We start from the raw sequence: 55,542 nt of genomic DNA, 5'->3' as shown, positions 1-55,542 counted from the left end.
CTGACGACCAGACCCTCGCGGGTCTTGCGGAAGCCGCGGGTGTTCGTCTCAGTCACATTCTTCTCGCTCATCAGGCGCTCTCCACCGTCTCGATGCCGAGCTCACGCTCACGCATGAGGGTGTAGATCCGGGCGATGTCCTTGCGGACAACCTTGAGACGGGTGTTGTTCTCGAGCTGTCCCGTGGCCGCCTGGAAGCGGAGGTTGAACAGCTCCTCCTTCGCCTCACGGAGCTTGCCGAGGAGATCCTCGCTGTTCAGCTCGCGCAGCTCGGACGCCGTGGTACCGGCCGCCATCACGACTCACCTGCCTCGCGCCGGACGATCCGGCACTTCATCGGAAGCTTGTGGGCGGCGCGGGTCAGCGCCTCCTTCGCAACCTTCTCGTTCGGGAAAGACAGCTCGAACATCACCCGACCGGGCTTGACGTTCGCGACCCACCACTCGGGAGAGCCCTTACCGGAACCCATGCGGGTTTCGGCCGGCTTCTTGGTCAGCGGACGGTCCGGGTAGATGTTGATCCACACCTTGCCGCCACGGCGGATGTGACGGGTGATGGCGATACGAGCGGACTCGATCTGCCGGTTCGTCACGTAGGCCGGGGTGACGGCCTGGATGCCGTACTCACCGAACGCCAGCTCGGTGCCGCCCTTGGCCATGCCGTCGCGCTTCGGATGGTGCTGCTTGCGGTGCTTGACCCTACGGGGGATCAGCATGGGGGTCAGGCCTCCGTTCCGGTGGTCTCCGGGGCCGGGGCCTCAGCGGCGGCGGGAGCGTCGGCCTTGGGAGCCTGGGCCTCACCGGACTGCTGCGGCCTGCGGCCACGGCCGCCGCGCTCGCCACCGCGGCGCTGCGGACGGTCACTGCCACCGGGACCACGCGACGGGCGGTTGCCCGCGCGGGCGGCGGCGCCTTCGGCGCGGACCTCGGCGATGTTCTTCACGTCGCCCTTGTAGATCCACACCTTCACGCCGATGCGGCCGAAGGTGGTCTTGGCCTCGAAGAAGCCGTAGTCCACGTTGGCCCGCAGCGTGTGCAGCGGAACCCGGCCCTCGCGGTAGAACTCCGAGCGGGACATCTCGGCGCCGCCGAGACGGCCACCGCACTGGATCTTGATGCCCTTGGCGCCGGCCTTCATGGTGCCCTGCATGCTCTTGCGCATGGCACGGCGGAAGGAGACGCGGGAGGCCAGCTGCTCGGCGACGGCCTGGGCCACCAGCTGAGCGTCGGTCTCCGGGTTCTTGACCTCGAGGATGTTCAGCTGGACCTGCTTGCCGGTCAGCTTCTCCAGGTCGCCGCGGATACGGTCGGCCTCCGCGCCGCGACGGCCGATGACGATGCCCGGCCGGGCGGTGTGGATGTCGACGCGGACGCGGTCACGGGTACGCTCGATCTCCACCTTGGAGATGCCGGCCCGCTCCATGCCCTGCGTCATCATCCGGCGGATGGCGACGTCTTCCTTGACGTAGTCCTTGTACAGCTTGTCGGCGTACCACCGGGACTTGAAGTCCGTGGTGATGCCGAGCCGGAACCCGTGCGGGTTAACCTTCTGGCCCATTACCGGGTCCCTTCCTTGCTGGCGACGACCACGGTGATGTGGCTGGTCCGCTTACGGATCCGGTAGGCACGGCCCTGGGCACGCGGCCGGAACCGCTTCAGGGTCGGACCCTCGTCCACGTACGCCTCGCTGATGTACAGCGAACCGGCGTCGGTGTGGTCGTAGTTGTGCGCGGCGTTGGCGATGGCGCTGTCCAGCACCTTGCCCACCGGCACGCTCGCGGCCTGCGGAGCGAATCGCAGGACCGCCTGAGCCTCCGTGGCGTTCATGCCACGGATGAGGTCCACCACCCGGCGGGCCTTCATGGGCGTGACGCGGATGTACCGCGCCTGGGCCCTGGCTTCCATGGTTGTCCCTTCGGTGTCAGTCATTGGTCTTCGCTATCTCCGCAGATCAGCGACGACGCGACTTGCGGTCGTCCTTCTCATGGCCGCGGAAGGTGCGGGTCGGCGCGAACTCGCCGAGCTTGTGGCCGACCATCGACTCGGTGACGAACACCGGGACGTGCTTGCGGCCGTCGTGCACCGCGATCGTGTGGCCCAGCATGGCCGGGATGATCATGGAGCGGCGGGACCAGGTCTTGATGACGTTCTTGGTGCCGGCTTCGTTCTGGACATCCACCTTCTTGATGAGGTGGTCGTCGACGAAGGGCCCCTTCTTGAGACTGCGCGGCATCTAAACCCGCTCCTAGCGCTTCTTGTTCGTCTTGCGGCGGCGGACGATGAGCTTGTCGCTGGCCTTCTTCGGCCGGCGAGTACGTCCTTCCTTCTGACCCCACGGGCTGACCGGGTGGCGACCACCGGAGGTCTTGCCCTCACCACCACCGTGCGGGTGGTCAACCGGGTTCATCGCGACACCACGAACGGTCGGGCGGACGCCCTTCCAGCGCATGCGGCCGGCCTTGCCCCAGTTGATGTTCGACTGCTCGGCGTTGCCGACCTCGCCAACGGTGGCGCGGCAGCGGACGTCGACCATGCGAACCTCGCCGGACGGCATACGAAGGGTGGCCATGGAGCCCTCCTTCGCCAGCAGCTGCACCGACGCACCCGCGGAACGGGCCATCTTGGCGCCGCCGCCCGGGCGGAGCTCGATCGCGTGGATCGTGGTACCGACCGGGATGTTGCGCAGCGGGAGGTTGTTGCCCGGCTTGATGTCGGCGCCGGGGCCGTTCTCCACGCGGTCGCCCTGGGCCAGCTTGGCCGGGGCCAGGATGTAGCGCTTCTCGCCGTCCGCGTAGTGCAGCAGCGCGATGCGGGCGGTGCGGTTCGGGTCGTACTCGATGTGCGCGACCTTGGCCGGCACACCGTCCTTGTCGTGACGACGGAAGTCGATCACACGGAAGGCGCGCTTGTGGCCGCCGCCCTGGTGACGGACGGTCACACGACCGGCGTTGTTACGGCCGCCCTTGCTGTGCAGCGGGCGGACCAGCGACTTCTCCGGCGTGGACCGCGTGATCTCGACGAAGTCGGCGACGCTGGCGCCACGACGGCCAGGAGTCGTCGGCTTGTACTTGCGGATACCCATTTCTCAGTCCTCGGAAGATTCCGGACTTCTGGACGTTCCGATCCCCGTTAGGAGACCGGGCCGCCGAAGATGTCGATGCGGTCGCCCTCGGCGAGGGTCACGATGGCGCGCTTGGTGTCCTTGCGCTTGCCGAAACCGGTCTTGGTGCGCTTGCGCTTGCCCTGCCGGTTGATCGTGTTGACCCCGGTGACCTTGACCGAGAAGACCGCCTCGACGGCCTGCTTGATCTGGGTCTTGTTGGCACGCGGGTCGACGACGAAGGTGTACTTGTTCTCGTCGAGCAGCGCGTAGCTCTTCTCGGAAACCACCGGCTTGAGCAGGACGTCACGGGGGTCCGTGAAGGTCTTGCTGGTGACGGTGGTCGCAGTCGCCTCGCTCATCAGGCGGCGCTCCCTTCGGTCTCGGCGGCGCCGTTACCGGTGAAGCGGTCGAAGGCGTCCTTGGTGAAGACCACGTCGTCGGAGACGAGCACGTCGTAGGCGTTCAGCTGACCGGCCTCCAGGATGTGGACCTGGGGCAGGTTGCGGGCGGAAAGCCACGACAGCTCGTCGGCACGCTCGACGACCAGCAGGACGTTCTTGCGCTCGCTGATCTTGCCCAGCAGCGCCTTGGCGTCCTTGGTCGACGGGGCGGAACCCTCGACGACGCCGGACACGACGTGGATGCGGCTGTGACGCGCGCGGTCGGTCAGGGCGCCACGCAGGGCGGCCTTGATCATCTTCTTGGGGGTCCGCTGCGAGTAGTCACGCGGCACGGGACCGTGCACGACGCCACCACCGGCGAACTGCGGCGCGCGGGTCGAGCCCTGACGGGCGCGGCCGGTGCCCTTCTGGCGGTACGGCTTCTTGCCACCGCCGCGGACCTCGCCACGGGTCTTGGTCTTGTGCGTGCCCTGACGGGCAGCGGCCAGCTGGGCGACGACGACCTGGTGGATCAGCGGAACGCTGACCTTCGCGTCGAAGATCTCCGTGGGGAGCTCGACGGTCCCGGCCTTGTCGCCGGCCGGCGAAAGGATGTCAATGGTGCTCATGGGTTACCTCAGGCCCCCTTGGCCGCGGTACGGACCAGGACGAGGCCGCCGTTCGGACCGGGAACCGCGCCCTTGATGAGCAGCAGACCCTTCTCCGCGTCAACGGCGTGGACGGTCAGGTTCTGGGTGGTGACCCGCTCGTTGCCCATGCGACCCGCCATGCGCAGGCCCTTGAACACGCGGCCCGGGGTGGCGCAGCCGCCGATGGAACCGGGCGAGCGGTGCTTGCGCTGGGTGCCGTGTCCGGCGCCGAGGCCCTTGAAGTTGTGACGCTTCATGACACCGGCGAAGCCCTTGCCCTTGCTCTTGCCGGTCACGTCGACCTTGACGCCGGCCTCGAAGGCGGCGGCGGTGATCTCCTGGCCGAGCGTGTACTCGCTGGCGTCGGAGGTCCGCAGCTCCACCAGGTGGCGGCGCGGGGTGACGTCGGCCTTGGCGAAGTGGCCCTTGAGGGGCTTGTTCACCTTGCGCGGGTCGATCTCGCCGAAGGCGATCTGGACGGCTTCGTAGCCGTCGGCGTCGCCCGTGCGGACCTGGGTGACGACACAGGGGCCGGCCTTGACCACGGTCACCGGGACGACACGGTTGTTCTCGTCCCAGACCTGGGTCATGCCGAGCTTCTCGCCCAGGACGCCCTTGATCTGCTTGGCAGTCTTCTGCTGCTTGGCCATCTCGCGCGTCACCTCAGAGCTTGATCTCGATGTCGACGCCGGCCGGCAGGTCGAGACGCATCAGCGAGTCAACCGTCTTCGGCGTGGGGTCGAGGATGTCGATGAGGCGCTTGTGCGTACGCATCTCGAAGTGCTCGCGCGCGTCCTTGTACTTGTGCGGCGACTTGATGACGCAGTACACGTTCTTCTCAGTGGGCAGCGGCACCGGGCCCGCGACCTGCGCACCAGTGCGGGTCACCGTCTCGACGATCTTCTTCGCCGAGGAGTCGATGACCTCGTGGTCGTAGGCCTTGAGCCGGATGCGGATCTTCTGTCCCGCCATGGCTACTCCGTAGTCCTGTCTCTCGTAACGCTCTGGGCTCCGGCGAATGGCGCTTCCCTGCCGCTTCTCGCTGACCCACGCGGTCGGGCGTGTCGCGCCCCCGTCAGGAAAAATCCGCATGCGGAATTCCCTTGTCAGGAGGTTGGGGAAGACATCCACCGGGCGCCTGGTGAGCCCCGCGCGACGCTTCCCGGAAGATTCCCGTACGTCCGCCCCTGATGAGGGGCGACGAGTACTGTGGGACTCGCTTCCGGTCCTCCCGACGGGAGGCGCGCAGCATCGGCACTCAACCGAGCAACCTGGACAGTGTGCCATACCGTTGGCCACTCGGGCTAATCGGGCCCCCGCGAGGTTGACGACCGCACCCGCCCCTTCGCCCTTCGGGGCTGCGGGGATGTTCTTTGAAGGGCCGCGGGGGACGTTCTTTGATGGACCGCGGGGGCTGTTTTCCTTCAGGGGCGCGGGGAACTGCGCGACCAGCCACATACCGGGCGGCAGGGGGCCAATCGCCGTCGTTGCTGCGGTCGGTGGGCGGCCACCGACCGGTGGTCGGTTGCGCGCGCAGTTCCCCGCGCCCCTAAAAGAACACCCCCCGCGCCCCTTGAAAGAACAGCCCCCGCACTCCTCAAAAGAACAGCCCCCGCACCCCCTAGAGAACCGCAGCCGAAAGGCGAGACCCCGCTCACCCTCGAAGGGGTGAACGGGGTCTCGACCAGCGTCAGCGCGAGGTCACTTGATGATCTTGGTGACCTGGCCGGCGCCCACGGTCCGGCCACCCTCACGGATGGCGAACTTCAGGCCTTCCTCCATGGCGACCGGCTGGATCAGCTGGACCGTCATCTCGGTGTTGTCGCCCGGCATGACCATCTCGGTGCCCTCGGGGAGGGTCACGACACCGGTCACGTCAGTCGTACGGAAGTAGAACTGCGGGCGGTAGTTGTTGAAGAACGGGGTGTGGCGACCACCCTCGTCCTTCGACAGGATGTAGGCCTGGGCCTCGAACTCGGTGTGCGGGGTGACCGAGCCCGGCTTGATGATGACCTGGCCGCGCTCGACGTCCTCGCGCTTGATGCCGCGGAGCAGCAGACCGACGTTCTCACCGGCCTGGCCCTCGTCGAGCAGCTTGCGGAACATCTCGATGCCGGTGACCGTGGTGGTGGTCTTCTCCTGCTTGATGCCGATGATGTCGACGGTCTCGTTGACCTTGAGGACACCACGCTCGATACGGCCGGTGACGACCGTGCCGCGACCGGTGATCGTGAAGACGTCCTCGATCGGCATCAGGAACGGCTTGTCGACGTCACGCTCGGGCTGCGGGATGTTCTCGTCGACGGCCTTCATCAGGCCGAGGAGCTTCTCGCCCCACTCCTTGTCGCCCTCGAGCGCCTTCAGAGCCGAGACCTGGACGACCGGGCAGTCGTCGCCGGGGAACTCGTACTCGTTGAGCAGCTCGCGGACCTCGAGCTCGACGAGCTCCAGGATCTCCTCGTCGTCCACCATGTCGGCCTTGTTCAGGGCGACGACGATGTAGGGAACGCCGACCTGGCGGGCCAGGAGCACGTGCTCCTTGGTCTGCGGCATCGGGCCGTCGGTCGCCGCGACCACGAGGATCGCGCCGTCCATCTGAGCGGCACCGGTGATCATGTTCTTGATGTAGTCCGCGTGACCGGGGCAGTCGACGTGGGCGTAGTGACGCGACTCGGTCTGGTACTCGACGTGCGCGATGGAGATGGTGATACCGCGCTGGCGCTCTTCGGGAGCCTTGTCGATCTGGTCGAAGGCCGAGGCCTCGTTCAGGTCCGGGTACGCGTCGTGCAGCACCTTGGTGATCGCCGCGGTAAGAGTGGTCTTACCGTGGTCGATGTGACCGATGGTGCCGATGTTGACGTGCGGCTTAGTCCGCTCGAACTTCGCCTTCGCCACTGGGGTCCTCCTGTGGACTGAGTCTGTGCGCCATACGCCGTATGCCGCCAGGTGATCGTTGCCGGGTTGGCGAGGACCCCGAAGGGCCTTGCTGTGACCAACCCGCGGATTTAGGTGCCGGCGGCCGGGACACCCGCCACAACCTTACGGTTTGCGGCGGTATGCCCCGGACTGCCTGCCGTCAAGCCTAAGGCTTGCCAGGGTCTCCGAGAACGGAGTCCCTTACTCGCCCTTGGCCTTCGCGATGATCTCCTCTGCGACGTTCCGCGGAACCTCGGCGTAGGAGTCGAACTGCATGGAGTAGCTGGCACGGCCGGAGGTCTTGCTCCGCAGGTCGCCGACGTAGCCGAACATCTCCGACAGCGGGACGAGGGCCTTGACGACCCGAGCACCGCTGCGCTCCTCCATGGCCTGGATCTGGCCACGGCGCGAGTTGATGTCACCGATGACATCGCCCATGTAGTCCTCGGGCGTGGTGACCTCGACGGCCATCATCGGCTCCAGCAGAGCCGGGCTGGCCTTGCGAGCACCCTCCTTGAACGCCATCGAACCGGCGATCTTGAAGGCGAGCTCGGAGGAGTCGACGTCGTGGTAGGCACCGTCGAGCAGTACCACCTTGACACCGGTCAGCGGGTAGCCGGCCAGCACGCCGAACTCCATGGCCTCCTGGCAACCCGCGTCCACGGACGGGATGTACTCCCGCGGGATGCGGCCACCGGTGACCTTGTTCTCGAACTCGTACCCGTCGCCCTCGAGCGGCTCGATGGCCATCTGCACCTTCGCGAACTGGCCGGAACCGCCAGTCTGCTTCTTGTGCGTGTAGTCGATGCGCTCGACGGCCTTGCGGATCGTCTCGCGGTAGGCGACCTGCGGCTTGCCGACGTTCGCCTCGACGCGGAACTCGCGCTTCATGCGGTCGACCAGCACGTCGAGGTGGAGCTCGCCCATGCCCGCGATGATCGTCTGACCGGTCTCCTCGTCGGTGTGCACCTGGAAGGAGGGGTCCTCCTCGGCGAGTCGCTGGATCGCGATGCCGAGCTTCTCCTGGTCGCCCTTGGACTTCGGCTCGATGGCCACCTGGATGACCGGGGCCGGGAAGTTCATCGACTCCAGGATGACCGGGTTCTGCGCGTCGCACAGGGTCTCACCGGTGGTGGTGTCCTTCAGGCCCATGACGGCGATGATGTCGCCGGCACCGACGCCCGGGATCTCCTCACGCTTGTTCGCGTGCATCCGGTAGATCTTGCCGATGCGCTCCTTCTTGCCCTTCACGGAGTTCAGCACCTGGGTGCCGGACTCCAGGCGGCCGGAGTACACGCGGACGAAGGTGAGCTTGCCCAGGTGCGGGTCGCTCGCGATCTTGAACGCCAGGCCGGAGAACGGCTCGTCCTCCGAGGCCTTCCGGAAGATCTCGGTCTCCTCGTCGCCGACCTTGTGGCCGGTGACGCCCTCGACGTCGATCGGGGACGGCAGGTACTTGACGACCGCGTCGAGCAGGGGCTGCACGCCCTTGTTCTTGAACGCGGTGCCGCAGAAGACCGGCGTGAGCTTCGAGGCGATGGTCGCGCGGCGGATGCCGGCGATCAGCTGCTCCTCGGTGGGCTCGTGGCCCTCCAGGTACAGCTCCATCAGCTCGTCGTCGCACTCCGCCGCGGTCTCGAGCAGCTTGCCGCGGTACTCCTCGGCAGCCTCGGCGTGCGAGTCCGGGATGTCGACCGTGTCGTACATCTCGCCCTTGGCGGCCTCTTCGGACCACACCAGGGCCTTCATGCGGACCAGGTCGACGACGCCGCGGAAGTCCGCCTCGGCACCGATCGGCAGCTGCATGACCAGCGGCACGGCGCCGAGCCGGTCGACGATCATGTCGACGCAGCGGTGGAACTCCGCGCCCACGCGGTCCAGCTTGTTGACGAAGCAGATGCGCGGGACGTTGTAGCGGTCGGCCTGACGCCAGACGGTCTCGGACTGCGGCTCCACACCGGCGACACCGTCGAACACCGTCACGGCACCGTCGAGGACGCGCAGCGAGCGCTCCACCTCGACGGTGAAGTCGACGTGGCCCGGGGTGTCGATGATGTTGATGGTGTGGTCGACACCGTCGACCGGCCAGTGACAGGTCGTCGCGGCCGACGTGATGGTGATGCCGCGCTCCTGCTCCTGCTCCATCCAGTCCATGGTGGCAGCGCCGTCGTGGACTTCACCGATCTTGTAGGAGACACCGGTGTAGAACAGGATCCGCTCGGTGGTGGTCGTCTTGCCCGCGTCGATGTGGGCCATGATCCCGATGTTGCGGACCTTGGCCAGGTCAAGTGAAGTGGTAGCCATAAGGCTTCAGTCTTCTCTCGGTCTCGATAGGGGTAGCGACTACCAGCGGTAGTGCGCGAAGGCCTTGTTGGACTCGGCCATCTTGTGGGTGTCCTCGCGGCGCTTGACGGAGGCGCCAAGACCGTTGGACGCGTCGAGCAGCTCGTTCATGAGGCGCTCGGTCATGGTCTTCTCGCGACGGGCACGGGAGTAGCCGACCAGCCAGCGCAGCGCCAGCGTCGACGCACGAGCGGGGCGGACCTCGACCGGCACCTGGTAGGTGGCGCCACCGACGCGGCGGGACTTCACCTCAAGAGTCGGCTTGATGTTCTCCAGCGCGCGCTTGAGGGTGATGACCGGGTCGTTGCCGGTCTTCTCCCGCAGGCCTTCGAGGGCGCCGTAGACGATGCGCTCGGCGGTGGAGCGCTTGCCGTTCAGCAGGACCTTGTTGACCAGCGACGTGACAAGCGGGGAGCTGTAGACCGGGTCGACGATGACCGGCCGCTTCGGGGCAGGGCCCTTACGAGGCATGGCTTACTTCTCCTTCTTGGCGCCGTAGCGGCTGCGGGCCTGCTTGCGGTTCTTGACACCCTGGGTGTCGAGCGAACCGCGGATGATCTTGTAGCGGACACCCGGCAGGTCCTTCACACGACCGCCGCGCACGAGCACGATCGAGTGCTCCTGCAGGTTGTGGCCCTCACCCGGGATGTAAGCGGTGACCTCGATCCCGCTGGTCAGACGCACACGCGCGACCTTACGCAGGGCCGAGTTCGGCTTCTTCGGGGTGGTCGTGTAGACGCGCGTGCAGACGCCGCGGCGCTGAGGGGAACCCTTCAGTGCGGGCGTCTTGTTCTTCTCGACCTTGTCCTGCCGGCCCTTGCGGACCAGCTGCTGGATCGTAGGCACTACTTCTCCGGTTTCTGTGTGCCGATCTCGTTAAAGCTAACCTGGGGTGTTTGCTGGCCGTTCACGCTGGTCACCGCCACGTTCCCCGACCCACGCGGTCGGGTGTGTCGGAGACTTCGCGGATACCCGCGAGCGGGTAGGCGCACATCGTCTGGATGCCGCAGTCTCGGTGTCCTGTACGAGAGGAGTGCCGCCCGGCCGGAGGCCGAGGGCGCACGCACAAAGACCCGGGGACACCCCAGGCACAAGGTCAGAGCGTACCTAGCGCATCGGCTCCGGTCAAAACAAATGCACACGCGAAGGACACGCCGGGCCACGGGCACGCGAGCCCACGGTAACGCCCGCGCGAGCGCGGGGGAAGACGGTGTCCACCGCGCGGGACGCGGCGTTCACACGGTGATACGGCACTTTCACACGGCACCCGGGGCCGAGCGTCCCCGGCGCCCCACGGTCCGAGCGTCCCCGGCGCTCCGGCGCCCGCGCCCGGGCACCCCGCTCCCCGGCGCTCCGCCCCCCGCGCCCGCCGTTTCAGGCTCCCGCGACCGACACGATGATCACCAGCGTCCAGAACACCGCGCCCAGCCAGCCGAGGACCAGGCCCGTGGTGGCCATGCCCTCGCCGGCCTCCTTGCGCTGGTGCACCTGGCCCCGCGCCACGTGGCCCAGCACGATCGCCGGGACCGTCGGGACCACGAGGAACAGGCCGCCCAGGCCGCACAGCAGCGAGGCCACCGCCAGCCCGTTGGTCGGCCGACGCGGTACCGGCAGGAAGGTCGCGGGCATCGGGGCCACCGGGTACGGCGGCGCCATCGGGGGCTGCATCGGCACCGGGCCCTGCGGCACGTCGGCCACCAGCGCGCCCAACTCCCCGTAGGTCTGCGCCCGGTACGCGGCGGCCACCCGCTGCTCGTACTCGTCCTGGCCGAGCCTGCCCTCGGTGAACGCCGCCTTGAGCAGGTCCACCGTGCGCTCACGGTCGACGTGCCCCGCGCGCATCATCGACTGGTGCGTACTGTCCCAGGAGGGGAACCCTCCGTTGTTCGCCATTCCGCCGACCGCCTCCCCCGCGTCAGGGATCCGCTACCCCCCTATATTGCTGGACGCGGGACGGTCGCGGGAGGTTGCCGCGCGATCAGGCCGCGCTGCTCCCGTACGGTCCCAGCCGCCATTCCTGCGCCCGCGCGCCGTCGGACACGGTGGCCACCCGGTGCTCACCGGACGCGGACGCCACCCAGAAGCGCTCCCCCACCCGGACCACCGCCGCGGGCGTGCCGGTCGCCCGCCTGCGCCGGCCGGACCCGGTGAACACCACCGCGGGCGGCTCCCCGTCCCGCGCGACCCGGCCCCAGACGACCGCCCAGCCCCGCCCGCGCAACGCCCCCAGCACGCTCGCGGTGAACGCGGTGTCGACGTAGGCGCCGATCACCTCGTCCCCGTCCAGCACTTCGAGCGCCGCCCGTCCCCCGGTCCCCCGCGCCGCCCGGAACCCGAGCGGCCCGGCGACGACCGCGGGCGTCACCGCGATCAGGGGCGCCAGGCGCTCCGAGTCCATGGGGCAGCCCATCATCGCCATCCTCACCGCACGCCGCTCAGGGGGAACACCTCAGCCTCCCCCACGCCCCGACCCACGCGAATCGGCGGTACGGACGGTTTTCCCCGGCCGTTCGTACGACGGATGCGGTACGGATTCGTTTCGCAAAGCCTCCGGCCGCGGGTCCCGCCGGTACGACGGCCCCGTCCGGTACGGCCGGCACCCCGAACACGAGGGGCACCCCCGGACACGACCGAGGCGGCCGTCCCCCGAAGGGGACGGCCGCCTCGTCAGCGTGCTGTGCCAGGAGGGACTCAGGCGTTGTACGGCCCGTAGTCGTAGTCCTCCAGCGGGACGGCCTGGCCGGAGCCGGTGCCGAACGGCGAGTAGTCGATGTCGTCGTAGCCGACGGCCGAGTACATCGCGGCCTTGGCCTCCTCGGTCGGCTCGACCCGGATGTTGCGGTAGCGGGACAGGCCCGTACCGGCCGGGATGAGCTTACCGAGGATGACGTTCTCCTTCAGGCCCAGCAGCGAGTCCGACTTGGCGTGGATCGCCGCGTCGGTGAGCACCCGGGTCGTCTCCTGGAAGGAGGCCGCCGACAGCCACGACTCGGTGGCCAGCGACGCCTTGGTGATACCCATCAGCTGCGGACGGCCGGAGGCGGGGTGACCGCCCTCGGCGACCACGCGGCGGTTCTCCGACTCGAAGCGGCCGCGCTCGACCAGCTCGCCCGGCAGCAGCTCCGCGTCGCCGGACTCGATGATCGTCACCCGGCGCAGCATCTGCCGGATGATGATCTCGATGTGCTTGTCGTGGATCGACACACCCTGCGAGTTGAAGACCTTCTGGACCTCACCGAGCAGGTGGATCTGCACCGCGCGCTGACCGAGGATCCGCAGCACGTCGTGCGGGTTCTCGGTGCCGGCCATCAGCTTCTGGCCGACCTCGACGTGGTCGCCCTCGGCGACCTCCAGACGGGCGCGCTTGGAGACGCCGTAGGCGATCTCGTCGCTGCCGTCGTCCGGAGTGACGACGATCTTGCGGGTCTTCTCGGTCTCCTCGATGCGGACCCGGCCCGCCGCCTCGCTGATCGGCGCCAGACCCTTGGGGGTACGGGCCTCGAACAGCTCGACGACACGCGGCAGACCCTTGGTGATGTCGTCACCCGCCACACCACCGGTGTGGAAGGTACGCATCGTCAGCTGGGTGCCGGGCTCACCGATCGACTGGGCGGCGATGATGCCGACCGCCTCGCCGATGTCCACCAGCTTGCCGGTGGCCAGCGAACGGCCGTAGCACATCGCGCAGGTGCCGACGGCGGACTCGCAGGTGAGGATGGACCGCGTCTTGACGGTCTCGATGCCGTGCGCGACCAGCTGGTCGATGAGCACGTCGCCCAGGTCGGTGCCGGCCGGGGCCAGCACCTTGCCGTCGACCACGATGTCCTCGGCCAGGCTGCGCGCGTACACCGAGGTCTCGACGCCACCGGCCTTGCGCAGCACGCCGTCCTCGCCGCGCTCGGCGATCGACAGCTTCAGGCCGCGCTCGGTGCCGCAGTCCTCCTCGCGGATGATCACGTCCTGCGAGACGTCCACCAGACGACGGGTCAGGTAACCCGAGTCGGCGGTACGCAGCGCGGTGTCGGCCAGACCCTTACGGGCACCGTGGGTGGAGATGAAGTACTCCAGCACGGTCAGGCCCTCGCGGAAGGACGCCTTGATCGGACGCGGGATCGTCTCGTTCTTGGCGTTCGACACCAGGCCTCGCATACCCGCGATCTGACGCATCTGCATCATGTTTCCGCGGGCACCCGAGTCGACCATCATGAAGATCGGGTTGGTCTTCGGGAAGTTGTCGTTCATGGCCGCGGCGACCTCGTTGGTCGCCTTGGTCCAGATCTCGATCAGCTCCTGCGACCGCTCCTGCTTCGTGATCAGGCCGCGCTCGTACTGCTTCTGGACCTTCTCGTCCTTCGCCTCGTAGCCCTCAAGGATGCCCTTCTTGGCCTCGGGCACGACGATGTCGGAGATGGCGACGGTGACACCGGAACGGGTCGCCCAGTAGAAACCGGCCGCCTTGAGGTTGTCCAGGGTCGCCGCGACGGCGACCTTGGGGTAGCGCTCGGCCAGGTCGTTGACGATCTCGGAGAGCTGCTTCTTGCCCACCGAGTAGTCGACGAACGGGTAGTCCTCGGGCAGCAGCTCGTTGAAGAGCGCGCGGCCCAGCGAGGTGCGCAGACGGAACGGGTCGCCCGGCTGCCAGGGCTCCTCGCCCTCCTCGCGCGCCGGCGGCTCCCAGCCGCGGGGCGGCATGGTGCCGACGGGGAAGCGGATGTCCACCTTCGCCTGGAGCGACAGCTCGCGGGCGTCGAAGGCCATGATCGCCTCGGCGACCGAGCCGAACGCCCGGCCCTCGCCCTTGACCTCGCGCTCCGCCTCGTCCGTGGTGAGGAAGAACAGACCCAGGACCATGTCCTGCGTCGGCATCGTCACCGGACGGCCGTCGGCGGGCTTGAGGATGTTGTTCGAGGACAGCATCAGGATGCGGGCCTCGGCCTGCGCCTCCGCGGACAGCGGCAGGTGCACGGCCATCTGGTCACCGTCGAAGTCCGCGTTGAACGCGGTGCACACGAGCGGGTGGATCTGGATGGCCTTGCCCTCGACCAGCTGCGGCTCGAAGGCCTGGATGCCGAGGCGGTGCAGGGTCGGCGCGCGGTTGAGCAGCACCGGGTGCTCGGCGATGACCTCTTCGAGGACGTCGTACACCACGGTGCGGCCGCGCTCGACCATGCGCTTGGCCGACTTGATGTTCTGCGCGTGGTTGAGGTCCACCAGGCGCTTCATCACGAACGGCTTGAACAGCTCCAGCGCCATCGCCTTGGGCAGACCGCACTGGTGCAGCTTCAGCTGCGGGCCGACGACGATCACGGAACGGGCCGAGTAGTCGACGCGCTTGCCCAGCAGGTTCTGGCGGAAGCGGCCCTGCTTGCCCTTGAGCATGTCGGACAGCGACTTCAGCGGACGGTTGCCGGGGCCCGTGACCGGGCGGCCGCGGCGGCCGTTGTCGAAGAGCGCGTCGACGGCCTCCTGAAGCATGCGCTTCTCGTTGTTCACGATGATCTCGGGGGCACCGAGGTCCAGGAGCCGCTTGAGGCGGTTGTTGCGGTTGATGACACGGCGGTACAGGTCGTTCAGGTCGGAGGTCGCGAAGCGGCCACCGTCCAGCTGCACCATCGGACGCAGGTCCGGCGGGATGACCGGGACGCAGTCCAGCACCATGCCGTTGGGGCTGTTGCGGGTCTGCAGGAACGCGGAGACGACCTTGAGGCGCTTGAGCGCGCGGGTCTTCTTCTGGCCCTTGCCGGTCCGGATGATCTCGCGGAGCTTCTCGGCCTCTTCGTCCAGGTCGAAGGACTCCAGGCGCTTCTGCAGCGCCGCGGCACCCATGCCGCCCATGAAGTAGGTGCCGAAGCGGTCGCGCAGCTCGCGGTAGAGCAGCTCGTCGCCCTCCAGGTCCTGGACCTTGAGGGACTTGAAGCGGCTCCACACCTCGTCGAGGCGGTCGATCTCGCGCTGGGCGCGGTCGCGCAGCTGCTTCATCTCGCGCTCGGCGCCCTCGCGCACCTTGCGGCGCACGTCCGCCTTGGCGCCCTCGGACTCCAGCTCCGCGAGGTCCGCCTCCAGCTTCTTCTGGCGGGCCTCGACGTCGGCGTCGCGACGCTGCTCGACCTGCTGGCGCTCCACGGAGACCTGGGCCTCCAGGGACGGCAGGTCGCGCGTGCGGCGCTCCTCGTCCACCCACGTGATCATGTAGGCGGCGAAGTAGATGACCTTCTCCAGGTCCTTCGGGGCGAGGTCGAGCAGGTAGCCCAGCCGCGACGGAACGCCCTTGAAGTACCAGATGTGGGTCACGGGGGCGGCCAGCTCGATGTGGCCCATCCGCTCACGGCGCACCTTGGCGCGGGTCACCTCGACGCCGCAGCGCTCACAGATGATGCCCTTGAAGCGGACGCGCTTGTACTTGCCGCAGTAGCACTCCCAGTCCCGGGTGGGGCCGAAGATCTTCTCGCAGAAGAGTCCGTCCTTTTCGGGCTTGAGCGTGCGGTAGTTGATGGTCTCAGGCTTCTTGACCTCGCCGTGCGACCACTGACGGATGTCGTCCGCGGTGGCCAGGCCGATCCGCAGCTCGTCGAAGAAGTTGACGTCGAGCACTTGTCGTCAATCCCACCTTCGTGGTTACCCGACACACAGACGCTGTCGGGGTCGTGTCTCAATCATGGTCTGAACGGGTCCGGGAGCGCCGCCGGGCCTCCTCCTCGGTGGAGGCCCGGCCGGCAACCCGTCAGACCTCTTCGACGCTGCTCGGCTCGCGCCGGGACAGGTCGATACCCAGCTCTTCCGCGGCGCGGAAGACGTCCTCGTCGGTGTCACGCATTTCGATGGACATACCGTCGCTGGACAGCACCTCCACGTTGAGGCAGAGCGACTGCATCTCCTTGATGAGCACCTTGAAGGACTCGGGGATGCCGGGCTCGGGGATGTTCTCGCCCTTGACGATGGCCTCGTAGACCTTGACGCGGCCGAGGACGTCGTCCGACTTGATGGTCAGCAGCTCCTGGAGGGCGTAGGCGGCGCCGTAGGCCTCCAGGGCCCAGACCTCCATCTCGCCGAAGCGCTGGCCACCGAACTGGGCCTTACCACCCAGCGGCTGCTGGGTGATCATCGAGTACGGACCGGTGGAGCGGGCGTGCAGCTTGTCGTCCACCAGGTGGTGCAGCTTGAGGATGTACATGTAGCCGACCGAGATCGGCTCCGGGAACGGCTCGCCGGAGCGGCCGTCGAAAAGCCGGGCCTTGCCGGAGGGCAGGACCATGCGGTCGCCGTCGCGGTTGGGGACCGTGGCCTCGAAGAGACCGGCGATCTCGTCCTCGCGGGCGCCGTCGAAGACCGGGGTGGCCACGTTGGTGTCGGGCTCGACCTGGCCGGCGCCGATGGCGTCGAGCCTGCTGGCCCACTCCTCCGCGATCCCCGAGACGTCCCAGCCCTGCTTGGCGAGCCAGCCCAGGTGGATCTCCAGGACCTGGCCGGGGTTCATCCGGGAGGGGACGCCCAGCGGGTTCAGGATGATGTCGACCGGGCTGCCGTCCTCCAGGAACGGCATGTCCTCGACGGGCAGGATCTTGGAGATGACGCCCTTGTTGCCGTGGCGGCCGGCGAGCTTGTCACCGTCGGTGATCTTGCGCTTCTGGGCCACGTAGACGCGGACCAGCTGGTTGACGCCCGGCGGCAGCTCGTCGCCCTCCTCGCGGTCGAAGACGCGCACGCCGATGACCTTGCCGGTCTCGCCGTGCGGCACCTTCAGCGAGGTGTCGCGGACCTCACGGGCCTTCTCGCCGAAGATCGCGCGCAGCAGCCGCTCCTCCGGGGTCAGCTCGGTCTCGCCCTTCGGGGTGACCTTGCCGACCAGGATGTCGCCGGCGACGACCTCGGCACCGATGCGGATGATGCCGCGCTCGTCGAGGTCGGCGAGGACCTCCTCGGAGACGTTCGGGATGTCCCGGGTGATCTCCTCGGGGCCCAGCTTGGTGTCGCGGGCGTCGACCTCGTGCTCCTCGATGTGGATCGAGGACAGGACGTCGTCCTGCACGAGGCGCTGCGACAGGATGATCGCGTCCTCGTAGTTGTGGCCCTCCCACGGCATGAACGCGACCAGCAGGTTCTTGCCGAGCGCCATCTCGCCCTGCTCGGTCGAGGGACCGTCGGCGAGCACCTGGCCGGCCACCACGCGGGCGCCCTCGTCCACGACGACCTTCTGGTTGAAGGACGTGCCCTGGTTGGAGCGGGAGAACTTGGCGACCCGGTACGTGGTGTACGTGCCGTCGTCGTTGGCCACGGTGATGTAGTCGGCGGAGACCTCCTGGACCACGCCGTCCTTCTCCGCGGTGATGACGTCACCGGCGTCGACCGCGGCGCGGTACTCGATGCCGGTGCCGACCAGCGGCGACTCCGACTTCAGCAGCGGCACGGCCTGGCGCATCATGTTGGAGCCCATGAGCGCGCGGTTGGCGTCGTCGTGCTCCAGGAACGGGATCATGGCGGTCGCGACCGACACCATCTGGCGCGGCGAGACGTCCATGTAGTCCACGTCGTCGGCCGGCACGAGGTCGACCTCGCCGCCGCGGCGGCGGACCAGGACGCGGCCCTCGGTGAACACGCCTTCGTCGTTCAGCGCGGCGTTGGCCTGCGCGATCAGGAAGCGGTCCTCCTCGTCGGCGGTCAGGTAGTGCACCTCTTCGGTGACCGTGCCGTCGACGACCTTGCGGTACGGGGTCTCGATGAAGCCGAACGCGTTGACCCGGCCGTACGAGGCGAGCGAGCCGATCAGACCGATGTTCGGGCCTTCCGGCGTCTCGATCGGGCACATGCGGCCGTAGTGCGAGGGGTGCACGTCACGGACGTCCAGGCCCGCCCGCTCACGGGACAGACCACCGGGGCCCAGCGCGGAGAGGCGGCGCTTGTGGGTCAGGCCCGACAGCGGGTTGGTCTGGTCCATGAACTGCGACAGCTGGCTGGTGCCGAAGAACTCCTTGATGGAGGCGACGACCGGCCGGATGTTGATCAGGGTCTGCGGCGTGATCGCCTCGACGTCCTGGGTGGTCATCCGCTCGCGGACGACGCGCTCCATGCGGGCCAGGCCGGTGCGGACCTGGTTCTGGATGAGCTCGCCGACGTTGCGCAGACGGCGGTTGCCGAAGTGGTCGATGTCGTCGACCTCGACGACCACGCTCTGGCCACCCTCGGTGACCGTCTCGGTCTCGCCCGCGTGCAGCTTCACCAGGTACTTGATCGTCGCGAGGATGTCCTCGACGGTCAGCACACCGGCGTCGAGGCCGGTCTCGGTGCCCAGCTTCTTGTTGACCTTGTAGCGGCCGACCTTGGCCAGGTCGTAGCGCTTGGGGTTGAAGTAGAGGTTCTCCAGCAGCGTCTGGGCGGCCTCACGCGTCGGCGGCTCGCCCGGGCGCAGCTTGCGGTAGATGTCGAGCAGCGCGTCGTCCTGGCCCTGGGTGTGGTCCTTCTCCAGGGTGGCGCGCATCGACTCGTACTCGCCGAACTCCTCGAGGATCTGCTCGGTGGTCCAGCCCAGCGCCTTCAGCAGCACGGTGACCGACTGCTTGCGCTTGCGGTCGATGCGGACACCGACCATGTCGCGCTTGTCGATCTCCAGCTCCAGCCAGGCACCGCGGGAGGGGATGACCTTGGCCGAGAAGATGTCCTTGTCGGACGTCTTGTCGATGGTGGAGTCGAAGTAGACGCCCGGCGAGCGGACCAGCTGCGAGACGACGACACGCTCGGTGCCGTTGATGCAGAAGGTGCCCTTGTTGGTCATGAGCGGGAAGTCGCCCATGAAGACCGTCTGGGACTTGATCTCGCCGGTCTCGTTGTTCGTGAACTCGGCGGTGACGAAGAGCGGGGCCGCGTACGTGAAGTCGCGCTCCTTGCACTCGTCGATGGAGTTCTTCGGCGGCTCGAAGCGGTGGTCGCGGAAGGTCAGCGACATCGACCCGGAGAAGTCCTCGATCGGGGAGATCTCCTCGAAGATCTCCTCCAGACCGGACTTGGTGGGGACGTCCTGTCCGCTGTCCAGCGCCGCCTCGACGCGAGCCTTCCAGGCGGCATTGCCGAGCAGCCAGTCGAAGCTCTCGGTCTGCAGTGCGAGAAGGTTCGGAACCTCCAGCGGTTCCTTGATCTTCGCGAAAGAGATGCGCAGCGGGGCGGTGCTGGCGCCGTTGTTCGTATTGGCAGTCGAGGCGTTGCGCGAGGCGGCCAAGAGGGGGTCCTTCCGAGGGCTCGGACTCACTACGCGCGTACCGGTCCCCCCTGAGCACACAGGCGACGTCCCGGATGAGGGGATGTCTCCATGTCGGTTCAGTGCTCAGACGTGGTGCTTGTCCCTGGTGACGGGCCAGGCAACAGCTAACAGGCAGCGCAAAGGGTCAGTGTAGCCACTTGGCACACTGATGTCCAGAGCAGAGATTCGGGGACCGAATCATCTCCCCCTCGTCATCCGGCGGAACCGGCACTCGACCAGGTCCCGCGGCTTCGTCCTGCGCTTCGACCTCAGTCATTCCCGCATCGGCCGCGATCCATGCCTGGCGGCACCGACCGCTTCACGACGCGTCCTGAGAATTGCGCGCCGCGTGCGGTTCGTCAAGGCCCCGGCCCGTCGGAGATCCTCACACCGGCCGTCCCGCCGGGGGGGCCGGACCGCCGGGCGGACCGCTCGCCGGTTCACCGTCGAGCCGCTGCCGAGCCCCTCGGCGAACCAGCGAAGATCACCATACCCGCCCCCACCGACAACGCCACTCAAGCCCGGGCAGGACCACCGGAACACCGCAGGGCGGCCACCCGATCGGGTGGCCGCCCTGCGGCTGATCAGCCCCTCGAACGGGGCACGCACGACACGCGGGTCGCGCGAGGGGTCACTTGACCTCGACGGAGGCGCCGGCGGCCTTGAGGGACTCGGCGGCCTTCTCCGCGTCCTCCTTCTTGACCTTCTCCAGGACCGGCTTCGGGGTGCCGTCGACCAGGTCCTTGGCCTCCTTCAGGCCGAGGGAGGTCAGCTCGCGGACGACCTTGATGACCTGGATCTTCTTGTCGCCGGCGCCGGTGAGGATGACGTCGAACTCGTCCTGCTCCTCGGCGGCCTCGGCGGCCGGGGCGCCCGCGCCACCGGCGGCGGCGACGGCGACCGGAGCGGCGGCGGTGACGTCGAACTTCTCCTCGAACGCCTTCACGAACTCGGAGAGCTGGATCAGGGTGAGGTTCTCGAACTGCTCGAGGAGCTCTTCGGTGCTGAGCTGCGCCATGATGGCGTCCTTCCACTAAATCGGCTGGTGCCGGATGTACGGATTGCTGGGGCGGGCGAATGCCTTACGGCATCACTTCGTACGGGGCCCGCTGCGACGCGACGCGCGAACTACTCGGCGTCGGCCTCGGCGGGAGCCGGCGTACCGGCACCGCCCTGCTCGGCCTGCTTGGCACGAAGCGCCTCCGCGGTGCGGACGAACTTCGAGGGCAGTGCCTGGAAGAGCGCGGCAGCCTGGGACTGCTTGGCCTTCATGGCACCCGCCAGCTTGGCGAGCAGCACCTCGCGGGACTCGAGGTCCGCGAGCTTCTTGATCTCGTCGGCGGACAGCGCCTTGCCGTCCATGACGCCGCCCTTGATGACGAGGGCGGGGTTCTCCTTGGCGAAGTCGCGCAGTCCCTTCGCCGAGGTCACCGGGTCACCGGTGACGAAGGCGATCGCCGTCGAACCCGCGAACAGGTCGTCGAGCGACGTGATCCCGGCCTCGTTGGCCGCGATCTTGGACAGCGTGTTCTTCGCCACGCTGTACTGAGCGTTCTCACCGAGCGAACGACGCAGCTGCTTGAGCTGCGCCACGGTGAGACCGGTGTACTCGGTCAGCACGGCGGCGTTCGAGCTGCGGAACTTGTCCGTCAGCTCGGCAACCGCGGCAGCCTTGTCGGGCCTCGCCATGAGCCTCGGCCTCCTTCCGGGTGTGTGCGGACCGCACGGACTGAAGGAGGAGGCAGTACATACGAAACGCCCCGGCGCAGGCGCACGGGGCGGGGCTCGACCAGCGACGGGAACCGTCTCCGGGAGCTACATCCTCACGACACCTGCGCGGGCCGTCCGCGTCTAGCGGATCCTTCGGCCACCACGTCCGGAATCGGGCACGGCGGCGACCAGCGGTCTCTGGCTTCGGGATGAGAGTACGGGAGCGCCCGGGCGGGAGGCAAATCGCCCCCACCCGGGCGCACCCGCGGCAGGCGGCTCAGGACGACGAGCCCTGCGCCTCCTTCAGCAGCGCGGTCAGGTCCGCGGTGTCGGAGGCGGGCGGCGCGGTCTCGGAGACGGCGACGCCGTAGTCGGAGTAGTACAGCGTCGAGCTGACCGTGCCCTGCGACGTCTGCATGCGGGTGGCCACCTTCACCGGCAGGTTGTGCGCGTCCACCCACAGGTCGACGGTGCCGGAGGTCACGCCCGCCTGCTTCAGCTGCTGCTGGAGCTGCTGGCGCTGCGCCGCGGTCAGACCGGGGGCGGTGGCCAGGCCGGCGGTGTTCTCGGTGCCCTCGTAGTGCGTGGCGCTCACCCCGCGCACCGTCTCGGTGCCGACGCGGTGCAACGTGCCGGAGGCCAGGAGCAACTGCACGTTGTGCACCGGGTCGTCGTTCCGCATGAGCTGCTGCATGTCGGAACCGGCCCCGGCGCCGACGAGCTTGCTCAGGTCGGCGTAGGTGTACTTCACCCAGTGCCTGCCGTCCAGCTGCGCGGCGGCCGCGGCACCGAGGTCGGCGTAGGCGGCGTCCGGCAGGTAGCGGACGCTCATCGAGCCGGGGACGGCCGTGCTGACCGCGCCACCGATGTGGCTCATGGTCATGTCGCCGGTCAGGCCGTGCGCCCAGTCCAGCTTGCCGTCGGCGGACATCGACGCCGCGCTGCCCATCGTGATGTCGCCCTCCACCTTCGCGGAGTGCGCGTCACCGGTGGCCTTCACGACCTGGCGCAACGCGGTCAGGTCGTCCGTGGACGCCGCGTTCCTCGCTTGCGACGTGGCCGTGCCCGTGCCCGTCGCGTGGCCGGCCTTGGCGTCGCCGCCGCAGGCCGAGACGGTGCCCAGGGCGGCGACCACCGCCGTCGCCGCCACGATGCGGCGTATCGCGCTCGCGTGCTTCATGTGCCCCTCCCCCATGCTGCCCCCGTGCCGGTAGGTCGCTTCGACGCTAACGCATGCGAAAGGGGCCCGGGGAAGACCCCGGACCCCTCTCAGCGATCCGCGTTCAGAGAACTCGGCGTCGGACCGACACTCGCTTGCTCGCGCAGTCTTCCTGCTCACTCGCAAGCTCGCTCGGGCGTCAGACGGCGAGGTCCTCCTCGTTGAGGAGGTTGCGCGTGCGGTTCGGGTCCACCGGGATGCCGGGGCCCATCGTGGTGCTGATCGCGGCCTTCTTGATGTAGCGGCCCTTGGCGGCGGACGGCTTCAGACGCAGCACCTCGTCCAGCGCGGCGGCGTAGTTCTCGACGAGCTGCTGCTCGCCGAAGGACGCCTTGCCGATGATGAAGTGCAGGTTCGAGTGCTTGTCGACGCGGAACTCGATCTTGCCGCCCTTGATCTCGGTCACGGCCTTGGCCACGTCCGGGGTCACGGTGCCGGTCTTCGGGTTCGGCATCAGGCCACGCGGACCGAGCACGCGGCCGAGGCGGCCGACCTTGCCCATGAGGTCCGGGGTGGCGACGACGGCGTCGAAGTCCAGACGGCCCTTGGCCACCTCGTCGATCAGTTCGTCGGAGCCGACGATGTCGGCGCCCGCGGCTTCCGCGGCCGCAGCACGGTCACCGGTCGCGAAGACCAGGACCCGGGCGGTCTTGCCGGTGCCGTGCGGAAGGTTCACGGTGCCGCGGACCATCTGGTCGGCCTTGCGCGGGTCGACACCCAGGCGCATGGCGACCTCGACGGTCGAGTCGAACTTGGTCGAGGAGGTGTCCTTGGCGATACGGACGGCCTCGAGCGGGGCGTACAGACGCTCCCGGTCGATCTTGGCGTCCGCAGCGCGGAGGTTCTTGCTGCGCTTCACTGCTGCTCCTGTGGGAGTGGTTCGGAGTCGTGGTGCGGGCCAGCGCGTGGCCCTGCCACGGAAGGTCTGGCGGGGGGTGTCAGCCCTCGACCGTGACGCCCATGGAACGGGCGGTGCCGGCGATGATCTTCTCGGCGGCGTCCAGGTCGTTGGCGTTCAGGTCGGGCATCTTGGTGGTGGCGATCTCCCGCACCTGGTCGCGGGTGATCTTCGCGACCTTCTTGACGTGCGGCTCGCCGGAGCCCTTGTCCACGCCCGCGGCCTTCAGGATCAGCTTCGCGGCCGGCGGGGTCTTGGTGATGAAGGTGAAGGAACGGTCCTCGTAGACCGTGATCTCCACCGGCACGACCATGCCACGCTGCGACTCGGTCGCGGCGTTGTAGGCCTTGCAGAACTCCATGATGTTGACGCCGTGCTGACCGAGCGCCGGACCGACCGGCGGCGCCGGGTTGGCCGCGCCGGCCTGGATCTGGAGCTTGATAAGCCCAGTGACCTTCTTCTTCTTGGGAGGCATGTGCTCTCTCTCCGGGTCCTGTGTCGAGAGTGTTCTTGCCTGCGAGCAGGCATACCGCACCACGATAACGGGTATCGCGGCGTGGCCTGAAACCGCGCAGGTCAGACCGGCTCCGGGAAGAGCCTGCCTGACCTGGGCGGAAGCTGCTGGGGAAGGTCCCGAGGAACCGTCAGTTCTTCTGGATCTGGTCGAAGGACAGCTCGACCGGGGTCTCCCGGCCGAAGATCTCGACCAGGCCCTTGACCTTCTTGGAGTCGGCGTTGATCTCGTTGATCGTCGCCTGGAGGGTGGCGAACGGGCCGTCCGTCACCGTCACCGAGTCGCCCACCTCGAAGTCCAGCACCTGGACCTCGACCTTGCGCTTCGGCGCCACGGCCTCGCCGCCCTCGGCGGCGGCCGCGGCCTGCTCCTCGACCTCCGGGGCGAGCATCTTGACGATCTCGTCCAGGGTCAGCGGGTACGGGTCGTAGGCGTTGCCGACGAAGCCGGTGACGCCCGGGGTGTTGCGGACGACGCCCCAGGACTCGTTGGTCAGGTCCATGCGGACCAGCACGTAGCCGGGGAGCTTGTTCTGGCGGACGGTGCGGCGGTCGCCGTTCTTGATCTGGACGACCTCTTCCTGCGGCACCTCGGCCTGGTAGATGTAGTCCTCGACGTTCAGCGAGACCGCGCGCTGCTCCAGGTTGGCCTTCACCCGGTTCTCGTAGCCCGCGTAGGTGTGGATGACGTACCACTCGCCGGGGAGGGTGCGCAGCTCCTCGCGGAAGGCGGCGACCGGGTCGGCGGCGGGCTGGGCCTCGGCCTCTTCGGCGACGGCCTCTTCCGCAACGGCCTCTTCGGCGACGGCCTCTTCCGCGACTGCTTCGTCCGCGACGGCTCCTTCGCCTTCGGCGGCCTCTCCGGCCTCTTCGCCTTCTTCGGCCTCGTGGACGGCGGCCTGCTCGGCCGGCTCGTCCGCGTCGGTGCCGGCAGCCGCGTCCGTCTCGTCGGTCAGGTCGGCGTCCGCCGCCTCGACGATGTCCGTGTCGGTGTCATCGCCCTCGACCTCGGCCGTGGCGGCCGTCGCCGCAGCCTCGTCGGCCGCGTCGGCCTCGAGGGGCTGGTCGGCGTCGTACAGGTTCGGGTCAGACACGATGGCTGCTTCTTCCTGACTTTTCTAAGGGTTGAACGGGCGAACGGGCGCCACTGGGACGCCCGCCTCGCGGATCATCAGCCGAAGACGTACTTCACGAGGTTGGTGAATCCGTAGTCGACCAGAGTCACGATACCGATCATGACGGCTACGAAGACAATCACAACGGTGGTGTACGACATCAGGTCGCTGCGCGTGGGCCAGACGACCTTGCGAAGTTCCGCGACGATCTGCCGGTAGAACAGACCCATCCTCGCGAACGGGCCCTTCTTGCCGCGCTTGCCGCCGCGCTTCTTCTTCGCCTTCGAGTCGAGGAGTTCGTCCGCCTCGTCCTCGGGACGACCACTTTCAGGCGTCGCGGTGGAGCCCAGGGCTTCCGTCACTCGTCCTCACCTGAATCCGGGTCGTGAGCCGCGCGCCCTGCCCGGTCGCACGGCGGTGCATCTACTACAAACGTACGCGTGCACGCATCACGTGACCAATGCGCGTAGCAGGGCCGGAGGGACTTGAACCCCCAACCGCTGGTTTTGGAGACCAGTGCTCTACCAATTGAGCTACGACCCTTTGTCTTCCCCAACGTATCGCATCCGATGCGTCGCACTGGGTGCGCAGCACGGATCACCTCGCCGGGGACCACGAGGGATGAGTGTACGGGTTCAGGGCCCGGGCGTCGAACGACAACCGCCGAAGCGGGTCGCGCGGGCCCGCCGGGCGTCCCTCGGCCGCATGTCGGGGACGGGTCCGCGGCACACGTCTCACTCGTTGGGGTCCGACCCGTGAAACCGCTTCGCCGCCCGCGCGGCCGGTCTGCGACGATGGCAGTCATGACCGCAGCCACTCCCCCCGTTCAGTCCCCCACCGACCGACGGGTCTCGGCCCGTGTCGGGTCGATCTCCGAGTCCGCGACGCTCGCCGTGGACGCCAAGGCGAAGGCGCTCAAGGCCGCCGGACGCCCGGTCATCGGCTTCGGCGCCGGCGAACCGGACTTCCCGACGCCGGACTACATCGTCGACGCCGCCGTCGAGGCCTGCCGCACCCCGCGCTTCCACCGCTACACCCCGGCCGGCGGCCTGCCCGAGCTGAAGCAGGCCATCGCCGACAAGACCCTGCGCGACTCCGGTTACCGGGTCGACCCGTCGCAGGTGCTGGTGACCAACGGCGGCAAGCAGGCGATCTACGAGGCGTTCGCCGCCATCCTCGACCCGGGTGACGAGGTCATCGTCCCGGCGCCGTACTGGACCACCTACCCGGAGTCGATCCGGCTGGCCGGTGGTGTGCCGGTCGAGGTGGTCGCCGACGAGACCACCGGCTACCGCGTCTCCGTCGAGCAGTTGGAGGCGGCGCGCACCGAGCACACCAAGGTGCTGCTGTTCGTCTCGCCGTCCAACCCGACCGGCGCGGTCTACAGCCGCGAGCAGGTCGAGGAGGTCGGCCGCTGGGCGGCGGACAAGGGCCTGTGGGTCCTGACCGACGAGATCTACGAGCACCTGGTCTACGGCGACGCGGAGTTCGCGTCGCTGCCGGTGGTCGTGCCCGAGCTGGCCGACAAGTGCGTCGTGGTCAACGGTGTCGCCAAGACGTACGCGATGACCGGCTGGCGGGTGGGCTGGGTCATCGGCCCGAAGGACGTCGTGAAGGCGGCCACCAACCTCCAGTCGCACGCCACCTCCAACGTCTCCAACGTCGCCCAGGCCGCCGCGCTCGCCGCGGTCTCCGGCGACCTGACCGCGGTGGCCGAGATGCGCGAGGCGTTCGACCGCCGCCGGCGCACGATGGTGCGGATGCTCAACGAGATCGACGGCGTGCTCTGCCCGGAGCCGGAGGGCGCGTTCTACGCGTACCCCTCGGTCAAGGCGCTGCTGGGCAAGGAGATCCGCGGCAAGCGGCCGCAGGACTCGGTGGAGCTGGCCGCGCTGATCCTGGACGAGGCGGAGGTCGCCGTGGTCCCGGGTGAGGCCTTCGGCACCCCCGGCTACCTGCGGCTGTCGTACGCGCTGGGTGACGAGGACCTGGTCGAGGGCGTCTCGCGGATCCAGAAGCTGCTGGGCGAGGCGCGCGACTGACGCGCGGCAGGTCTCCAGGTGTCGGGCGGGCGTCCTCGGACGCCCGCCCGAACCTTTTCACGGCACCCCTTTCGGGGATATGGCTACCGCTCGGCGGAACCGTTACGGCAGGATCTGGGAATGGCGCGTGACCTCACTCTGCTCCCCAAGGCCCACCTCCACCTGCACTTCACCGGGTCGATGCGGCCGTCCACCCTGCTGGAGCTGGCCGGCAAGCACGGCGTGCACCTGCCGGAGGCGCTGACCTCGGGCGAGCCGCCGAAGCTGCGGGCGACCGACGAGCGCGGCTGGTTCCGCTTCCAGCGGCTGTACGACATCGCCCGCTCGGTGCTGCGCTCCCCCGAGGACATCCGGCGGCTGGTGCGGGAGAGCGCCGAGGAGGACGTGCGCGACGGGTCGGGGTGGCTGGAGATCCAGGTCGACCCGACCTCGTACGCGCCGCGCCTGGGCGGTCTGATCCCGGCGCTGGAGATCATCCTGGACGCGGTGGAGTCCGCCTCCCGCGAGACCGGCCTCGGCATCGCGGTCGTGGTGGCCGCCAACCGCATGAAGCACCCCTTGGACGCCCGTACGCTGGCCCGCCTCGCGGTGCGCCACGCCGATCGCGGGGTGGTCGGCTTCGGACTGTCCAACGACGAACGCCGGGGCCTGGCCCGGGACTTCGACCGGGCCTTCGCGATCGCCCGGGAGGGCGGCCTGCTGGCCGCGCCGCACGGCGGCGAGCTGGCCGGGGCGCACAGCGTCCGCGACTGCCTGGACGACCTGCACGCGGGCCGGATCGGGCACGGGGTGCGGGCGGCGGAGGATCCGGCGCTGCTGGCGCGGCTGGCGGACGCGGGCGTCACCTGCGAGGTCTGCCCGGCGTCCAACGTGGCGCTCGGGGTCTACGACAAGCCCGAGGACGTGCCGCTGCGCACGCTGTTCGCGGCCGGGGTGCCGATGGCGCTGGGCGCCGACGACCCGCTGCTGTTCGGCTCGCGGCTGGCGGCGCAGTACCAACTGGCCCGCGACGCCCACGGGTTCACCGACGAGGAGCTGGCGGAGCTGGCCCGGCAGTCGGTGCGGGGCTCGCGGGCTCCGGAGCAGGTGCGGCGCACCCTGCTGGCGGGGATCGACGACTGGCTGGCGCTGCCCGCCTGAGCCACCTCGCCCCGGCGGCGGTCAGGTGCCGGTGGCGTACAGCGGGCCGGGGTTCGGCGGCTGCTCGGGCGGCGTCCAGGTCTCGTCGTCGGCCGGGCCGCGCTGCGCCGGGATGACTGCGGCCGGGCTCCGGCGTCCGCCACGCCCGTCCCGCCCCCGGCGCGTCCTGCGGTCCGGCCACAGCAGGGCGTACGCCGCCGATCCCACGGCGAACGCGAGCCGGATGAGCCCCCGCGTCGAGTCGGACGGCACGATCAGCGCGCTGCCGTACAGCGAGATCAGCGCGATCCAGCTCACCCACGGCACCAGCCTGCGCTGCCCGATGGCGTCCCAGATCAGCGTGCCGAGCAGCACCGAGGCGTTGTAGTACGTGTAGACGCTGGGGTCGAGCACGATGCGGGCGTCGGCGGCGAGCAGCACGACGGCGGGCCAGCGTCCCCGGTGCACCGCGAGCGCGCCGAGCCCGAGTCCGAGCGCCATCTGCGCGGGCCGGTCCCACCAGGGCGTCACGGGGTCGTTGGCGCCGAACCAGCGCAGCGAGGAGGCGGGCTGGTTGGGGATGGTGAAGTGGGCCGCGGCGACGGTGTTGATGTGGGTCAGGTAGAACGGCAGCCAGGCCACCGCGACCAGGCCGACCACCCAGGCACCGGCCCTCAGCCAGTTGGGTCTCGGCAGGGCCAGCAGGAGGGGCAGGAAGGCGACCGCCCAGGGTTTGGAGTCGACGGCCAGCGCCAGGAAGACGCCGACGGCGACGGTCCGCCCGCGCACCAGCGCGCGTACCGCGAGCGTGGTGAAGAACAGCGCCATCACGTCGTCGAGGTGGGCGAAGCGCACCGAGACCTCGACCCACATGGGGATGAAGGCGAGTCCGGCGATGAGCACGCGCTGCTGGAGGCGCTTGTGGTTGACGCCGGTGCCCAGGTAGTGGTCGGCGGCGGCGCGGCCGATCAGGACCAGCATGTACATCCCGAGGCCGGACATGGTGGCCTCGGCGAGCCGCTCGCCGACGCCGGCCGGGAACGGCGCGAACAGTCCGGCGGTCAGGAAGCTGACCGGACCGATCTGGAGTTCGGGGTGGTTGGCGTACAGGGCGAGCCCACCGCCGCCGACCTGGCCGAAGAGCAGCTGCTCGCCCTGCTTGAGGTAGTGCCAGGAGACCCCGCCGTGCCGGCCCGCGATGCAGAACCAGAGAATCGTCCACAGCGTCAGCAGCGCGTGGTGCCAGCGCACCGGCCAGCGGCCGATCCGGCCGAGGTGTCCCGCCGAGGGCGGCCCCGAGGCATCCGCCGAGTCCGTGCCCGGGTACGCGTTCCCCGCGTTGCGCACGAGTCGTCCTCCCCAATCTGCCCGCCGGTCGGCGGACGGAATGAGAATCTCATGAACGTTTTCAGGAGATCCTTCGGGCAGGAAGAGGGGCGAACGGCCGTCAGAGTTGCGCGCCGACCATCACCGGCTCGTTGACGAGGGTGATGCCGAACGCCGCGTGCACCCCGTCGCGCACTTCCCGGGCAAGCGCGAGGAGGTCCTCGGTCTTGGCCGCGCCGCGGTTGGTGAGCGCGAGGGTGTGCTTGGTGGAGATCCGCGCGGGGCCGTCACCGTACCCCTTGGTGAAGCCCGCCTTGTCGATCAGCCAGGCGGCGGAGGTCTTGACCAGGCCGTCCCCGGCGGGCCAGGAGGGCGGCTCGACGTCGGCGCCGAGGCGGGCGCGGGCGCGGTCCAGGAAGGCGTCGAACTCGCGTGCGGGGACGATCGGGTTGGTGAAGAACGACCCCGCCGACCACGTGTCGTGGTCCTCCGGGTCCAGCACCATGCCCTTTCCGGCCCGCAGCCGCAGCACGGTCTCGCGGGCGAGGGCGGCGTCGACGCGCTCCCCCGCGGCGACCCCGAGCGTGCGGGCCACCTCGGCGTACTTGACCGGGGCGGACAGCCCGCCCGCGTCCTCAAGTCGATAGCGCACGCGCAGGACGACGTAGCGGCCCGGCTCGCGCTTGAAGCGGCTGTCGCGGTAGGCGAAGGCACAGGCGGCGTTCGACAGGGTGACGGTCTCACGGGCGACGCGGTCGTAGGCGATCACCTCGGTGATCGTCGAGGCGACCTCCTGGCCGTACGCGCCGACGTTCTGGATCGGCGTGGCACCGGCAGAACCGGGGATGCCGGCCAGGCACTCGACACCACCGAGCCCCGCTTCGACAGTGCGGGCGACGGCGTCGCTCCAGACCTCACCGGCGGCCAGCTCCAGGGCGGTGCCGTCCAGGGTGAAGCCGCGGGTGGCGACGCGCAGCGCGGTCCCGTCGAAGCCGTCGTCGCCGACGACGAGGTTGCTGCCGCCGCCGATGACCAGCAGCGGCGTACCGGAGTCGTCGGCCTCGCGCACGGCGGCCACGACCTCGTCGTCCGTCGTGGCGACGAGGAGCCTTGCGGCGGGGCCGCCGAGCCGGAAGGTGGTGAGCGGAGCGAGGGGGGCGTCCTGGAGTACCTGCACGCGAACAGCCTACGGGGACCATGGGAGCAGGGGGCCGGGCCGTAAGTGCGGAGTGTTCCTTCTGCGCCGCTGCGCGGCTTGAGGGGGCGGAGGCGGGGGCCATCGGTGCTGCGCACCTGCCTGTGAAGCCCGGGCGCTGCGCGACCGGGAGGGAGCAATGGTTTGAGGATTAGCTGTCTCACCGTTGTCTCCGACAAGCACCTAGCGGTGACAACTCGTTGCCGGAGACAAGGGTGAAGCAACTAATCCGCGAACCGGACCCCGTAAGCCGGGCGCGAAGCGACCGGGTATCGAAGGCAGGTGCGCAGCACCGTGGGCACCCCGCCTCCGCCCCCTCAGGCGAGAACCTTCTCCCGCTCCCCCGCCCCCTCGGCCACCGCCACCACCCGAGCGCGGCGCGGAATCAGCACGGCCGCCACCGCGCCCAGGGCGACCGCGCCCGCTCCCGCCCACAGGGCCGGCCGCAGGCCGTCGATGAAGGCCTGGCCCGAGGTGTAGCCGCCGTTGTGGGCGAAGACCGAGGACAGGACCGCCACGCCGAGCGCTCCGCCGACCTCCCGCATGGCGTTGTTGGCGCCGGAGGCGATGCCCTGTTCCTCGGCGGCGACGCTGCTCATGACCACGTTGGAGCTGGGCGCGAAGAACATCGCCATGCCCATGCCGCTGATGGCCAGCGCCGGAACCTGCGCCGCGTACGAGACGTGGACCGTGCTGATCACCGCGAAGACCGCGAGTCCCGCCGCCTGGAGGGCGAGGCCGAGGGCGATGACCGGGCGGCCGCCGATCCGGTCGGAGACCGCGCCGGCGATCGGCGCGACGATCAGCGGCATCGCGGTCCACGGCAGCATCCGCAGCCCCGCCTCGACCGGGCTGTAGCCCTGCACGCTCTGCAGGAACTGGCTGAGCAGGAAGATCGAGCCGAACATGCCGAGGAACATCAGCATGCTCGCCGAGTTGATCGCGCTGAACGCCCGGCTGCGGAAGAGCCGCATCGGCAGCATCGGGTTGGCGGCCCGCAGTTCGTAGACCACGAAGGCGGCCAGCAGCAGCGGGCCCGCGATCAGGCCGGTGAGCACGGGCGCGGCGGTCCAGCCGTCGGAGTTGCCGCGCACCAGCGCGTAGACGATGCCGAACAGGCCGGCGCTGACCAGCGCGGTGCCGGGGATGTCGATGCGCGGATTGGGGCCGTGGCTCTCGTTGAGCCGCAGCCGGGTGAACGGCAGCAGGAGCAGGCCGATGGGCACGTTCAGCCAGAAGATCCACTGCCAGGAGAAGTGCTCGGTCAGGGTGCCGCCGATCAGCGGGCCGCTGGCGACCGCGAGGCCGTTGACCGCGCCCCAGATGCCGAAGGCCATGCCCCGGCGTTCCGCGGGCACCGCCGCCGACAGCAGGGTGAGGGTGAGCGGCATCATCACCGCCGCGCCGACGCCCTGGACGGCCCGGGCGGCGATCAGTTCGCCCATCCCGGAGGAGAGCGCGGCGCCCGCGGAGGCGAGGGTGAAGACGGTGAGTCCGGCGCCGAACATCCGGCGGCGGCCGAACCGGTCGCCGAGCGCCGCGCCGAACATCAGCAGGACGGCGAAGGTGAGCGTGTACGCGCTGACCGTCCACTCCAGGTCCGTCAGCGCGCCACCGAGGTCCTTGCGGATCGACGGCAGCGCGGTGGTGACCACCAGGTTGTCCAGAGCCGCCATGAATCCGGCGACGCTGGTCACGATGAGCGCCCACACGACCGTGGAGCGGCTTGACGGCGCGGTGTCCGCCTCGGGTATCGGCTTCGGCATGGCTCCCCCTGCAGAGTCCTTATTAGTTATCGGTCACTAAGTTTTCTGGCCATACGCGCGCCCCTTCCCGGGAAGGGGGACGATGTCAGGCGACGGTGGCGGTGCCGGTGTCGCCCTCGGTGGTACCGGCCGTCGCGGGAGTGATGCCGGCGGCGGCCTTGCAGCCGTCCAGGCCGTTCCAGCAGCGGTCCTCGGCCGGGATGCCGAGGGAGACGAGCGTGTTGATGAGCATGCCGGTCCCGAAGAAGTCGGCCATCTCCTCGTCCGTGGCGCCGCTGCGACCGCGGACGATGTCCCACAGGTCGCTCCAGCGCCGCCGGATGAACTCCGTCAGCTCGGGGTTCTCCGCCGAGGCCGCGGTCACGTACAGCTGCATCTGGAGCAGCAGCACGTCGCGGTCGAGGATGAGCCGGGAGTACCCCTCGCCCATCGCTTCCCGCGCCTCCTCGCCGTGCAGCCCCTCGGCGGCGGTCTCCATCATCTCCACGATGATCTCGAAGCACCGTTCGGCGGCCGCCCGGAACAGCGCCTGCTTCCCGGGGAAGAGGCGGAACAGGTAGGGCTGGGAGACCCCGGCCCGGCGGGCGATCGCCTCGGTGGAGGTGCCGTGGTAGCCGGTCCTGGCGAACTCGGCGAAGGCGGCGCGCACGACGCTCTCGCGCCGTTCCTCCGCCGACATCCTGGGTGAGTTCGCTGCCATGACCCTCAAGTTAGTAATTGATTACTAACTTGTCAAGGCGAGTCCCACCGGGGAGGAGCGGGCCCGCGTCCCCCTGCGCGGGCCCCGCGTTCACGCCAGCCGGACCACCGCGCGGGACATCCCCAGCACCTTCTGGCCGGCCGCCGTCACCGTCAGGTCGACGCGGACCGTGCGCGCCTCGTCGTCCAGCCTGGCCGCGACCTTGCCGGTGATCTCGATCAGGGCGCCCTTGTCGTCGTCGGGGACCACGACCGGCTTGGTGAAGCGCACCCCGTACTCGACGACCGCGCCCGGGTCGCCCGCCCACGCGGTGACCACGCGGGCCGCGGAGGCCATGGTGAACATCCCGTGCGCGATCACGTCCGGCAGCCCGACCTCGCGGGCGAACCGCTCGTTCCAGTGGATCGGGTTGAAGTCGCCGGACGCGCCCGCGTAACGCACCAGCGTCGCCCGGCTCACGGGCACGGACAGCGGCGGCAGTTCGGTGCCGACCTCGACCTCGTCGTACGTCAACCTGGCGGCCATCTCACTCACCCTCCGCGGCACGCACCACGAGCATCATCATCGACGTCACGACGTGCGCGCCGTCCGCGTCGTACACCTCACCGCGCACGGTGATCAGGTCGTTGCCCGCCATCGACTTGACCGACTCGATGCTCACGGTCACCGACAGCAGGTCGCCTGCCGCCACCGGGCGCGTGTACGTGAACTTCTGGTCGCCGTGCACGACCCGGCTGAAGTCCAGCTTCAGCTCCGGGTCCTCGACCACCTGGGCGGCGGCCCGGTAGGTGATGGCGAACGGGAAGGTCGGCGGCGCGATCACGTCCGGGTGGCCGAGCGCCCGCGCGGCCTCGGGGTCGAGGTACGCGGGGTCGGTCTCACCGATCGCCTCGGCGAACTCGCGGATCTTCTCGCGGCCCACCTCGTACGGCGCGGTGGGGGGGTACGTACGCCCGACGAAGGACGGGTCGAGCGGCATCGGCGCCTCCAGTTGACGTTGCGTGGCCGGTCTCGGCCGGACGGCCCGGCGCCGGCACACGCGGCGTGACGGCCGGCCGGGCGCGACGGGGGCGTACGAAGCCTACGGAACGCGCGAAGGCCGCCCCTGCTGAGGGGCGGCCTTCGGCTGCGTTCCGGATGCGCGCGCGGCGCGTCTCATCACCCGCTGGGTGGGCCCGGGGGCCCAGGGTCAGCGGGTCTCGCGGTGCGCGGTGTGCGCGTTGCAGCGGGGGCAGTGCTTCTTCATCTCAAGACGGTCCGGGTCGTTGCGCCGGTTCTTCTTGGTGATGTAGTTCCGCTCCTTGCACTCCACGCAGGCCAGCGTGATCTTCGGGCGGACGTCGGTGGCAGCCACGTGAGTGCTCCTTGACGGACAGACGGGTGAACGCAGGAAAGAGTAGCCGATCGAAGGACCGATCCCACAATCGGCTACACGGAGTAGCGGTGACCGGACTTGAACCGGTGACACAGCGATTATGAGCCGCTTGCTCTACCGACTGAGCTACACCGCCTTGATGAGCGAAAACCCCGTCCATGAACGATGGAGGACGAGGTTCCCGTCACATCAGAGCCCCAATACGGAATCGAACCGTAGACCTTCTCCTTACCATGGAGACGCTCTACCGACTGAGCTATTGGGGCGAGCGAGGAAGACATTACACGCTCCGCGTCGATACGTGAAATCCGTATCGGAGCCGCCGGGACGGGTCGTGCGGGAACGTTCCCCCGGGCTGTACGGGGCGTACGGGCCCGGGCTCCGCGGCCTTCGGCGACCGGCGTTCGTCACCGACCGTCATCGCCCTCCAGGTGTCCGGCGGGCGCCCTTCGGGAGGCCGACAGGGCCCGGTACGACTATTGCTCTCCTGCGCGAACCCTCGGCCCGCTCGCCCTACGCTCGTTCCCGCGTGATCTTGCGCGGCGACCGCCGACGGCCCGGACCGGAGGAGCGCGATGACCGAGAGTGTGCCCCCGCAGCCGCATCAACCGGACCGTCCCGACGCCCACGGCGAGCTGGACGCCCCGGCCCTGCTGCTGACCGGCGCGCGGCTCGGCGACGGCCGCGTGGTGGACGTCCGGCTGGGCGGCGGCCGGATCGAGGCGGTGGGCACCGCGGGCAGCCTCACCACCGCCGACGAGCCGAACGCCCGCGTGGACCTCGGCGGCTACCTGCTGCTGCCCGCGCCCGCGGAGCCGCACGCCCACCTCGACTCGGCGCTCACCGCCGGCCCCGACGGCCCGCCCAGCGACGCCCCCGAGGAGGTGCAGCGCCGGGTCACCGAGGCCGCGTTGCTCCAGCTCGGCCACGGCGCGACGGCGGTGCGCACCCACGTGCGGGTCGGTGACGTGCAGGGGCTGGCCGCGCTGGAGGCGGTGCTGAAGGCGCGGCGCTCGCTGCACGGCCTGGTGGAGCTGACCGCCGTCGCCATGCCCCGGCTGCTGACCGGCGTGGCGGGCGCGGACGGGCTGGCGATGCTGCGCGACGCGGTCAAGATGGGCGCGGCCGTGGTCGGCGGCATCCCGGACCTGGACCCGGACCCGACCGGTTACGTGGAGGCCGTGCTGGGCGTCGCGGCGGAGGCCGGGCGCCCGGTGGACCTGCACACCGACGGCGGCGACCCGGCACGGCTCGCCCGGCTCGCGGCGATGGCCGGGGGCCTGCGTCCCGGTGTGACGATCTCACCGTGCGGCCGACTCGGCGCGCTGCCCGCCGACACCCGGCAGCGCGTCGCCCATCAACTCGCCGCGGCGGGCGTGTCGGTGGTCTGCCTGCCGCAGGGCGGCTGCGGCGCGCTGGATCGCGGCGGCTCCGGCGTGGGCGTCTTCCGCACGTTGCGCGCCGCGGGGGTCCGGGCGGCGGCGGGCAGCGGCGCGCTGCGCGACGCGGCGAACCCGGTCGGGCGCGGCGACCCGCTGGAGGCGGCCTTCCTGCTCGCGTCGTACGGGGAGTGCGGCGCGCGCACCGCGTACGAGGCGGTGGCCGGGCGGGCCCGGGAGGTGCTGGGGCTGCCGGAGGTCCGGGTGGAGGCGGGCTTCCCCGCCGAACTGCTCGCGGTGCGCGGGCAGCGGGTGGACGGCGTGCTGTCCCTGGGCTACAGCCGCATCGTCATCCACCGCGGCCGGGTGGTCTCGCGCACCAGCGCGGTGCGTGAGTACGCCGACTGCGCCACGACCGCGGCGCTCGACCTGCCCCGGCAGTCGCGCAGCGGGGGCGCACCGGCGTAGGAGCAGCGGACGCGCACCGGCGCAGGACAGGAGGGTGCTCGGAGCGGGACACGGGAGAGGACTCGGCGCGGGACGGGACGGCGCTCGGCGCAGGGCGGGACGGCGCGCGCGTTACGCCGTGGCGGCCTTGACCGCCTCGGTCACCGGGACCGGGCCGCCGATCAGCTCCAGGGTGCGGCCCGCCGTGCCCGGCTCGGTGAGCAGCGCGGCCAGCACGGCCGCCACGTCGTCCCTCGGCACCGCGCCGCGTCCGGTGTGCTCGGCCAGGGCGACGAAGCCGCTGCCCGCGTCGTCGGTGAGCGCGCCGGGACGCAGCACCGTCCAGTCCAGTCCCGGCCTGGCCTTGATGTCCTCGTCGGCCGCCCGCTTGGCCCGCAGGTACTCGGCGAAGACCGGGTCGGTGCCGGGCCGCGGCTCGCTGTCGGCGCCCATCGAGGAGACGATCACGTAGCGCCGCACCCCGGCCCGCTCCGCCGCGTCGGCGAACAGCACCGCCGCCGCGTGGTCCACCGTCTTCTTGCGGTCCGCGCCGCTGCCGGGGCCCGCGCCGGCCGCGAAGACCACGGCGTCGGCGCCCCGCAGATGGGCGGCGACCTCGTCCACCGAGGCCTGCTCCAGGTCGCAGACGATCGGCTCGGCGCCCCGCTCCCGCAGGTCGGCGGCCTGCTCGGGACGGCGGATCAGGCCCGCCACCTCGTCACCGCGCGTGCTCAGGACCGTCTCCAGTCGCAGCGCGATCTTTCCGTGTCCTCCGGCGATCACCGTACGCATGGTTACGACCGTACGCCGGGGCACCGACAAGCGCCGCCGGGACCGCCGGATCAGCCGGATCCACCGCCCGGTCGTCCCGCACGCGTCCGTCCCTCCTGCGCGCGTACCTCCCACGCGCGTACCTCCTGCGCCGTACCTCCTGCGCGTACGGAGACGACCGCGTGAACGTGTTACCCGTAAGGGTGAAGAAGGGCACGAAAAAATCACACCGCGGCCCTTTCCGGCCTCGCGGCCGGTTTCCGTCGCACCGTGCCGCCCGGGTAATGCTCCGCACCCCCGTGTCTAAAGACCGTGTCCAGGCGGTTAAAGCCTTGCTATCGGCACGATGAGAAATTCCTTCAAAAACCCTTACCCCTCCGCCGATCGGCGCGATCCCCCCTGTCGGGTGCCGAAGACTGCTGGGCATGGCAACAACCGTCCTCACCCCGACCGTCCCCGACAGCGCCGATCGCCGCGCGCCGTGGAGATCGCCGGTTGGCCAGCCGGCCTACGCGAGGCCCGCGCTGCTGGTCATCGTCGCGTGCGCGGCCGTGCTCTACGCGTGGGGCATCAATCACAGCCAGTACCACTCGTTCTACGCCAACGCCGTCCGCAGCATGACGACGAGCTGGAAGGCGTTCTTCTACGGTTCATTCGACCCCGGTAATTCCATCACCCTGGATAAACTCCCCGGATTCCTCTGGCCGCAAGCGATTTCTGCCCGCGTCTTCGGCTTTCACCCGTGGGCGGTGACGCTGCCGCAGGTCCTCGAAGGCGTGGCGAGCGTCCTCGTGCTGTACCGCGTCGTACGGCGCTGGGCCGGGGTCAACGCGGCGCTGATCGCCTCGGCGGCCTTCCTCGTGACGCCGGTCGCCGCGGGCCTCTTCCGCACCGCCGTCGAGGACCCCGCGTTCACTCTCTGTGTCCTCCTGGCCGCCTCCGCCACCCAGCGCGCCGCCGCCTCGGGACGGCTGCGGCCGCTGCTGCTCGCGGGCGTGTGGGTCGGGCTCGGCTTCCAGGCCAAGATGCTGGAGGCGTGGGCGGTGCTGCCCGCGCTGGCCGTCGTCTACCTCATGGCGGCGCCGGTCTCGCGGCGCAAGCGGATCGGACACGTGCTGCTGGCCGGGCTGGTGACGGTCGCCGTGTCGGTCTCCTGGATGCTCGCCGTGACGCTGACCCCGGCCAAGGACCGGCCCTACGTGGACGGCACGACGGACAACTCCGTCTTCAGCATGGTCGTCGGCTACAACTTCCTGATCCGCTTCTCGTCGCTCGGCATCAGCGCCGCCTCCACGGGCAGCGTCAGCGCGACGCAGGGCGGCTTCGGCGGCCACGGGGGATCGACGCCGGCGCACTCGGGAGCGGGGGCTGCTTCCGGTGCGGGGGCTGCCTCCGGTGCGGGTGCCGCTTCGGGAGCGGGCGCCGGTCCCGGTGCCGCCTCCGGCTTCGGTGGCTGGGGCGGCGGCGACGGCACGGGCCACGGCCGGACCCACCACTTCGGGGGTACGGGCACGGGTACGGGTACGGGCCGAGGCGGCGCGTTCGCGGGCCACGGCGGTCAGCGGGCCGGTGCGGCGGGCGGCTCGGGGCAGGCTGGTGGCGGCGTGACCGGGGCTGGTGGCGGGGCGGCCGGGGCCAGTGGCGGGGCGACCGCCACGGGCGCCCACCGCGGCGGCGGGGGCGGCGGGTTCGGCGGGGGGCAGCAGGGCTGGTCGAAGATGTTCGGCACGTCGCTGGCCACCCAGACCGGCTGGCTGTACCCGATCGGCGCCATCGCGGTGATCTGCGGCCTGCTGTGGCGGCGCCGCAAGCCGCGCACCGACCTGGTGCGCGCCGGGTTCGTGATGTGGGGCCTGTGGCTGGCCACGTACTTCCTGGTGTTCAGCGCGGGCAGCGTCGGCGGCCACACGTACTACATGGGCGTGGTCGCGGTCCCGCTCGCCGCGCTCACCGGCGGCGGCGTGGTCCAGCTCTGGCGCGCCTACCGGGCGGGCGGCCGGCGCTCCTGGGCGCTGCCCGCGGCCGTGGCGGCGACGGTGACGTGGGGCGCGTACCTGGCCCTGCAGTTCACCTCGTTCCTGCCTTGGCTCGCCCCGACCGAGATCGGGCTCGGGGTGGTGGCGGTCGTGCTGCTGGCGCTCGCCAGGCCCGGTGGCCGGGTCACCGCGCGCGGCCGGATCGCGCTGGCCGGGCTGCTCGCCGGCCTGGCGGCGATGCTGATCGCGCCGTCCGCGTGGGCGGCGCAGGTGTTCAACCCGACGTACGGGCGGATGAGCATGATGGGGTCGGTCGGGCCGACGACGCCGGGCGCCCAGGGCGGCCGCGGGTTCGGCGGGGCCGGCGGCTTCGCCGGGACGCGGGGGGCGGCGGGCGCCGGTGGCGCGCACGGTACCCCGGCCGGGACGACTCGTGCGGGTCGTGGCGGCGGCACGGCGGGCGGGTTCGGCTTCGGTTCCGGTTCGGGCACGCTGACCGCGTCGCAGAAGCAGCTGCTCTCCTACGTCGACGCCCGGCGCGGCAAGGCCGAGTACGTCTTCGCGACGACGAGTTGGAGCACGGCGTCGCCGTACATACTGGCCACCGGCGCCGACGTCCTGCCGCTGGGCGGTTTCACCGGCAAGGTGCCGTCGCCCTCACTCGCCCAGTTCCAGAAGATGGTGACGTCGGGTCAGGTCCAGTACGTGCTGGCGGGCGGCACACGGGGCGGCATGGGCGGCTTCGGAGGCTTCGGTGGCTCCGGCGGCGGGTCCGGTACGACCAGCGCCGCGCAGCGGATCTCCAGCTGGGTGACGTCCTCGTGCACGGCCGTCGCGGCCAAGGACTACGGCGGGAGCGCGGCGGGCGGACAGCAGTTGTACGACTGCTCGCGTCAACACTGAGCCGTTCCGGACCCGTTCGGATCCGAACCGGGCTGTTCGGACCCGTACTGAGGCGTTCGAATCCGTCCCGTGCCGTTCCGGCGCACCAGTGAGCTGCGCGCCACGGCCCTCCCTCGTGGGCCGTGGCGCGCAGCTGTTCACCGTGGAGGAGCGGCCCCCGCCGACCGGTCAGGGCGGCGGCCGTCTCTCACTCAACCATTGATCAATGACTGATCAGTGGTTGATCAACTATTGATCAACGGTGCCCCCAGACCTTCACCGACTCGACCTTGCCGTGGTTGTCGCGCAACGTAGCGGTGTCGAAGCGCTTGCTGAACACGTAGCCGCGCGAGCCCTGGTAGAGGTCGCGGGCGGTGTTGCGGCCCGGGCCGGTGTGGACGACGACGGACTGGTGCGCCCGCAGGACCACGTTGCCGAAGCGGTAGGTGTGCCGCAGGGCCGTGTCGGAGAGGGTCCACCCCTTGAGGTTGACGGACGTGCGGCCCTCGTTGGTGAGGGTGACCGTCTCGGCGTCCAGGCTCCGGGCCGAACGGCTGGTGCCGGGCCCCTCGGCCCGCACCTTGGTGATCGCGACCGCGGGACGCGGGGCCGGCGCGTGCGGGGTGTGCGGAGCGGCGACGGCCGGCAGGGCCGCGGAGGCGGCGATCGCGGCGACGGCCGCGGTGGTCACGGCAAGACGGAGTGACAGTCGGGACATAACGTGAGACCCCCTTGGGCGGGCACAGCCTCGCGACGGTGCCAAATGGTGCGAAATCCCGGCGTGTTGCCGAGGGCTCTCACTTTGTCGTGCCGAACGCCCGGATGTTGAAGGTTGGATGGCCGCGTTACACAACACGGACATATGCACAACCCGGTCAAGCGGAGCACGCGCGCCCCGGCGTACGGACGGCGCCGCGCAACACCGGGTACACGGACCCTTGCGCGGCAAGGCGAGCAGGTCACCAGGGGTGCCGACTCGAGCCCCCGGGACCGCGCGACGGCGTTCTGGGGGACCCACAAGTAACCCACAGGAGGTCTGCCCGGGTTACTCGGGCCGGAGACATCGCGGCCGGGGGCCGTACGCCGAGGGGGGTACGCAGGAAGCCGCCCGCCATACGACGACGTGACGGCGACGCCCGATGAGGATGGTGGGAGTCAGCAACCCACCCCACCACCCTCTCGGCAAAGGAGGCCGTCCCGTGACCGTGCGGACATCGACCGGCGAACGGCGCTCGCCGGACCCGGCGAGGACACCGCGACGCGACGAGGCCACGGCCAGAACGGCGATCGGCCGGGCCCACGGCCGTCACCGGACCCTCCTCATCGCCACCTGCGTGGCGCTGGTCCTGGCCGCGATCGGCGACGAGGCGACCGGCTACGACGGGCCGGGGCCGTTCGTCGACCTGGCGTTCGCCGCGGTGGTGGCGCTGGTGTGGTGGCGGTTCGTCCCGCCGCTCGTCATCGCCATGTGCGCGTTCTTCGTCTTCGGCGGGTTCGCCGACTCCGCGTTCGCGTCCCACTTGGTCGAGCCGGGCCAGGTGCTGGACTTCACCGCCGGCTGGCTCCAGATGCTCGGCTTCGTCGCCGCCGCCGTCCTCGTGACCCTCGCGGCCCGCTCGGCCCGGTACGCCCGCCGCGCGTCCCGTTGACCCCGGTTCCACCCGTGAAGGGATCCATCATGCTTCGTACGCTTCAGCCGCTTCGTCACAGCCGCGGCACCCTCGTCTCGCTCGGCGGTCTGCTCGTCGGGATCCTGGGCCTGGTCGTCCAGTGGTTCGCGGACCCGGCCAAGTTCGGCGGCTTCCCGCCCGGCATCCTGTTCCTCATCGTGTTCGGGCTGCTGACGGCGGTCACCGCCAAGTGGTGGTGGCATCCGGTCTTCGCGGTGTTCATCGCGTTCTGGATCGTCGGCGTCGGAGGCCTGGCGGGTCAGCTGACCCCCAACCTGACCTCGCACAACCCCGGCACGGTGACGGGCAACGTCATCATGACCCTCGGCCTCGCGGTCACCTTCGTCGCGGGCATCCTCAGCATGATCACCGCCCGGCGCACCCGCCGGACCGCCCCCACCGCACCGCTGCGGGCCCACCAGCGGTGAGGGCCCGCAGCGGCGCCACTGCTCCCCCGGGAGGCTGTGCACCCGCCCGGCCACGACGGCGGCGCCCAGCCGCCCCGGGCATCCGGGAGGCGCGTGAACCGCCTGATCGGCGCGGCGCGCAAGGCCCACCGCCCGGCGGCACGACTGCCCCACCAACGAGAAGACCCCGTGTGACCTGCTAGATCTAGCAGGTCACACGGGGTCTTGTTTTCCATGTGGCGGCGCCAGGGTTCGAACCTGGGTAGGCTGAGCCGGCAGATTTACAGTCTGCTCCCTTTGGCCACTCGGGCACACCGCCGGGAAAAATCACCCCGGGACCGCTCAGTGCGGCGCTCCGTGGCGACGACGTAAACGATACCTGATGCCAGGGGGTGGTCCGCCACCCGGTTGATCTGCGCCGGGGCGGTCCGCGGTGGCTAGGCTTGCGGCTGTGGGCGCGCGGCCCTGCCGTACCGCCCGACGCAGTCGCGACGCATCCGGCGCACCCTGACACACCTCACACAAGGAGCCAACTGAACATGGCCGACTCCAGTTTCGACATCGTCTCGAAGGTCGAGCGGCAAGAGGTCGACAACGCCCTCAACCAGGCGGGGCGGGAGATCGCGCAGCGCTACGACTTCAAGAACGTGGGCGCCTCGATCGACTGGTCGGGCGAGAAGATCGAGATGCGGGCCAACTCCGAGGAGCGGGTCAAGGCGATCCTCGACGTCTTCGAGACCAAGCTCGTCAAGCGCGGCATCTCGCTGAAGGCCCTGGACGCGGGCGAGCCGCAGGCCTCCGGCAAGGAGTACAAGATCTTCGCCTCCATCCAGGAGGGCATCTCCCAGGAGAACGCCAAGAAGGTCGCCAAGATCATCCGGGACGAGGGCCCCAAGGGCGTCAAGGCGCAGGTCCAGGGTGAGGAGCTGCGCGTCACCTCCAAGAGCCGCGACGACCTGCAGGCCGTGCAGGCGCTGCTGAAGGGCAAGGACCTCGACTTCGCCCTCCAGTTCGTCAACTACCGCTGACCCGGGGCGGCCCGCCGCCGCCCGGCGCACGCGCCCGGCGGCGTCGGCCCCGCCGGGCGCCGCCACCCGCGCGGTCAGCGAGCCGCCGTTCAGGTCGCCACTTCAGGCGGGCCGCCGTTCAGACCGCCCGGTCAACGGGCCACCGTTCACGCGTCCGCTCCGTTCAGGCGTCAGCGGGTCGCGAACGGCGCGTCCGTCGGCACGATCTCGCGGCCCAGCGGCATCAGGGACAGCGGGATCAGCTTGAAGTTGGCGATGCCGAGCGGGATGCCGATGATCGTGCAGCACAGCGCGATGCCGGTGACGACATGGCCGATGGCCAGCCAGATGCCCGCGAGGACCAGCCAGATCACGTTGCCTATGAGCGAGCCCACGCCCGCGTCGCGTCGCTCGACCGTCGTGCGGCCGAACGGCCACAGGGCGTAGCCCGCGATGCGGAACGCGGCGATGCCGAACGGGATCGTCACGATCAGCACGAACATCACGATCCCGGCGACCGCGTACCCGATGGCCATCCACAGGCCGCACAGGACCAGCCAGATGACGTTGAGAATCGTCCTCATGGTCGCCAACCTGCCATTTCTTCCAACCGCGAGATGCGGTCCGCCATCGGCGGGTGGGTGGAGAACAGCTTCGAGGCGTCGGCCGCCCGGAACGGGTTCGCGATCATCAGGTGACTGGTCGTCTCCAGGCGCGGCTCGGGGGGCAGCGGGAGCCGCTGGGTGCCCGCGTCGAGCTTGCGCAGCGCCGAGGCGAGCGCCAGCGGGTCACCGGTCAGCCGGGCACCGGAGGCGTCGGCCTCGTACTCCCGGGAGCGGCTGACCGCGAGCTGGATCAGCCCGGCGGCCAGCGGGCCGAGCACCATCATCATCAGCAGCCCGATGATGCCAGGGCCCTCGTCGTCCTCCGAGCGGCCGATCGGTATCAGCCAGGCGAAGTTGACCAGGAACATCACCACGGACGCGAGCGCGCCCGCGACCGACGAGATGAGGATGTCGCGGTTGTAGACGTGGCTCAGCTCGTGGCCCAGGACGCCGCGCAGCTCGCGCTCGTCCAGCATCCGCAGGATGCCCTCGGTGCAGCAGACGGCGGCGTTGCGCGGGTTGCGGCCGGTGGCGAACGCGTTGGGGGCCTCGGTCGGCGATATGTAGAGCCGGGGCATGGGCTGACGGGCGGTGGTCGACAGCTCGCGCACGATCCGGTAGAGCGCCGGCGCCTCGAACTCGCTGACCGGGCGGGCCCGCATCGCGCGCAGCGCCATCTTGTCGCTGTTCCAGTACGCGTACGCGTTCGTGCCGAGCGCGATCACCAGGGCGACGAGGAGTCCGGTACGGCCGAAGAAGCTGCCGACGATCAGGATGATCGCGGACAGCGCTCCGAGCAGTACGGCGGTCTTCAGCCCGTTGTGCCGGCGGTGCACGGTCGCCCTCCCAGACGTACGCGGGATCCTCTTCCACCTTCCAGTGGACCCTCCTGTACTGGTCAACGCCACGCGGAGGGCTGGGGTTCCCGCCCCGTGGCCGCCCGGTCACGCTGGGCGGGGGAGCCGGGGCGGGCGGCGGGCAACCGGCGGCGGGGCTCGGCGAGCGGTCGCGGAGGCTCAGCGGCGACGGCGGTCAGGGGGCGACCGCCCGGCTCAGCGGTCGCCGGTGGCGCTCAGCAGGGCGACGGCCGGGCGCAGCGGGCGGGCCGCTGGGCTCAGCAGACGACGGCTGGGCTCAGAAGAGGCTGCCGGAGGCGAAGCGCAGGACGAGCTGCGGTGCGCCCGACAGGGCGACGCCGACGAGCGCGGCCAGGGCGATCGCGGCCGTCAGGGAGACCGGCACCCGGCCGGGCGCCTGCGGCACGGCGACGGCTCCGGACGCACCGGACACGTCGGACGCGGCGGGTACGCCCTCGGCGGCCTCGGCGGCCTCCGCCGCGCCGGAATCCGCCGTCCGGGTGGCGGGCCGCGCGAACAGCAGCGCCGTCCAGCGCAGGTAGTAGTACAGGGCGATCACCACATTGACGGCCATGACGACCGCCAGCCAGCCCAGGCCCGCGTCCACCGCCGTGGAGAAGACCGCCACCTTGGCGAACAGCCCGATCACGCCGGGCGGCAGCCCCGCCAGGCACAGCAGGAAGAACGCCAGCGCGAGCGCCGCCGCGGGACGTGTCGCGTACAGCCCGCGGAAGTCCTCGATCCGCCGCGCCCCGGCGACCAGGGCGACCACCGCGAACGCGCCGAGGTTGACCACCGCGTACATCAGCGCGTACGCGACCGTGGTGCCGACCTCGTGCGCGGGGTCGGCGGCGTACCCGGCGGCGGCGAGCGGCACCAGCAGGTAGCCCGCCTGCCCGATCGACGACCAGGCCAGCAGCCGTACCGCGCTGCGCGGGTGGCCGGTGCGCTGGCGCAGGGCGGCGACGTTGCCGACGCTCATGGTGAGCGCCGCGAGCACGGCGACCGCGGGCCCCCACACGTCCGCGTACGGGCGGAACGCGATGACCGACACCAGGATGAGCCCGGAGAACCCGGCGGCCTTGCCGACCACCGACAGGTAGGCGGCGACCGGCAGCGGCGCGCCCGCGTAGGTGTCCGGCACCCAGAAGTGGAAGGGCGCGACGGCCAGCTTGAAGGCGAAGCCGACCAGAGTGAGGATCACGCCGGTCCTGGCCAGCACCGTCAGCTGCCCGGTGCCGTGCGCCAGGCCCACGGCGACGGCGTTCAGGTGCAGGGAGCCGGTCGCCGCGTACACGAAGCTGACGCCGAGCAGTGTGACCGCGGTCGCCGTCACGGAGGACAGGAAGAACTTCAGCGCCGCCTCGCCGGACATCCGGTCCCCGCGCCGCAGCCCGACCAGGGCGAACGACGGCAGTGAGGTGACCTCCAGGGCGACGACGAGGGTGGCCAGGTCCCGGGAAGCGGGCAGCAGCGCGGCGCCCGCGGCGGACGACAGCAGCAGGAACCAGAACTCGCCGGGCGGCAGGTCGTCCGCGTTGTGCAGCGACAGCAACGCGGTCAGCAGCGCGCCGCCGAGCACCAGCAGCTGCACGGTGACGGTGAAGTGATCGGCCACGTAACTGCACTGGCCCGCCCGGCCCACGACGCAGAACGTGGACCGGTCACCGCTGGTCAGCGGTAGCAGCGACAGCAGGGCGAGCACCAGGCCGCCGACCGACACCCAGCCGAGCACGGGCTTGCGCGCGGCGGGCACGAACAGGTCGGCGACGAGGACGGCCAGCGCGACGACCGCGGTGATCGCGGGCGGTGCGACGGCGATCCAGTCGACGGACTGCACCACGCCGGAGGCGAGTTCGGTCATCAGCTGCCTCCGAGGAGGGTGCGTACGGCCGGGTTGGTCAGCCCGAGCAGGGCGGCGGGCCACAGCCCGGCCAGGACGGTGAGGGCGACCAGCGGCGTCCAGGCGGCGAACTCGTAGCCGTGCACGTCGGTGAGCACCCGGGCCTCGGCGTCGCGCTCGCCCATGCATACGCGCCGCACGACGACGAGCAGATAGCCGGCGGTCAGCAGCGTGCCGAAGGCGGCGAGCGTCATATACGTCAGATACGCGCCGCGATCGAGCCCGGCGGCGGGCCGGAAGGCGCCGAACATCGACAGCATCTCGCCCCAGAACCCGGCCAGCCCCGGCAGTCCGAGGGAGGCGACCGCGCCGAACGCCAGCAGGCCGCCCAGGCGTGGCGCGGCGCCGTACAGCGCGGCGCCGGTGGCTCCGGAGAGCCGGTCGAGGTCGGTCGTGCCGTAGCGCTCCTTGACCGCGCCGACCAGGAAGAACAGCAGGCCGGTGATGAGGCCGTGGGCGACGTTGGCGAACAGCGCGCCGTTGACGCCGGTCGGGGTGAGGGTGGCGATGCCGAGCAGTACGAAGCCCATGTGGCCGACCGAGGAGTACGCGATGAGCCGCTTCAGGTCGCCCTCGGCGCCCTGGCGGGCCAGCGCGAGGCAGGCCAGCGAGCCGTAGAGGATGCCGACGACCGCGAACGCCGCCAGATACGGCGCGAAGGTGTGCGCGCCGTAAGGGGTGATCGGCAGCACGATGCGGACGAAGCCGTAGGTGCCCATTTTCAGCAGTACACCGGCGAGCAGGACCGAGCCGGTGGTCGGCGCGGCAGTGTGGGCGTCCGGCAGCCAGCTGTGCAGCGGCCACATCGGGGCCTTGACCGCCAGGCCCAGGCCGATGGCGAGGGCGGCGATGATCTGCGTGCTGTGGCTGAGGCCCGATCCCTTGTCAGTGGCGAGTGTCACCATGTCGAAGGTGCCCGCCTTGAACCCGACGAGCAGGAGGCCGAGCAGCATGACGACGGAGCCGAGCAGCGTGTAGAGGATGAAGCGGAAGGCGGCGCGTTCCCTGCCGTCGCCTCCCCAGCGTCCGATGAGGAAGTACATCGGGATGAGGACCATCTCGAACGCCAGGAAGAACAGGATCAGGTCCAGCACGGCGAACGAGGCGAGCGTGCCGCCTTCGAGCAGCAGGATCAGCGCGACGAACGCCTTGGCCGTCGGGCCTTCCGGCATCTTGTAGTACGCGTGCAGGGCGCACAGGAAGGTGAGCAGCGCGGTCAGCACGATCAGCGGCAACGACACGCCGTCCACGCCGAGGTGGAGGCGGATGTGCAGCGCCGGGATCCAGCTGACGTCGGTGGTGCCCTGCATACGGGACGGCTGGGCGCGGTCGAAGCCGACGGCCAGCGCGATCGACAGCGCGAGGACGGCGCCGGTCACCAGGACGCCGTGGCGCAGCACCGCCTGCTCGGGGTCGCGGCCCTTGAGTCCGGGGGGCGCGGGCAGCAGCGCGCCGAGGGCGCCGAGCAGCGGCAGGACGACGACGGCCAGGAGCAGGACCTGAAGGACGGTGTGGTTCACGGCTCACGCTCCGCTGGCGACGAGGACGGCGAGGACGGCCAGGACCACCGAGCCGCCGAGCAGCACGCTGAGGTAGGTCTGCACGTTGCCGGTCTGGGCGCGGCGCACCAGCAGGCCCAGCAGCCGGGGGACGCCGCCCGCGGTGCGCACGTAGGTCTCGACGACCTCGCGGTCCAGGAACCGCACCAGGCCCGCGGCGGCCAGCACCGGGCGGACGAACGCCTTGCTGTAGAGCACGTCGAGGCCGAAGCCGTGCACGGCGTACCGGTGCAGCGGCCCGAGCAGCAGGCGTCCGGGGTCGGCGGGGTCGGGCGCGCCGGCGATGTCGCCGTACACCTGGGGGTGCGCGGCGATCGCGGCGGCCTCGGTGGCGGCGGGCTCGACGCTGTCGGGCGCGACGACCGCGCCGATCGGCACCCGGTTGGCGCGCGTCTCGGTGTGCCGCCAGGCGGCGTACGTGACCAGCACGCCGACCAGCGCGAGGCCGACGCCGAGGACGGAGGTGGCGAGGGTGGGCGCCAGTGAAGTGCCGTCGAACCACTGCGGCAGCTTGCCCGCGGTCACGCCGAGGGCGAGCGCGGGGATCGCGAGCAGCCACAGGACGGCGTTCATCACGACCGGCGTGCGGAAGTGGTTGTCAGTGGGGGCCGGTACGCTCGTCTCGCCATCGCGCTGCTGACGTGCTCTCCGCGTCTGCGGAGGTGAACCCGCGAGCAGGAACAGGCGCGTCGCGTAGGCGGCGGTCAGCAGGGCGGTGAGCAGTCCCGCGACCAGTACGGTCCAGCCGACCGCCGACGGCACGTGGGCCTGGTGGCCCTCGGCCGCGTACTCGGCGGCACGCAGCACCGACTCCTTGGAGAAGAAGCCGGAGAACGGCGGCAGGGCGGCGAGGGCGGCCAGCGCGACGGCCATCGTCCACATGGCGTCCGGCACCCGGGAGCGCAAGTCCCGCATGCGGGACATGGTGGCCAGCGAGTTGGTGCCCGCCGCGTGGATGACCACGCCCGCGGCGAGGAACAGCAGCGCCTTGAACGCGCCGTGGGTGAGCAGGTGGAAGACGGCGGCCGAGCGGTTGCCGACGGCGAGGGCGCCCGCCATGTAGCCGAGCTGGCCGATGGTGGAGTACGCGAGCACCCGCTTGATGTCGTCCTGCGCGAGGGCCGACAGCGCCGATCCGATCATCGTCACGGCGGCCATCGCGGCGAGGACGGCCAGGGCGGCGGAGGACAGCTCGAAGACCGGCAGCAGCCGGGCGACGAAGTAGATGCCGGCGGCGACCATGGTGGCCGCGTGGATCAGCGCGGAGACCGGGGTGGGACCGGCCATCGCGTCGGGCAGCCAGGTGTGCAGCGGGAACTGCGCCGACTTGCCCGCGACGCCGCCGAGCAGCAGCAGCGCGATGAGGGTGGGGTGGTGCAGCTGCCCGGAGGCGGCCGCGGTCAGCACGCCGTTGATCCGGAACGTCCCGGCGTCGGCGCCCAGCGCGAAGATGCCGATGAGGAACGGCACGTCGCCGAGCTTGGTCACCAGGAACGCCTTCAGGGAGGCGGCCCGCGCCTCCGGCGTCTCCCAGTAGTGGCCGACCAGGAAGTACGAGCAGATGCCCATGACCTCCCAGCCGACCAGCAGCACCATCAGGTCGCCGGAGTAGACGACCAGCAGCATGGCGGCGGTGAAGAGCGAGACCAGGGCGGCGTACGAGGAGTAGCGCGGGTCGTCGCGCAGGTAGCCGGTGGAGTAGATCTGCACGCAGGAGGCGACCAGCGTGACGAGGACGGCGATCAGTACCGAGAAGCCGTCGAGGTGGACGGCGAGGTCGACGGGGACCGAGCCGGTCGGGGTCAGCCGCGTTCCCGCGTCGGTGGCCGGGCCGGTGCCCTGCCGGACGGCGACGGTCACCGCGAGGGCGAACGCGAGCAGCGTCGGCAGCACGGCGAGCGGCCGGACGAAGCCGGGCGCGGTGCGGCCGAGCAGCAGGCCCGCGACGGCGCCGAGGAAGGGCAGCAGGGGGACGAGGACGGCGAGGGTCGTCAGGGTCACGCGGTCTGCCCCCTGGCGGGAAGTGCCTGGTCGGCGGTGGTTTCATCGGGATTGTCAGTGCCGGGTGCGATGCTGGCGGAGCCGGGGCCGCCGAAGTGCACGGGCCCGGGTTCGGTGCCGGTGTCGGCGAGGTCGGTGAGCTGGTCCACGTCCGAGGTCCCACGGTTGCGGTGGACGAGCAGCACGATCGCCAGCCCGATGCCGATCTCGGCGGCGGCGATGGTGATGGTGAAGAGCGTGAGCGCCTGGCCCGCGTGCAGCGTGTCGCGGAGCCAGACGTCGAACGCGACGAGGTTCAGGTTGACGGCGTTGAGCATCAGCTCGACGGACATCAGCACCAGGATCGCGTTGCGCCTGGCGAGGACGCCGTACAGGCCGACGCAGAACAGGAGGACCGCGAGGACGGCCGGATAGGCGAGGTGCATCAGCGCTCCCTGCCGGTGCGCTTGGACAGGACGATCGCGCCGACCAGCGCGGCGAGCAGCAGCACCGACAGCGCCTCGAACGGCAGCACCCAGTGCCGGAAGAGGATCGCGCCGGTGACCTCGGTCGAGCCCTGGGCCGGGCCGCCCAGGTCGATCCAGGTGGTGCGGAACGCGTCCACCACCACCCAGACCAGGGTCCCGGCCGCCGCGACGGCCACCGCGAGCGCCACCCAGCGGTTGCCCGAGTCGGCGTCCGGGGAGCGGCCGATGGGCGCCTTGGTGAGCATCAGCCCGAACAACAGGAGGACGACCACGGAACCGACGTAGATCAGCACCTGCACCCACGCGATGAACTCCGCGGTGAGCAGGAGGTACTCCACGGCGAGCCCGCCGAGCGCGACGACCAGCCACAAGGCGGCGTGCACCAGTTGGCGGGTCGTCACGGTGAGCAGGGCGGCGCCGAGGGTGGCGAGCCCGACCAGGACGAAGGCGACCTCGACCCCGGTCGGGGACAGGAAGCCCGGATGCGCGGCGGCGAGGTTCACGCGTCGCCCTCCTGCGGGGGTTCGGCCTGCGGGCCCTGGGGAGCCTGCGGCGAGTCGGCCTGCGTGCCGTCGTCGGCCTGCGCCTGCGTACCGGCCTGCGCCTGCTCTGCCTGCTGTGCCTGCGCGGCCTGTTCCGCGGCGAGCTTGTCGGCGGTCTTGCGGGCGGCGGCGATCTCCTTGGGATCCTCCGCCGCCGGGTCCAGCGCGGGCGGCGCGGGGACGGTCCACATCCACTCGCGCAACTTGTCGCGCTCGTGGGTCAGCTCGTGGATGTCGGTCTCCGCGTACTCGAACTCCGGCGACCAGAACAGCGCGTCGAAGGGGCACACCTCGATGCAGATGCCGCAGTACATGCACAGCGCGAAGTCGATGGCGAAGCGGTCGAGGACGTTGCGGCTGCGTTCGCGTCCGCCGGGCGCGGCGGGCGGCACCGTCTCCTTGTGGGAGTCGATGTAGATGCACCAGTCGGGGCACTCGCGGGCGCACAGCATGCAGACCGTGCAGTTCTCCTCGAACAGGCCGATGACGCCACGGGTGCGCGGCGGCAGTTCGGGCTGCGCGTCGGGGTACTGCGCGGTGACCGAACGCCGGGTCATCGTGCGCAGGGTGACGGCGAGGCCCTTGGCCAGGCCACGGCCGGGGACCGGACTCATGAGATCACCACCTTGACGACGCCGGTGAGCGCGATCTGCGCGAGGGAGAGCGGGATCAGGATCGTCCAGGCGAGTTTCTGCAACTGGTCCTCGCGCAGCCGCGGGTAGCTGACCCGCAGCCAGATCACGACGAACGCCAGCAGGCCGGTCTTGACCAGCGTCCACAGCCAGCCGAGGCTGCCGGACATCGGCCCGTGCCAGCCGCCGAGGAAGAGCACGGCGGTCAGCGCGCACAGCACGACGATGCCCGCGTACTCGGCGAGCAGGAACAGCGCGAAGCGCAGCCCGGTGTACTCGGTGTAGGCGCCGAAGATGATCTCGGAGTCGGCCACCGGCATGTCGAACGGCGGGCGTTGCAGCTCGGCCAGGCCCGCGGTGAAGAAGACCAGCCCGCCGACGATCTGCCAGGGGATCCACCACCAGTGGAAGGCATCCAGGATGCCGGGCAGCGAGACGGTGCCGGCGGCCATCGCGACCGAGGCGGCGGTGAGCAGCATCGGCACTTCGTACGCCATCAGCTGCGCGGCCGTGCGCACACCGCCGAGCAGGGAGAACTTGTTCGCCGACGCCCAGCCCGCCATCAGCGACCCGAGCACGCCGACGCCCATCACGGCGAGCACGAAGAACAGCCCGGCGTCGACCGCTTCGCCGACGAAGCCGTGCGGGCCCACCGGGATCGCGATCAGTACGAGCAGGTACGGCAGCAGGGCGACAGCGGGGGCGAGCTGGAAGACGCGGCGGTCGGCGGCGGCCGGGACGACGTCCTCCTTCTGCGCGAACTTCACACCGTCGGCGACGAGTTGCGCCCAGCCGTGGAAGCCGCCCGCGTACATCGGGCCGAGACGGCCCTGCATGTGGGCCATCACCTTGTGCTCGGTCTGGCCGACGACCAGTGGCAGGACGAGGAAGACGACGAGGACGGCGACCAGCCGCAGGACGACGTCGAGCGTGCTGTCCATCAGGCTTCGCCTCCCTCTCCGGTCTCGGGCGGGGTGTCCCCGGCACCGGGTGCCTTCGGCTCCTCGGGCGACGGTTGCTCGGTCTGGGGTTGCTCGGTCTGCGGTTGGTCGGTCTGCTGGGCCCAGGGGGCGTCGGACGGGCGCTTGCGCGGGGTGGGGCGTGCGGGCGGCGTGGACTCCGCCTCGGGCGTGGCCTCGCCGCCTGCCGCCGCCTGCTGGCTCGCGGAACCCTGGCTGACGCTGCGGGTGCGGCGGGCCGGGCGTTCGCCGGGGGCCGCCGCCGCGCGGGCGCCACGGGCCGGGCGGGCGGGCGCGGGCGGGAGCTGGCCCTTGAGCGGTCCCCACTCGTTCGGGTCGGGGACGCCCGGCGGCAGCATCTGGCGGCGCTTGGGGCCGCCGTGGTCGGACTCCCCCGGCTCCTTGGCGCCGGGCCACGCCTTGGCGACCCGGGCGGCGAGCACGAAGTCCTTGCGCAGCGGATGCCCCTCGAAGCCCTCCGGCAGCAGCAGCGGAACGAGGTGCGGGTGGCCGGTGAAGGCGACGCCGAACATCTCGTACGTCTCGCGCTCGTGCCAGCCCGCGCCCGCGTAGACGCCGGTGGCCGTCGGCAGTTCCGGCGCCTCGTGCGGGACGGTGGTGCGCAGCACCAGGCGCCGCAGCGGCGTGCCGGAGGCGGGCAGGGCGGCCAGGTGGGCGCAGATACGGAAGCCCGTGCCGGGCTCGTCGACCGCGCTCAGCCAGTCGAAGTACGTGCAGCCCAGCGTGTCGCGCGCGGCCTGGAGGGCCGTGATCCAGGACGCGGCGGGCACGTCCACGGTGAGCAGGCCGTACGCCTCCTCGGCCGTGGCGCCCTCGCCGAAGACCTCGGCGGCGGCGTCCGGAAGCCGGTCGAAGCCGTTCACCGCTGCTCCTCCCCCGGCGTGGGCGGCGCGGCGACCAGGCCGCTGCCGAGCGCGGCGGCGGACGGACGCGCACCGGCGTCGACCGCGGCGGCGTCCGTGGCCCCGGCGGCGTTCCCGTACCGCTCGCCCAGCGACTCGCGGGCGATCTTCTCCTGGAGCTTGAGGATGCCCTGGAGCAGCGCCTCGGGCCTCGGCGGGCAGCCGGGCACGTAGACGTCGACCGGGATGATCTGGTCGACGCCCTTGGTGACCGCGTAGGAGTCCCAGTAGGGGCCGCCGCAGTTGCTGCACGCGCCGAACGAGATCACGTACTTCGGCTCGGGCATCTGCTCGTACAGCCGTTTGACGGCCGGGGCCATCTTGTCGGTGACGGTGCCCGAGACGATCATCAGATCGGCCTGCCGGGGGCCGGGCGCGAAGGGGATTACGCCGAGCCGGATGAAGTCGTGCCGGGCCATCGACGCGGCGATGAACTCGATCGCGCAGCAGGCGAGGCCGAAGTTGAAGACCCACAGGCTGTAGCGGCGGCCCCAGTTGAGGACCACCTTCATCGGCTCGGGGGCGAGCCGGGCCAGCGTGCCCAGGCGTTTGGGCTCGGGCAGGTACACCGGTGTGGCCCCGGCCGCGGGGGTCGGGTCCGGCGTGGCGGAGGCGGATGCGTGGTCCTGGTTCACGTCCATTCCAGGACACCCTTCTTCCATGCGTACAGCAGGCCGACGGCGAGGAAGCCGATGAAGACGAACATCTCGACGAGAGTCGTGCCGCCGAATCCCGGCGCGGCGAAGACCGTGGCCCAGGGGAACAGGTAGATCGCGTCCACCGCGAAGATCACGTAGAGGAACGCGTACACGTAGTAGCGGATCTGGGTCTGGGCCCAGCCCTCGCCGACCGGGTCGACGCCGCATTCGTACGTGAGCATTTTCTCGCGGGTGGGCGCCACCGGCCGCAGCAGGTGACCGGCCGCGAAGGCGACGGCGACGAAGAGCACGCCGACCACCGCCACCAGGCCCACCACCGAGTAGGTGTGGAAGTAGCTCTCGGCGAAGTAGCTCTCGGCGCGCGCGGCTGCCACGGTCGACTCCGGCACGTCCACCCCTCATCCGTCACGGTCGGGACCCCACCGGCATACGGTCGGGTCCGCCCAGTATCCGTCCAGCCACCTGGGCGAATCTTTAGACGATCTGTACGCACGGGAGTCTAGAGCCTGCCTTGCGTGAGCGAGGACGAGGGGAACCGCGGGCGGCGGCCGGTAGGGAAAACCCCACCCGCGTCACCCCACGCTCCCCATGGCGCCGGGGCCCCGCGTCCGGGCAGTCTGGGCGCATGAACACCCCGTCCACTCCCGCCGGCTCCACCGGCCGCTCCGGCGCTTCCGGCGCTTCCGGCGCCTTCGATGGCGCGGGCCTGTCCGGCGCGGGGTCGTCCGCCACCGACTCGTCCGCCCCCGACCCGTTCGCCACCGGTCCGTCCGGCCGCTCCGGTCAGGGGGACGCTCCGCTGCCGCCCGCCCGGACGTTCAGCGGCGCGACGTGGAAGGAAGTCGCGCACCTACTGCTCAATTTCCCCGTGGACCTGTTCGGCTTCCTCTACGTGGTGGTGCTGCTGTCGCTGGGCGCCGGGCTGTCGGTGACGGTGATCGGGCTGCCGCTGCTGGCGGGCGGGCTCGCCGGGTGCCGGGGGCTGGGACGGCTGGAGCGGCGCCGGGTGCGCGGGCTGCTGGGTGTGCGCATCGACGAGCCGAGGCCGCTGCGGGCCGGGCGGCTGGGGTTCTTCGGCTGGCTGTGGTCGTCGATCAAGGATCCGGTGGCCTGGCGGCACGCCTTGTACTTCGTGATCCGGCTGCCGTGGGGCATCCTCACGTTCGTCCTGATGCTCGTCCTGGTCATCGTCGGCTGGCCGGTGCTGCCGTGGGTCGCGCGGGGGCTGGCCAACGCCGACCGGGCGATGGCCCGCGCGCTGCTCTCGCCCTCCGACGAGCTGGAACGGCGGATCGCGGAG

The 55,542-nt window shown here is 70.4% G+C and carries 55 protein-coding genes and 4 tRNA genes (1 of these 59 only partly in view); 8 read left to right on the top strand and 51 right to left on the bottom strand.

Annotation, left to right across the window (positions count from 1 at the left end; translation table 11 throughout):
- The 27 genes from rpsQ to K7472_RS02835 all read right to left on the bottom strand — a co-directional run.
- Window positions 1-71, bottom strand: partial view of a 30S ribosomal protein S17 gene (gene rpsQ / locus K7472_RS02965; RefSeq protein ID WP_222973623.1) — the 5' end (the start) only. Its footprint begins 211 nt before the window's first position; the window shows 71 of its 282 coding nt (coding positions 1-71); the start codon lies at window positions 69-71; its stop codon lies off the left edge, out of view.
- Window positions 71-295, bottom strand: a complete 225-nt coding sequence (rpmC, locus tag K7472_RS02960; RefSeq protein ID WP_222973622.1) for a 50S ribosomal protein L29 — start codon at window positions 293-295, stop codon at window positions 71-73. The genes rpsQ and rpmC overlap by 1 nt, the downstream gene beginning before the upstream one ends.
- Window positions 295-714 (bottom strand): 50S ribosomal protein L16, encoded by a 420-nt coding sequence (rplP, locus tag K7472_RS02955; protein ID WP_109451307.1) that lies wholly within the window; start codon window positions 712-714, stop codon window positions 295-297. The genes rpmC and rplP overlap by 1 nt, the downstream gene beginning before the upstream one ends.
- Before the next feature lie 5 nt (window positions 715-719).
- The gene (gene rpsC, locus K7472_RS02950; protein ID WP_222973621.1) at window positions 720-1,556 is read right to left on the bottom strand and encodes a 30S ribosomal protein S3; all 837 of its coding nucleotides are present in this window, start codon (window positions 1,554-1,556) and stop codon (window positions 720-722) included.
- On the bottom strand, window positions 1,556-1,903 hold the full coding sequence (gene rplV, locus K7472_RS02945) for a 50S ribosomal protein L22 (RefSeq protein WP_109451303.1): 348 nt from the start codon (window positions 1,901-1,903) through the stop codon (window positions 1,556-1,558). Before rplV ends, rpsC begins: the two co-directional genes overlap by 1 nt.
- Before the next feature lie 46 nt (window positions 1,904-1,949).
- Window positions 1,950-2,231, bottom strand: a complete 282-nt coding sequence (gene rpsS / locus K7472_RS02940; protein WP_033177798.1) for a 30S ribosomal protein S19 — start codon at window positions 2,229-2,231, stop codon at window positions 1,950-1,952.
- A gap of 12 nt (window positions 2,232-2,243) precedes the next feature.
- Window positions 2,244-3,080, bottom strand: coding sequence for a 50S ribosomal protein L2 (gene rplB / locus K7472_RS02935; protein ID WP_109451301.1), 837 nt, complete (start codon window positions 3,078-3,080; stop codon window positions 2,244-2,246).
- 47 nt (window positions 3,081-3,127) lie between these two features.
- Complete coding sequence (gene rplW / locus K7472_RS02930) at window positions 3,128-3,460, bottom strand: 50S ribosomal protein L23 (protein ID WP_222973620.1); 333 nt, start codon at window positions 3,458-3,460, stop codon at window positions 3,128-3,130.
- A complete protein-coding gene (rplD, locus tag K7472_RS02925; protein ID WP_222973619.1) occupies window positions 3,460-4,110 on the bottom strand; it encodes a 50S ribosomal protein L4 in 651 nt (216 codons plus the stop codon). Before rplD ends, rplW begins: the two co-directional genes overlap by 1 nt.
- 8 nt (window positions 4,111-4,118) lie before the next feature.
- Window positions 4,119-4,781 (bottom strand): 50S ribosomal protein L3, encoded by a 663-nt coding sequence (gene rplC / locus K7472_RS02920; protein ID WP_222973617.1) that lies wholly within the window; start codon window positions 4,779-4,781, stop codon window positions 4,119-4,121.
- A gap of 13 nt (window positions 4,782-4,794) precedes the next feature.
- A complete protein-coding gene (rpsJ, locus tag K7472_RS02915) occupies window positions 4,795-5,103 on the bottom strand; it encodes a 30S ribosomal protein S10 (protein ID WP_073492397.1) in 309 nt (102 codons plus the stop codon).
- Window positions 5,104-5,832: 729 nt separating this feature from the next.
- The gene (tuf, locus tag K7472_RS02910) at window positions 5,833-7,026 is read right to left on the bottom strand and encodes an elongation factor Tu (protein ID WP_222973616.1); all 1,194 of its coding nucleotides are present in this window, start codon (window positions 7,024-7,026) and stop codon (window positions 5,833-5,835) included.
- Window positions 7,027-7,248: 222 nt separating this feature from the next.
- The gene (fusA, locus tag K7472_RS02905; RefSeq protein ID WP_222973615.1) at window positions 7,249-9,351 is read right to left on the bottom strand and encodes an elongation factor G; all 2,103 of its coding nucleotides are present in this window, start codon (window positions 9,349-9,351) and stop codon (window positions 7,249-7,251) included.
- Between the two features lie 39 nt (window positions 9,352-9,390).
- A complete protein-coding gene (rpsG, locus tag K7472_RS02900) occupies window positions 9,391-9,861 on the bottom strand; it encodes a 30S ribosomal protein S7 (protein WP_222973613.1) in 471 nt (156 codons plus the stop codon).
- Between the two features lie 3 nt (window positions 9,862-9,864).
- Complete coding sequence (gene rpsL, locus K7472_RS02895) at window positions 9,865-10,236, bottom strand: 30S ribosomal protein S12 (RefSeq protein ID WP_014144289.1); 372 nt, start codon at window positions 10,234-10,236, stop codon at window positions 9,865-9,867.
- Window positions 10,237-10,764: 528 nt separating this feature from the next.
- Complete coding sequence (locus tag K7472_RS02890; RefSeq protein ID WP_252395023.1) at window positions 10,765-11,283, bottom strand: DUF1707 and DUF4190 domain-containing protein; 519 nt, start codon at window positions 11,281-11,283, stop codon at window positions 10,765-10,767.
- Window positions 11,284-11,368: 85 nt separating this feature from the next.
- On the bottom strand, window positions 11,369-11,788 hold the full coding sequence (locus K7472_RS02885) for a hypothetical protein (RefSeq protein ID WP_222973612.1): 420 nt from the start codon (window positions 11,786-11,788) through the stop codon (window positions 11,369-11,371).
- A 293-nt stretch (window positions 11,789-12,081) separates the two neighbouring features.
- Entirely contained in the window at window positions 12,082-15,981 is a 3,900-nt protein-coding gene (locus K7472_RS02880; protein WP_222973611.1) for a DNA-directed RNA polymerase subunit beta', read from the bottom strand.
- A gap of 130 nt (window positions 15,982-16,111) precedes the next feature.
- Window positions 16,112-19,597, bottom strand: coding sequence for a DNA-directed RNA polymerase subunit beta (gene rpoB / locus K7472_RS02875; RefSeq protein WP_222973610.1), 3,486 nt, complete (start codon window positions 19,595-19,597; stop codon window positions 16,112-16,114).
- Between the two features lie 652 nt (window positions 19,598-20,249).
- Entirely contained in the window at window positions 20,250-20,636 is a 387-nt protein-coding gene (rplL, locus tag K7472_RS02870) for a 50S ribosomal protein L7/L12 (protein WP_222973609.1), read from the bottom strand.
- Between the two features lie 110 nt (window positions 20,637-20,746).
- Window positions 20,747-21,307, bottom strand: coding sequence for a 50S ribosomal protein L10 (gene rplJ / locus K7472_RS02865; RefSeq protein WP_222973608.1), 561 nt, complete (start codon window positions 21,305-21,307; stop codon window positions 20,747-20,749).
- Between the two features lie 298 nt (window positions 21,308-21,605).
- Entirely contained in the window at window positions 21,606-22,508 is a 903-nt protein-coding gene (locus K7472_RS02860; protein ID WP_222973607.1) for an SCO4651 family lipoprotein, read from the bottom strand.
- Window positions 22,509-22,686: 178 nt separating this feature from the next.
- Window positions 22,687-23,406, bottom strand: a complete 720-nt coding sequence (gene rplA / locus K7472_RS02855) for a 50S ribosomal protein L1 (protein WP_222973606.1) — start codon at window positions 23,404-23,406, stop codon at window positions 22,687-22,689.
- 79 nt (window positions 23,407-23,485) lie between these two features.
- Entirely contained in the window at window positions 23,486-23,920 is a 435-nt protein-coding gene (rplK, locus tag K7472_RS02850; RefSeq protein ID WP_109451275.1) for a 50S ribosomal protein L11, read from the bottom strand.
- A 169-nt stretch (window positions 23,921-24,089) separates the two neighbouring features.
- Window positions 24,090-25,052: a transcription termination/antitermination protein NusG gene (gene nusG, locus K7472_RS02845; protein WP_222973604.1), complete on the bottom strand. Its 963-nt coding sequence runs from the start codon at window positions 25,050-25,052 to the stop codon at window positions 24,090-24,092.
- A 77-nt stretch (window positions 25,053-25,129) separates the two neighbouring features.
- A complete protein-coding gene (gene secE / locus K7472_RS02840; protein WP_222973601.1) occupies window positions 25,130-25,435 on the bottom strand; it encodes a preprotein translocase subunit SecE in 306 nt (101 codons plus the stop codon).
- A 108-nt stretch (window positions 25,436-25,543) separates the two neighbouring features.
- A tRNA-Trp gene (locus tag K7472_RS02835) sits at window positions 25,544-25,616 on the bottom strand.
- 260 nt (window positions 25,617-25,876) lie between these two features.
- On the opposite strand from K7472_RS02835, the gene K7472_RS02830 reads away from it, so the two are divergent.
- Window positions 25,877-27,115, top strand: a complete 1,239-nt coding sequence (locus K7472_RS02830; RefSeq protein ID WP_222973599.1) for a pyridoxal phosphate-dependent aminotransferase — start codon at window positions 25,877-25,879, stop codon at window positions 27,113-27,115.
- Between the two features lie 120 nt (window positions 27,116-27,235).
- Window positions 27,236-28,255 (top strand): adenosine deaminase, encoded by a 1,020-nt coding sequence (locus K7472_RS02825; RefSeq protein WP_222973598.1) that lies wholly within the window; start codon window positions 27,236-27,238, stop codon window positions 28,253-28,255.
- 21 nt (window positions 28,256-28,276) lie between these two features.
- Here the strand turns inward: K7472_RS02825 and K7472_RS02820 are convergent, their stop codons facing one another.
- The 9 genes from K7472_RS02820 to K7472_RS02780 form a co-directional block, all read right to left on the bottom strand.
- A complete protein-coding gene (locus tag K7472_RS02820; RefSeq protein ID WP_308013776.1) occupies window positions 28,277-29,500 on the bottom strand; it encodes a hypothetical protein in 1,224 nt (407 codons plus the stop codon).
- 181 nt (window positions 29,501-29,681) lie between these two features.
- On the bottom strand, window positions 29,682-30,737 hold the full coding sequence (locus tag K7472_RS02815; protein ID WP_222973597.1) for a UDP-N-acetylmuramate dehydrogenase: 1,056 nt from the start codon (window positions 30,735-30,737) through the stop codon (window positions 29,682-29,684).
- Window positions 30,738-31,072: 335 nt separating this feature from the next.
- A complete protein-coding gene (locus tag K7472_RS02810; protein ID WP_222973596.1) occupies window positions 31,073-32,521 on the bottom strand; it encodes an MFS transporter in 1,449 nt (482 codons plus the stop codon).
- Window positions 32,522-32,606: 85 nt separating this feature from the next.
- Window positions 32,607-33,221 (bottom strand): TetR/AcrR family transcriptional regulator, encoded by a 615-nt coding sequence (locus K7472_RS02805; RefSeq protein ID WP_252395022.1) that lies wholly within the window; start codon window positions 33,219-33,221, stop codon window positions 32,607-32,609.
- Between the two features lie 90 nt (window positions 33,222-33,311).
- The gene (locus tag K7472_RS02800) at window positions 33,312-33,746 is read right to left on the bottom strand and encodes a MaoC family dehydratase (protein ID WP_222973595.1); all 435 of its coding nucleotides are present in this window, start codon (window positions 33,744-33,746) and stop codon (window positions 33,312-33,314) included.
- A 1-nt stretch (window position 33,747) separates the two neighbouring features.
- Window positions 33,748-34,200, bottom strand: coding sequence for a MaoC family dehydratase N-terminal domain-containing protein (locus K7472_RS02795; RefSeq protein ID WP_222973594.1), 453 nt, complete (start codon window positions 34,198-34,200; stop codon window positions 33,748-33,750).
- A 210-nt stretch (window positions 34,201-34,410) separates the two neighbouring features.
- Window positions 34,411-34,575 (bottom strand): 50S ribosomal protein L33, encoded by a 165-nt coding sequence (gene rpmG, locus K7472_RS02790; RefSeq protein WP_004571794.1) that lies wholly within the window; start codon window positions 34,573-34,575, stop codon window positions 34,411-34,413.
- Between the two features lie 84 nt (window positions 34,576-34,659).
- Window positions 34,660-34,732: transfer RNA gene (locus tag K7472_RS02785), tRNA-Met, on the bottom strand.
- A gap of 57 nt (window positions 34,733-34,789) precedes the next feature.
- Window positions 34,790-34,862 (bottom strand) — tRNA-Thr (locus tag K7472_RS02780).
- A gap of 309 nt (window positions 34,863-35,171) precedes the next feature.
- On the opposite strand from K7472_RS02780, the gene K7472_RS02775 reads away from it, so the two are divergent.
- A complete protein-coding gene (locus K7472_RS02775; protein ID WP_222973592.1) occupies window positions 35,172-36,443 on the top strand; it encodes an amidohydrolase family protein in 1,272 nt (423 codons plus the stop codon).
- 111 nt (window positions 36,444-36,554) lie between these two features.
- Here K7472_RS02775 and K7472_RS02770 read toward each other — a convergent pair whose 3' ends face one another.
- Window positions 36,555-37,214 (bottom strand): SDR family oxidoreductase, encoded by a 660-nt coding sequence (locus K7472_RS02770; RefSeq protein WP_222973590.1) that lies wholly within the window; start codon window positions 37,212-37,214, stop codon window positions 36,555-36,557.
- Between the two features lie 404 nt (window positions 37,215-37,618).
- Between K7472_RS02770 and K7472_RS02765 the strand changes: the two genes are divergently transcribed.
- Window positions 37,619-40,072, top strand: coding sequence for an ArnT family glycosyltransferase (locus tag K7472_RS02765; RefSeq protein WP_222973588.1), 2,454 nt, complete (start codon window positions 37,619-37,621; stop codon window positions 40,070-40,072).
- Window positions 40,073-40,307: 235 nt separating this feature from the next.
- Here K7472_RS02765 and K7472_RS02760 read toward each other — a convergent pair whose 3' ends face one another.
- A complete protein-coding gene (locus K7472_RS02760) occupies window positions 40,308-40,742 on the bottom strand; it encodes a lamin tail domain-containing protein (RefSeq protein ID WP_308013744.1) in 435 nt (144 codons plus the stop codon).
- A gap of 508 nt (window positions 40,743-41,250) precedes the next feature.
- Here K7472_RS02760 and K7472_RS02755 point away from each other — a divergent pair.
- Together K7472_RS02755 and K7472_RS02750 are read left to right on the top strand one after the other, a co-directional pair.
- Window positions 41,251-41,700, top strand: a complete 450-nt coding sequence (locus K7472_RS02755) for a hypothetical protein (RefSeq protein ID WP_222973586.1) — start codon at window positions 41,251-41,253, stop codon at window positions 41,698-41,700.
- Between the two features lie 29 nt (window positions 41,701-41,729).
- On the top strand, window positions 41,730-42,149 hold the full coding sequence (locus tag K7472_RS02750; RefSeq protein ID WP_222973585.1) for a hypothetical protein: 420 nt from the start codon (window positions 41,730-41,732) through the stop codon (window positions 42,147-42,149).
- Window positions 42,150-42,365: 216 nt separating this feature from the next.
- Here K7472_RS02750 and K7472_RS02745 read toward each other — a convergent pair.
- Window positions 42,366-42,447, bottom strand: a tRNA-Tyr gene (locus K7472_RS02745).
- Between the two features lie 220 nt (window positions 42,448-42,667).
- On the opposite strand from K7472_RS02745, the gene K7472_RS02740 reads away from it, so the two are divergent.
- On the top strand, window positions 42,668-43,156 hold the full coding sequence (locus tag K7472_RS02740) for a YajQ family cyclic di-GMP-binding protein (protein WP_222973584.1): 489 nt from the start codon (window positions 42,668-42,670) through the stop codon (window positions 43,154-43,156).
- A 170-nt stretch (window positions 43,157-43,326) separates the two neighbouring features.
- Here the strand turns inward: K7472_RS02740 and K7472_RS02735 are convergent, their stop codons facing one another.
- The 12 genes from K7472_RS02735 to K7472_RS02680 form a co-directional block, all read right to left on the bottom strand.
- Window positions 43,327-43,719 carry a YccF domain-containing protein gene (locus K7472_RS02735; protein ID WP_222973582.1) on the bottom strand — a complete coding sequence of 131 codons (393 nt, stop codon included), beginning with the start codon at window positions 43,717-43,719 and terminating at the stop codon, window positions 43,327-43,329.
- On the bottom strand, window positions 43,716-44,576 hold the full coding sequence (gene htpX, locus K7472_RS02730; protein WP_222973579.1) for a zinc metalloprotease HtpX: 861 nt from the start codon (window positions 44,574-44,576) through the stop codon (window positions 43,716-43,718). Before htpX ends, K7472_RS02735 begins: the two co-directional genes overlap by 4 nt.
- Before the next feature lie 298 nt (window positions 44,577-44,874).
- The gene (locus K7472_RS02725) at window positions 44,875-46,461 is read right to left on the bottom strand and encodes an NADH-quinone oxidoreductase subunit N (protein WP_222973577.1); all 1,587 of its coding nucleotides are present in this window, start codon (window positions 46,459-46,461) and stop codon (window positions 44,875-44,877) included.
- Window positions 46,461-48,020 carry a complex I subunit 4 family protein gene (locus K7472_RS02720; RefSeq protein WP_222973575.1) on the bottom strand — a complete coding sequence of 520 codons (1,560 nt, stop codon included), beginning with the start codon at window positions 48,018-48,020 and terminating at the stop codon, window positions 46,461-46,463. The genes K7472_RS02725 and K7472_RS02720 overlap by 1 nt, the downstream gene beginning before the upstream one ends.
- 3 nt (window positions 48,021-48,023) lie before the next feature.
- On the bottom strand, window positions 48,024-50,060 hold the full coding sequence (locus K7472_RS02715) for an NADH-quinone oxidoreductase subunit 5 family protein (RefSeq protein WP_222973573.1): 2,037 nt from the start codon (window positions 50,058-50,060) through the stop codon (window positions 48,024-48,026).
- On the bottom strand, window positions 50,057-50,485 hold the full coding sequence (gene nuoK, locus K7472_RS02710) for an NADH-quinone oxidoreductase subunit NuoK (protein ID WP_222973571.1): 429 nt from the start codon (window positions 50,483-50,485) through the stop codon (window positions 50,057-50,059). The genes K7472_RS02715 and nuoK overlap by 4 nt, the downstream gene beginning before the upstream one ends.
- The gene (locus tag K7472_RS02705; protein WP_109448637.1) at window positions 50,485-51,030 is read right to left on the bottom strand and encodes an NADH-quinone oxidoreductase subunit J family protein; all 546 of its coding nucleotides are present in this window, start codon (window positions 51,028-51,030) and stop codon (window positions 50,485-50,487) included. Before K7472_RS02705 ends, nuoK begins: the two co-directional genes overlap by 1 nt.
- Window positions 51,027-51,683: a NuoI/complex I 23 kDa subunit family protein gene (locus tag K7472_RS02700; RefSeq protein WP_222973568.1), complete on the bottom strand. Its 657-nt coding sequence runs from the start codon at window positions 51,681-51,683 to the stop codon at window positions 51,027-51,029. The genes K7472_RS02705 and K7472_RS02700 overlap by 4 nt, the downstream gene beginning before the upstream one ends.
- Window positions 51,680-52,642 (bottom strand): complex I subunit 1/NuoH family protein, encoded by a 963-nt coding sequence (locus K7472_RS02695; protein ID WP_222973567.1) that lies wholly within the window; start codon window positions 52,640-52,642, stop codon window positions 51,680-51,682. The genes K7472_RS02700 and K7472_RS02695 overlap by 4 nt, the downstream gene beginning before the upstream one ends.
- The gene (locus K7472_RS02690) at window positions 52,642-53,544 is read right to left on the bottom strand and encodes an NADH-quinone oxidoreductase subunit C (protein ID WP_222973566.1); all 903 of its coding nucleotides are present in this window, start codon (window positions 53,542-53,544) and stop codon (window positions 52,642-52,644) included. Before K7472_RS02690 ends, K7472_RS02695 begins: the two co-directional genes overlap by 1 nt.
- Window positions 53,541-54,224 carry an NADH-quinone oxidoreductase subunit B gene (locus K7472_RS02685; RefSeq protein WP_222973565.1) on the bottom strand — a complete coding sequence of 228 codons (684 nt, stop codon included), beginning with the start codon at window positions 54,222-54,224 and terminating at the stop codon, window positions 53,541-53,543. Before K7472_RS02685 ends, K7472_RS02690 begins: the two co-directional genes overlap by 4 nt.
- Entirely contained in the window at window positions 54,215-54,631 is a 417-nt protein-coding gene (locus K7472_RS02680) for an NADH-quinone oxidoreductase subunit A (RefSeq protein WP_372457891.1), read from the bottom strand. Before K7472_RS02680 ends, K7472_RS02685 begins: the two co-directional genes overlap by 10 nt.
- Before the next feature lie 236 nt (window positions 54,632-54,867).
- On the opposite strand from K7472_RS02680, the gene K7472_RS02675 reads away from it, so the two are divergent.
- Window positions 54,868-55,542: sensor domain-containing protein (locus K7472_RS02675; protein ID WP_222973564.1), on the top strand; the 675-nt coding region annotated here is incomplete at its 3' end.

The sequence above is a fragment of the Streptantibioticus parmotrematis genome (genome assembly GCF_019890615.1).
Taxonomy (GTDB): Bacteria; Actinomycetota; Actinomycetes; order Streptomycetales; family Streptomycetaceae; genus Streptantibioticus_D; species Streptantibioticus_D parmotrematis.
The sequence above is the reverse complement of the archived record's forward strand: the minus strand, read 5'-3'. Positions and strand labels throughout refer to the sequence as shown.

What these genes read in the sequence shown, in the direction of transcription:
- rplV (WP_109451303.1), bottom strand. Translation starts at nt 1,903, where the DNA reads ATGGAAGCCAGGGCCCAGGCGCGGTACATCCGCGTCACGCCCATGAAG.
- K7472_RS02805 (WP_252395022.1), bottom strand. Translation starts at nt 33,221, where the DNA reads ATGGCAGCGAACTCACCCAGGATGTCGGCGGAGGAACGGCGCGAGAGC.
- rpmC (WP_222973622.1), bottom strand. Translation starts at nt 295, where the DNA reads ATGGCGGCCGGTACCACGGCGTCCGAGCTGCGCGAGCTGAACAGCGAG.
- K7472_RS02860 (WP_222973607.1), bottom strand. Translation starts at nt 22,508, where the DNA reads ATGAAGCACGCGAGCGCGATACGCCGCATCGTGGCGGCGACGGCGGTG.
- rplB (WP_109451301.1), bottom strand. Translation starts at nt 3,080, where the DNA reads ATGGGTATCCGCAAGTACAAGCCGACGACTCCTGGCCGTCGTGGCGCC.
- K7472_RS02825 (WP_222973598.1), top strand. Translation starts at nt 27,236, where the DNA reads ATGGCGCGTGACCTCACTCTGCTCCCCAAGGCCCACCTCCACCTGCAC.
- rplW (WP_222973620.1), bottom strand. Translation starts at nt 3,460, where the DNA reads ATGAGCGAGGCGACTGCGACCACCGTCACCAGCAAGACCTTCACGGAC.
- K7472_RS02735 (WP_222973582.1), bottom strand. Translation starts at nt 43,719, where the DNA reads ATGAGGACGATTCTCAACGTCATCTGGCTGGTCCTGTGCGGCCTGTGG.
- rplC (WP_222973617.1), bottom strand. Translation starts at nt 4,781, where the DNA reads ATGGCCAAGCAGCAGAAGACTGCCAAGCAGATCAAGGGCGTCCTGGGC.
- nuoK (WP_222973571.1), bottom strand. Translation starts at nt 50,485, where the DNA reads ATGCACCTCGCCTATCCGGCCGTCCTCGCGGTCCTCCTGTTCTGCGTC.
- K7472_RS02700 (WP_222973568.1), bottom strand. Translation starts at nt 51,683, where the DNA reads ATGAGTCCGGTCCCCGGCCGTGGCCTGGCCAAGGGCCTCGCCGTCACC.
- rpsC (WP_222973621.1), bottom strand. Translation starts at nt 1,556, where the DNA reads ATGGGCCAGAAGGTTAACCCGCACGGGTTCCGGCTCGGCATCACCACG.
- K7472_RS02765 (WP_222973588.1), top strand. Translation starts at nt 37,619, where the DNA reads ATGGCAACAACCGTCCTCACCCCGACCGTCCCCGACAGCGCCGATCGC.
- K7472_RS02750 (WP_222973585.1), top strand. Translation starts at nt 41,730, where the DNA reads ATGCTTCGTACGCTTCAGCCGCTTCGTCACAGCCGCGGCACCCTCGTC.
- K7472_RS02890 (WP_252395023.1), bottom strand. Translation starts at nt 11,283, where the DNA reads ATGGCGAACAACGGAGGGTTCCCCTCCTGGGACAGTACGCACCAGTCG.
- K7472_RS02775 (WP_222973592.1), top strand. Translation starts at nt 35,172, where the DNA reads ATGACCGAGAGTGTGCCCCCGCAGCCGCATCAACCGGACCGTCCCGAC.
- K7472_RS02795 (WP_222973594.1), bottom strand. Translation starts at nt 34,200, where the DNA reads ATGCCGCTCGACCCGTCCTTCGTCGGGCGTACGTACCCCCCCACCGCG.
- rpsJ (WP_073492397.1), bottom strand. Translation starts at nt 5,103, where the DNA reads ATGGCGGGACAGAAGATCCGCATCCGGCTCAAGGCCTACGACCACGAG.
- rplJ (WP_222973608.1), bottom strand. Translation starts at nt 21,307, where the DNA reads ATGGCGAGGCCCGACAAGGCTGCCGCGGTTGCCGAGCTGACGGACAAG.
- rpsS (WP_033177798.1), bottom strand. Translation starts at nt 2,231, where the DNA reads ATGCCGCGCAGTCTCAAGAAGGGGCCCTTCGTCGACGACCACCTCATC.
- K7472_RS02695 (WP_222973567.1), bottom strand. Translation starts at nt 52,642, where the DNA reads ATGGACAGCACGCTCGACGTCGTCCTGCGGCTGGTCGCCGTCCTCGTC.
- K7472_RS02800 (WP_222973595.1), bottom strand. Translation starts at nt 33,746, where the DNA reads ATGGCCGCCAGGTTGACGTACGACGAGGTCGAGGTCGGCACCGAACTG.
- K7472_RS02725 (WP_222973577.1), bottom strand. Translation starts at nt 46,461, where the DNA reads ATGACCGAACTCGCCTCCGGCGTGGTGCAGTCCGTCGACTGGATCGCC.
- K7472_RS02830 (WP_222973599.1), top strand. Translation starts at nt 25,877, where the DNA reads ATGACCGCAGCCACTCCCCCCGTTCAGTCCCCCACCGACCGACGGGTC.
- K7472_RS02740 (WP_222973584.1), top strand. Translation starts at nt 42,668, where the DNA reads ATGGCCGACTCCAGTTTCGACATCGTCTCGAAGGTCGAGCGGCAAGAG.
- rplD (WP_222973619.1), bottom strand. Translation starts at nt 4,110, where the DNA reads ATGAGCACCATTGACATCCTTTCGCCGGCCGGCGACAAGGCCGGGACC.
- rpsG (WP_222973613.1), bottom strand. Translation starts at nt 9,861, where the DNA reads ATGCCTCGTAAGGGCCCTGCCCCGAAGCGGCCGGTCATCGTCGACCCG.
- K7472_RS02885 (WP_222973612.1), bottom strand. Translation starts at nt 11,788, where the DNA reads ATGGACTCGGAGCGCCTGGCGCCCCTGATCGCGGTGACGCCCGCGGTC.
- K7472_RS02770 (WP_222973590.1), bottom strand. Translation starts at nt 37,214, where the DNA reads ATGCGTACGGTGATCGCCGGAGGACACGGAAAGATCGCGCTGCGACTG.
- rplK (WP_109451275.1), bottom strand. Translation starts at nt 23,920, where the DNA reads ATGCCTCCCAAGAAGAAGAAGGTCACTGGGCTTATCAAGCTCCAGATC.
- rplL (WP_222973609.1), bottom strand. Translation starts at nt 20,636, where the DNA reads ATGGCGCAGCTCAGCACCGAAGAGCTCCTCGAGCAGTTCGAGAACCTC.
- rplP (WP_109451307.1), bottom strand. Translation starts at nt 714, where the DNA reads ATGCTGATCCCCCGTAGGGTCAAGCACCGCAAGCAGCACCATCCGAAG.
- K7472_RS02810 (WP_222973596.1), bottom strand. Translation starts at nt 32,521, where the DNA reads ATGCCGAAGCCGATACCCGAGGCGGACACCGCGCCGTCAAGCCGCTCC.
- K7472_RS02685 (WP_222973565.1), bottom strand. Translation starts at nt 54,224, where the DNA reads ATGGACGTGAACCAGGACCACGCATCCGCCTCCGCCACGCCGGACCCG.
- fusA (WP_222973615.1), bottom strand. Translation starts at nt 9,351, where the DNA reads ATGGCTACCACTTCACTTGACCTGGCCAAGGTCCGCAACATCGGGATC.